The sequence below is a fragment of the Halomonas urmiana genome, assembly GCF_005780185.1.
GTDB lineage: Bacteria > Pseudomonadota > Gammaproteobacteria > Pseudomonadales > Halomonadaceae > Halomonas > Halomonas urmiana.
The window spans coordinates 1-57,149 of the sequence record NZ_VBUI01000009.1; the positions used below are offsets into that span (position 1 = coordinate 1).

Annotated in this window: 48 protein-coding genes (1 of these 48 running past the window's edge); 24 read left to right on the plus strand and 24 right to left on the minus strand. The window is 67.8% G+C overall.

The features are described 5' to 3' along the window. The first annotated feature begins 183 nt into the window (after positions 1–183). The 5 genes from FEI13_RS07020 to FEI13_RS07040 all read left to right on the plus strand — a co-directional run bounded on the left by FEI13_RS07020 (position 184) and on the right by FEI13_RS07040 (position 4,240). Complete coding sequence (locus FEI13_RS07020; protein ID WP_138180772.1) at positions 184–918, plus strand: GntR family transcriptional regulator; 735 nt, start codon at positions 184–186, stop codon at positions 916–918. 111 nt (positions 919–1,029) lie between these two features. Continuing rightward, the gene (modA, locus tag FEI13_RS07025) at positions 1,030–1,821 is read left to right on the plus strand and encodes a molybdate ABC transporter substrate-binding protein (RefSeq protein ID WP_138180774.1); all 792 of its coding nucleotides are present in this window, start codon (positions 1,030–1,032) and stop codon (positions 1,819–1,821) included. Then, positions 1,821–2,489, plus strand: coding sequence for a molybdate ABC transporter permease subunit (gene modB / locus FEI13_RS07030; protein ID WP_138180776.1), 669 nt, complete (start codon positions 1,821–1,823; stop codon positions 2,487–2,489). The genes modA and modB overlap by 1 nt, the downstream gene beginning before the upstream one ends. After that, positions 2,482–3,687, plus strand: coding sequence for an ABC transporter ATP-binding protein (locus FEI13_RS07035; protein ID WP_240036460.1), 1,206 nt, complete (start codon positions 2,482–2,484; stop codon positions 3,685–3,687). Before modB ends, FEI13_RS07035 begins: the two co-directional genes overlap by 8 nt. Before the next feature lie 10 nt (positions 3,688–3,697). Then, positions 3,698–4,240, plus strand: coding sequence for a DUF192 domain-containing protein (locus tag FEI13_RS07040; RefSeq protein ID WP_138180780.1), 543 nt, complete (start codon positions 3,698–3,700; stop codon positions 4,238–4,240). 16 nt (positions 4,241–4,256) lie between these two features. Here FEI13_RS07040 and FEI13_RS07045 read toward each other — a convergent pair whose 3' ends face one another. Beyond that, positions 4,257–5,117 carry a DMT family transporter gene (locus FEI13_RS07045; RefSeq protein WP_138180782.1) on the minus strand — a complete coding sequence of 287 codons (861 nt, stop codon included), beginning with the start codon at positions 5,115–5,117 and terminating at the stop codon, positions 4,257–4,259. Between the two features lie 204 nt (positions 5,118–5,321). On the opposite strand from FEI13_RS07045, the gene FEI13_RS07050 reads away from it, so the two are divergent. The 3 genes from FEI13_RS07050 to FEI13_RS07060 all read left to right on the plus strand — a co-directional run bounded on the left by FEI13_RS07050 (position 5,322) and on the right by FEI13_RS07060 (position 8,207). Further along, the gene (locus FEI13_RS07050; protein WP_138180784.1) at positions 5,322–6,338 is read left to right on the plus strand and encodes a DctP family TRAP transporter solute-binding subunit; all 1,017 of its coding nucleotides are present in this window, start codon (positions 5,322–5,324) and stop codon (positions 6,336–6,338) included. Between the two features lie 107 nt (positions 6,339–6,445). After that, positions 6,446–6,922 (plus strand): TRAP transporter small permease, encoded by a 477-nt coding sequence (locus FEI13_RS07055; RefSeq protein ID WP_138180786.1) that lies wholly within the window; start codon positions 6,446–6,448, stop codon positions 6,920–6,922. Beyond that, positions 6,912–8,207, plus strand: a complete 1,296-nt coding sequence (locus FEI13_RS07060; RefSeq protein ID WP_138180788.1) for a TRAP transporter large permease — start codon at positions 6,912–6,914, stop codon at positions 8,205–8,207. The genes FEI13_RS07055 and FEI13_RS07060 overlap by 11 nt, the downstream gene beginning before the upstream one ends. Positions 8,208–8,256: 49 nt before the next feature. Here FEI13_RS07060 and FEI13_RS07065 read toward each other — a convergent pair whose 3' ends face one another. Both FEI13_RS07065 and FEI13_RS07070 read right to left on the minus strand, forming a co-directional pair. Beyond that, complete coding sequence (locus tag FEI13_RS07065; RefSeq protein WP_138180790.1) at positions 8,257–8,784, minus strand: macro domain-containing protein; 528 nt, start codon at positions 8,782–8,784, stop codon at positions 8,257–8,259. Between the two features lie 30 nt (positions 8,785–8,814). After that, positions 8,815–9,639 (minus strand): carbon-nitrogen hydrolase family protein, encoded by an 825-nt coding sequence (locus FEI13_RS07070; RefSeq protein ID WP_158294522.1) that lies wholly within the window; start codon positions 9,637–9,639, stop codon positions 8,815–8,817. A gap of 286 nt (positions 9,640–9,925) precedes the next feature. On the opposite strand from FEI13_RS07070, the gene FEI13_RS07075 reads away from it, so the two are divergent. From FEI13_RS07075 to FEI13_RS07100, 6 genes are all read left to right on the plus strand, one after another. Next, positions 9,926–10,903, plus strand: coding sequence for a TAXI family TRAP transporter solute-binding subunit (locus FEI13_RS07075; RefSeq protein WP_138180794.1), 978 nt, complete (start codon positions 9,926–9,928; stop codon positions 10,901–10,903). Positions 10,904–11,028: 125 nt separating this feature from the next. Then, positions 11,029–13,623 (plus strand): TRAP transporter permease, encoded by a 2,595-nt coding sequence (locus tag FEI13_RS07080; RefSeq protein WP_138180797.1) that lies wholly within the window; start codon positions 11,029–11,031, stop codon positions 13,621–13,623. Between the two features lie 13 nt (positions 13,624–13,636). Next, positions 13,637–14,065 carry a universal stress protein gene (locus tag FEI13_RS07085; RefSeq protein ID WP_138180799.1) on the plus strand — a complete coding sequence of 143 codons (429 nt, stop codon included), beginning with the start codon at positions 13,637–13,639 and terminating at the stop codon, positions 14,063–14,065. Between the two features lie 345 nt (positions 14,066–14,410). Then, positions 14,411–15,226, plus strand: coding sequence for a DUF2189 domain-containing protein (locus tag FEI13_RS07090; RefSeq protein ID WP_138180801.1), 816 nt, complete (start codon positions 14,411–14,413; stop codon positions 15,224–15,226). Between the two features lie 167 nt (positions 15,227–15,393). Next, positions 15,394–15,927: a putative pterin-binding protein gene (locus FEI13_RS07095; RefSeq protein ID WP_138180803.1), complete on the plus strand. Its 534-nt coding sequence runs from the start codon at positions 15,394–15,396 to the stop codon at positions 15,925–15,927. A gap of 23 nt (positions 15,928–15,950) precedes the next feature. Next, on the plus strand, positions 15,951–18,101 hold the full coding sequence (locus tag FEI13_RS07100; protein WP_138180805.1) for an ATP-binding protein: 2,151 nt from the start codon (positions 15,951–15,953) through the stop codon (positions 18,099–18,101). 4 nt (positions 18,102–18,105) lie between these two features. On the opposite strand, the gene cra is transcribed toward FEI13_RS07100, so the two are convergent. Beyond that, positions 18,106–19,113 (minus strand): catabolite repressor/activator, encoded by a 1,008-nt coding sequence (cra, locus tag FEI13_RS07105; protein WP_138180807.1) that lies wholly within the window; start codon positions 19,111–19,113, stop codon positions 18,106–18,108. Positions 19,114–19,333: 220 nt separating this feature from the next. Here cra and ptsP point away from each other — a divergent pair, with 220 nt between their 5' ends. Genes ptsP through pgi form a run of 4 tightly spaced genes read left to right on the plus strand, consistent with a single transcriptional unit; the run spans position 19,334 to position 26,662 of the window. Continuing rightward, complete coding sequence (gene ptsP, locus FEI13_RS07110; RefSeq protein ID WP_138180810.1) at positions 19,334–22,243, plus strand: phosphoenolpyruvate--protein phosphotransferase; 2,910 nt, start codon at positions 19,334–19,336, stop codon at positions 22,241–22,243. Next, positions 22,243–23,217 (plus strand): 1-phosphofructokinase, encoded by a 975-nt coding sequence (pfkB, locus tag FEI13_RS07115; protein ID WP_138180812.1) that lies wholly within the window; start codon positions 22,243–22,245, stop codon positions 23,215–23,217. Before ptsP ends, pfkB begins: the two co-directional genes overlap by 1 nt. Further along, on the plus strand, positions 23,214–24,962 hold the full coding sequence (locus tag FEI13_RS07120; protein WP_138180814.1) for a PTS fructose-like transporter subunit IIB: 1,749 nt from the start codon (positions 23,214–23,216) through the stop codon (positions 24,960–24,962). The genes pfkB and FEI13_RS07120 overlap by 4 nt, the downstream gene beginning before the upstream one ends. Before the next feature lie 47 nt (positions 24,963–25,009). Beyond that, a complete protein-coding gene (pgi, locus tag FEI13_RS07125; protein ID WP_138180816.1) occupies positions 25,010–26,662 on the plus strand; it encodes a glucose-6-phosphate isomerase in 1,653 nt (550 codons plus the stop codon). A 134-nt stretch (positions 26,663–26,796) separates the two neighbouring features. On the opposite strand, the gene FEI13_RS07130 is transcribed toward pgi, so the two are convergent. Then, positions 26,797–27,297 (minus strand): hypothetical protein, encoded by a 501-nt coding sequence (locus FEI13_RS07130; RefSeq protein WP_138180818.1) that lies wholly within the window; start codon positions 27,295–27,297, stop codon positions 26,797–26,799. Positions 27,298–27,522: 225 nt separating this feature from the next. Here FEI13_RS07130 and nosP point away from each other — a divergent pair, with 225 nt between their 5' ends. After that, positions 27,523–28,722: a nitric oxide-sensing protein NosP gene (gene nosP, locus FEI13_RS07135; RefSeq protein ID WP_138180820.1), complete on the plus strand. Its 1,200-nt coding sequence runs from the start codon at positions 27,523–27,525 to the stop codon at positions 28,720–28,722. Then, a complete protein-coding gene (locus tag FEI13_RS07140) occupies positions 28,691–30,058 on the plus strand; it encodes a hybrid sensor histidine kinase/response regulator (RefSeq protein ID WP_240036461.1) in 1,368 nt (455 codons plus the stop codon). Before nosP ends, FEI13_RS07140 begins: the two co-directional genes overlap by 32 nt. Here the strand turns inward: FEI13_RS07140 and FEI13_RS07145 are convergent. Further along, a complete protein-coding gene (locus FEI13_RS07145) occupies positions 30,050–30,730 on the minus strand; it encodes a response regulator (protein ID WP_138180824.1) in 681 nt (226 codons plus the stop codon). The genes FEI13_RS07140 and FEI13_RS07145 overlap by 9 nt on opposite strands. A gap of 138 nt (positions 30,731–30,868) precedes the next feature. Here FEI13_RS07145 and exaC point away from each other — a divergent pair, with 138 nt between their 5' ends. Together exaC and adhP are read left to right on the plus strand one after the other, a co-directional pair. After that, positions 30,869–32,389 (plus strand): acetaldehyde dehydrogenase ExaC, encoded by a 1,521-nt coding sequence (gene exaC, locus FEI13_RS07150; RefSeq protein WP_138180826.1) that lies wholly within the window; start codon positions 30,869–30,871, stop codon positions 32,387–32,389. Positions 32,390–32,526: 137 nt separating this feature from the next. Next, a complete protein-coding gene (gene adhP, locus FEI13_RS07155) occupies positions 32,527–33,558 on the plus strand; it encodes an alcohol dehydrogenase AdhP (RefSeq protein ID WP_193555721.1) in 1,032 nt (343 codons plus the stop codon). A 175-nt stretch (positions 33,559–33,733) separates the two neighbouring features. Here the strand turns inward: adhP and FEI13_RS07160 are convergent, their stop codons facing one another. From FEI13_RS07160 to FEI13_RS07170, 3 genes are all read right to left on the minus strand, one after another. Beyond that, the gene (locus FEI13_RS07160; RefSeq protein ID WP_138180828.1) at positions 33,734–34,045 is read right to left on the minus strand and encodes a nitrilase-related carbon-nitrogen hydrolase; all 312 of its coding nucleotides are present in this window, start codon (positions 34,043–34,045) and stop codon (positions 33,734–33,736) included. A 404-nt stretch (positions 34,046–34,449) separates the two neighbouring features. Then, positions 34,450–34,812, minus strand: coding sequence for a DOPA 4,5-dioxygenase family protein (locus FEI13_RS07165; protein ID WP_138180830.1), 363 nt, complete (start codon positions 34,810–34,812; stop codon positions 34,450–34,452). Then, a complete protein-coding gene (locus FEI13_RS07170) occupies positions 34,809–35,048 on the minus strand; it encodes a hypothetical protein (RefSeq protein ID WP_138180832.1) in 240 nt (79 codons plus the stop codon). The genes FEI13_RS07165 and FEI13_RS07170 overlap by 4 nt, the downstream gene beginning before the upstream one ends. Positions 35,049–35,304: 256 nt before the next feature. On the opposite strand from FEI13_RS07170, the gene FEI13_RS07175 reads away from it, so the two are divergent. Further along, positions 35,305–35,934, plus strand: coding sequence for a methyltransferase domain-containing protein (locus tag FEI13_RS07175; RefSeq protein WP_138180834.1), 630 nt, complete (start codon positions 35,305–35,307; stop codon positions 35,932–35,934). Between the two features lie 39 nt (positions 35,935–35,973). Here the strand turns inward: FEI13_RS07175 and FEI13_RS07180 are convergent, their stop codons facing one another. The 11 genes from FEI13_RS07180 to FEI13_RS07230 all read right to left on the minus strand — a co-directional run bounded on the left by FEI13_RS07180 (position 35,974) and on the right by FEI13_RS07230 (position 50,176). Further along, positions 35,974–36,915, minus strand: coding sequence for a carbon-nitrogen hydrolase family protein (locus FEI13_RS07180; RefSeq protein WP_138180836.1), 942 nt, complete (start codon positions 36,913–36,915; stop codon positions 35,974–35,976). A gap of 137 nt (positions 36,916–37,052) precedes the next feature. Further along, positions 37,053–38,108 carry a LacI family DNA-binding transcriptional regulator gene (locus tag FEI13_RS07185; RefSeq protein ID WP_193555722.1) on the minus strand — a complete coding sequence of 352 codons (1,056 nt, stop codon included), beginning with the start codon at positions 38,106–38,108 and terminating at the stop codon, positions 37,053–37,055. Positions 38,109–38,249: 141 nt separating this feature from the next. Continuing rightward, positions 38,250–39,896 (minus strand): alpha-amylase family glycosyl hydrolase, encoded by a 1,647-nt coding sequence (locus FEI13_RS07190; RefSeq protein ID WP_138180838.1) that lies wholly within the window; start codon positions 39,894–39,896, stop codon positions 38,250–38,252. A gap of 72 nt (positions 39,897–39,968) precedes the next feature. Continuing rightward, complete coding sequence (locus FEI13_RS07195) at positions 39,969–41,273, minus strand: ABC transporter substrate-binding protein (protein WP_193555724.1); 1,305 nt, start codon at positions 41,271–41,273, stop codon at positions 39,969–39,971. Positions 41,274–41,433: 160 nt separating this feature from the next. Further along, a complete protein-coding gene (locus FEI13_RS07200) occupies positions 41,434–43,119 on the minus strand; it encodes an alpha-glucosidase (RefSeq protein WP_138180840.1) in 1,686 nt (561 codons plus the stop codon). A gap of 66 nt (positions 43,120–43,185) precedes the next feature. Next, positions 43,186–44,292 (minus strand): ABC transporter ATP-binding protein, encoded by a 1,107-nt coding sequence (locus FEI13_RS07205; protein ID WP_138180842.1) that lies wholly within the window; start codon positions 44,290–44,292, stop codon positions 43,186–43,188. Positions 44,293–44,340: 48 nt separating this feature from the next. Continuing rightward, entirely contained in the window at positions 44,341–45,978 is a 1,638-nt protein-coding gene (locus FEI13_RS07210) for an alpha-glucosidase (RefSeq protein WP_138180844.1), read from the minus strand. A 26-nt stretch (positions 45,979–46,004) separates the two neighbouring features. Continuing rightward, positions 46,005–46,847, minus strand: coding sequence for a carbohydrate ABC transporter permease (locus FEI13_RS07215; protein ID WP_138180847.1), 843 nt, complete (start codon positions 46,845–46,847; stop codon positions 46,005–46,007). Further along, positions 46,844–47,830 (minus strand): carbohydrate ABC transporter permease, encoded by a 987-nt coding sequence (locus FEI13_RS07220; protein ID WP_138180849.1) that lies wholly within the window; start codon positions 47,828–47,830, stop codon positions 46,844–46,846. Before FEI13_RS07220 ends, FEI13_RS07215 begins: the two co-directional genes overlap by 4 nt. A 14-nt stretch (positions 47,831–47,844) precedes the next feature. Then, positions 47,845–49,113: an ABC transporter substrate-binding protein gene (locus FEI13_RS07225; RefSeq protein ID WP_138180851.1), complete on the minus strand. Its 1,269-nt coding sequence runs from the start codon at positions 49,111–49,113 to the stop codon at positions 47,845–47,847. 202 nt (positions 49,114–49,315) lie between these two features. Further along, positions 49,316–50,176 carry an aldo/keto reductase gene (locus FEI13_RS07230; protein WP_138180853.1) on the minus strand — a complete coding sequence of 287 codons (861 nt, stop codon included), beginning with the start codon at positions 50,174–50,176 and terminating at the stop codon, positions 49,316–49,318. A 257-nt stretch (positions 50,177–50,433) separates the two neighbouring features. Here FEI13_RS07230 and FEI13_RS07235 point away from each other — a divergent pair, with 257 nt between their 5' ends. Further along, positions 50,434–52,035 (plus strand): carbohydrate porin, encoded by a 1,602-nt coding sequence (locus FEI13_RS07235; protein WP_138180855.1) that lies wholly within the window; start codon positions 50,434–50,436, stop codon positions 52,033–52,035. 190 nt (positions 52,036–52,225) lie between these two features. Here FEI13_RS07235 and betT read toward each other — a convergent pair whose 3' ends face one another. The 4 genes from betT to FEI13_RS07255 all read right to left on the minus strand — a co-directional run. Then, positions 52,226–54,274 (minus strand): choline BCCT transporter BetT, encoded by a 2,049-nt coding sequence (gene betT, locus FEI13_RS07240; protein WP_138180857.1) that lies wholly within the window; start codon positions 54,272–54,274, stop codon positions 52,226–52,228. A gap of 201 nt (positions 54,275–54,475) precedes the next feature. Then, complete coding sequence (locus tag FEI13_RS07245) at positions 54,476–55,141, minus strand: hypothetical protein (protein ID WP_138180859.1); 666 nt, start codon at positions 55,139–55,141, stop codon at positions 54,476–54,478. A 131-nt stretch (positions 55,142–55,272) separates the two neighbouring features. Beyond that, positions 55,273–55,983, minus strand: coding sequence for a response regulator (locus FEI13_RS07250; RefSeq protein ID WP_138180861.1), 711 nt, complete (start codon positions 55,981–55,983; stop codon positions 55,273–55,275). Then, on the minus strand, positions 55,980–57,149 hold the 3' portion of the coding sequence (locus tag FEI13_RS07255) for an ATP-binding protein (RefSeq protein WP_138180863.1). The gene runs 270 nt beyond the window's last position; 1,170 of the gene's 1,440 nt are visible here — the last part of the coding sequence; its start codon lies beyond the right edge, outside the window; its stop codon occupies positions 55,980–55,982. The genes FEI13_RS07250 and FEI13_RS07255 overlap by 4 nt, the downstream gene beginning before the upstream one ends.

The window sequence follows — 57,149 nt, forward strand, 5'->3', positions numbered from 1 at the left end:
CACGTGATCCTCACCCGAGGCGATCACATGAACGCCCACGGCGGCACCAACACCCTGAAGATCCTCGACGTGGAGACGGAACACCAGACCGATGCGTGATTCTTGTATACGATAGGTCTGTCTGCTGTGGCCATTCCGGTGACGGGATGAGAAGCTGTCGGCAAACAACCTAGAGGAATGATCATGCACGAGGAGTGGCAGGAGGAGGTGCTGGCGGAGGTCAGGGCCGGGCGTCGCATCAGCGACCGGGATATCGTCGATCAGGTGCGTCGCGCCGTGCTGATGCAGCGCCTGCCGCCGGGCACGCGACTGCCGGAGGTGACCCTCGGCGAGGTCTTCGGGGTCAGCCGGTCGGTGGTGCGCAAGGCCCTCACCCGGCTCGCTTCCGAGCACGTGGTGGACCAGCGCCCCAACCAGGTGGCGCGGGTCCGCGCGCCGAGCATCGAGGAGACCCGCGAGACCTTCGCCGCCCGGCGCCTGGTCGAGGGCGAGGTGGCCGCGCTGTTGGCCGGCGGCCTCGACGCCGCCTCGGCGACGCGTCTCGAGCAGGAAGTCGAGCGCGAGATCGAGGCCCACGGGCGCGGCGACGAGCCGGCCCGCATCGAGCACTCCCTGGCCATCCACCACCTGCTGGCCGACCAGTCGCCGAATCGCGTGCTGGGCGCGATGCTCACCGACCTGATCCTGCGCACCTCCATCGTGATCGCCCTCTACAAGCGGGCGAACCTCGGCTCCTGCTACCTGGAGGGGGATCACCCCTCGCTGCTGGCCGCCCTCCGGCAGGGCGAGGGCGAGGCGGCCCGGGGTGCCATCCTGGCGCACCTGGAGAGCCTCGAGGGGCTGCTCGACCTGAGTGCTCGGGAGACTCGCATCGATTTGATGGCCATCCTCGGCCAGGCCGGCGAACTCGAGGCCTGACCCGTCCTTGATGCGCATCAAAGCGGTTGGCGCCCCAGCGTCGCCCGCCTTGTTCCCTCCGCGGAGCTGGCCGACAATGCGGGCTCGTTGACTCGGGTTCGGGATCCCTTCATGACCGCACTGTTTCGCCTCGCCCTGGCCGCCTGGCTGCTGGCGATCGCCTCACCGACGTTCGCCGGCCAGGCCACCGTGGCCGTCGCCTCCTCCCTGCAGTTCGCCTTCCCCACGCTGGTCGAGCGCTTTCGTGCCCAGGGCGGCGCGCCAGTGCGTATCAACTACGGCGCCTCGGGTACCTTTCGTCGCCAGATCGCCCAGGGCGCGCCCTTCGAGCTGTTCCTCTCGGCGGACGAACAGAGCGTGCTGGCCCTGCACGAGGCGGGCTTCACCGAGGATGCCGGCAGGGTCTATGCGGTCGGTCGACTGGCCTGGATCCAGTCTGCCGGGCGCGGCGCGCTGCCGAGCGAGGAGGACGCGCTCTCCGCCGTCGAGGCGGCCATCGCCGCGCACCGGGCGGGGGAGGGGCGCCCGCGGGTGGCGCTGGCCAACCCGGAGCACGCCCCCTACGGCATCGCCGCGCGCCAGGCGCTCGAACAGGCCGGGCTGTGGGAGGCGTCGGCGCCGCTTCGCGTGATGGGCGAGAACGTCTCCCAGGCGGCCCGTTTCGCCTTGGCCGACGAGGCCCGGGGTGGCCTGGTGGCCTACTCGCTGGCCCTGGCCCCGACGCTGGCCGAGCGTGCCGAGCACGTGCTGATCCCCGCCGACCGACACACGCCGCTGCGCCAGCGCATGGCGCTGATGCCCGGCGCGAGCGAGTCGGCCCGCGCGCTTTACGCCTGGCTGCAGGGCAGGGAGGCACGCGAGATCCTCGCGCGCTTCGGCTTCCAGGCGCCGGACGCGCGCTGATGGACTGGACGGCGCTCTCGGTCTCGCTGCGCCTGGCGGGGCTGACCTGCCTGCTGCTGCTGCCGGTGGGGCTCTGGCTGGGACGCGCCCTGGCGCTGTCGCACTTTCGCGGCCGCGCCCTCGCCGAGGCGTTGGTGGCGCTGCCGCTGGTGATGCCGCCCACGGTGCTGGGCTTCTACCTGATGCAGGCCTTCGGGGTGCAGGCGCCGTTCGGCGCCTTCTGGCAATCGCTGACCGGCGGCGGGCTCAACTTCACCTTCACCGGCATCCTGCTCGCCTCGCTGGTCGCCAACCTGCCCTTCGCCGTCCAGCCGATCCAGCGCGCCTTCGAGACGATTCCCCCCAACCTGCGTGAGGCGGCCTGGTGCAGCGGCCTCTCGCCGGCCCAGACGCTGTGGCGCATCGAGTTGCCGCTGGTGTGGCCGGGGCTGGTCTCGGCCCTGGCACTGACCTTCGCCCATACCCTCGGCGAGTTCGGGGTGATCCTGATGGTTGGCGGCGCTATCGACGGCGAGACCCGCACGCTGGCCATCGCCATCTATGATCGGGTCCAGGCCTTCGACGAGTCCGGAGCCGCGGTCATGTCGGCCATGCTGCTGCTGGTCTCCTTCCTGACCATCGGCGTGGTCTATGGGCTCGCCGGGCGACGCAGGTGGCGCCGTGGCTGAGTCGAATCGCACCTCCTGGCCAGGAGCGAACGGCGAGCGGCTGGCGGTCAGCCTGCATCAGCCCGGGCCGATTCCGCTGGCCGCCGACTTCCACTGCGAGGCCGGGGAGCTGCTGGCCCTGGTCGGCCCCTCGGGCAGTGGCAAGACCACCCTGCTGCGTTCCATCGCCGGGCTCTACCGGCCGGCGGGCGGCGTCATTCGCTGTGCCGGGGAGACGTGGTTCGATGCCGCGGCGGGGCATTCGTTGCGCCCCCAGCAGCGCCGGGTGGGGCTGGTGTTCCAGGACTATGCGCTCTTCCCGCATCTGACGGCACGGGGCAACGTCATGGTCGCGCTCGACCATCTTCCCTCCGCCGAGCGGCGCCTTGCCGCCGAGCAGTGGCTCGCCCGGGTGCGTCTCGACGGGCTCGCCGACCGCCATCCCGCGGCGCTTTCCGGCGGTCAGCGTCAGCGCGTCGCCCTGGCCCGGGCACTCGCGCGCAATCCGCGGGCACTGCTGCTCGACGAGCCCTTCTCGGCGGTGGATCAGGTCACCCGGCGCCGCCTGCAGCGTGAGCTGGCGCTGCTGCGTGAGGAGATTCGCATTCCCATCGTGCTGGTCACCCACGACCTGGATGAGGCCGCCGCCCTGGCCGATCGGCTCTGCGTGCTGCATGCCGGGCGCAGCCTTCAGCAGGCGCCGGCCGCGGAGCTCTTCCGCCGACCCGCGAGCCCGGCGGTGGCGCGGCTGCTCGATCGCCACAATGTCTTCGTGGGCCGCGTGGCGGATGACGCGGCGGGGCGCCGGCTGCAGTGGGGGCCCTGGCGGCTGGAGGTGGCGAGCGATCTCGAGCGGCTGTCGCCGGGGCAGCGGGTCTGCTGGTACCTGCCGCCGTCGGACGTGGTGCTGCACCGCCGCGGCCGCCCCTCACGGGGGGAACGCGAGAATCCCGTCGAGGGTCGGGTGGTGGAGATGGCGGTACTTGGGGGCATCAGCTTCGTGGCGCTGGCCTTCGATCACTGCGACGATACCCTGCGCTTCGAGCTGCCCACTCATGCGGCGCGCCGTAACGGCCTGGCTCAGGGCGAACGGGTCGGTGTCTCGCTGCTCGCCGCCGGGATCCACCTGATGCCCGAGGCCGATGCCTGGCCTGACGCCATCGACCCCGTCGAACTGGCGCCGGGCGATATCCACCCTGACGATCTTTCCGCCCGCTGAGGAGACCCCCATGAATGCGACCCGTCGCCAGCTGCTGCTGGGCCTGGCCCTATTGCCCGCGGCCGGCCTGCTGCCGCGCCCGCTGATTGCCGCCGTGCCCGATGAGGCCGAGGCCCGGGCGACCATGCCGCTGGTCATCCATGGCGCCCAGGGGCCGCAACGCCTGCAGGTGGAGGTGTCACGCAGCATCCGCGAGCGCAGCCGCGGCCTGATGGAGCGCGACCACCTCGACGCGGGGGCCGGCATGCTCTTTCTCTATCGCCATCCCCAGTCCTCGCGCAACGGCTTCTGGATGTATCGCACGCGGATCCCGCTGGATATCGCCTTCATCGACGAGGCCGGGCGCATCGCCGAGATCCACTCCATGACGCCCTGCACCGCCGAGGCCCCCGGCGACTGCCCGGTGACCCGCCCGGGCGTGTCCTATCGCGCGGCCCTGGAGGTCAACGCCGGCGCCTTCGAGGCGCTGGGGGTGACGGCCGGAGACTGCGTCAGCTGGCCGGGTGGCGGCGGGCTCTGCGCGAGCCAGGCCGCCGAGCCGTCGGCGCCCTGATCAGGCCACTTCTTGATCAAGGTGCCGCGCGGCGCGGGCCAAGGTGCAGCGTGATCAGTGCCAGTCCCGCCAGCACCAGGCCGCCCCCGGCCAGCTTGTTGATGCCCAGGTTTTCGCCCAGCAGCCAGGCCCCCAGCAGCACCGCCCCCACCGGCATCAACAGCGTCAGCGGGGTGACCCGGCTCACCGGGTGGCGGCGCAATAGCCCGTACCAGAGGCCGTAGGCCACGATGGAGGACATCACCGCGGTGTAGAGCACCGCGCCCCAGCCGGCCCATCCGGCTGCGCCCAGGGCCTGCCACTGGCCCTGCTCGAACCACCAGGAACCCAGGGCCACCTGGGGGGTGGCGAACAGCGCCACCCAGCCGGCCAGCGCCATGGGCGAGACGCTGGGGCCCTGCTTGATCAGCAGCTGCGAGATGGCCCAGCCCAGGGCGCTGGCCAGCAGCAGGGCGGTGGGCAGGGGAGACGGCAGGGTGGGGCCACCGGCCAGGACCGCGACCCCGGCGAAGGAGAGCGCCAGGCCGACCACTCGACGCGGCCCCAGGCGCTCCTTGAGGAACACCACGGCGAGCAGGGTCGCGAAGGGCGTACCCATCTGCACCAGCAGGGCACCGGTACCCGCCTCGGCCTGACCGAGCCCGATGAACAGCAGCGCGAAGTGCAGCGAACCGAAGGTCACCGAGAGCAACGCCAGGAAGGGCAACTGGTGGCGGGCCACCGGGTGGAACGGCACCAGCAGCATCGCCACCAGGGCGAAGCGCAGCGTGGTCAGCAGCAAGGGGGGAAGCTCGGCTACCCCCAGCTTGATGACGATGATGTTCAGCGCCCAGATGGCGATGACGGCGAAGCCCAGGGCCAGGTCACGAAGCGGCAAGGTATCTCCTCGAGGGGGCAGGGAAAAGCGTCACAGCATAGCAACCCCGTTGAAGGTGGGGACAGGGCGGGTGGCAGACGTGTCTTGCATGACCATCGGATGACAGGGCATCTTGAGGCTCGCGGCGTCGATGACGCCCTGACAACAACGATGCCGGGGAAGCCGTCGATGGGTCCCCCGCGCTCAACACCGCAAGGACACGCCATGCCTTCATCACGCCCCGCACGCAGAGTGGCCGCCGCCCTGGCCGGCGTGCTGCTCGTCAGCGCTTCCCTCTCCTCGTCCGTTCAGGCCCGCGAGCTCTCCGTCTCCACCGTGCTCTCCGACGCCTTCCCCTGGGGACAGGCCGCTGAGAAGTGGGCCGACTTGGTGGCCGAGCGTTCCGACGGCGACCTGACCCTGCGGGTCTACCCGAACTCTCAGCTGGTCAACGGCGACCAGACCCGCGAGTTCTCGGCCATGCGCTCGGGCTTGATCGACGCGGCCGTCGGCTCGACCATCAACTGGTCGCCCCAGGTGCCGGAGCTCAACCTCTTCTCGCTGCCCTTCTTCATGCCCGACGTGGAGGCGGTCGATGCCGTGACCGGCGGCGCGGCCGGCGAACGGATCTTCGAGGCCATCGCGTCGCGGGGCGTAGTGCCGCTGGCCTGGGGCGAGAACGGCTTTCGCCAGCTCTCCAACTCCCAGGGTCCCATCGACGAGCCGGCCGACCTCGAGGGTCTGAAGATCCGCGTGGTGGGCTCGCCGCTGTTCCAGGATACCTTCACGGCGCTGGGCGCCAACCCCACCCAGATGAGCTGGGCCGACGCCAAGCCGGCGCTGACCACCGGCGCAGTGGACGGCCAGGAGAATCCGCTGTCGGTGTTCGACGTGGCGCGCATCGACCAGGTAGGGCAGGAGCACCTGACCCTCTGGAACTACATGAACGATCCGCTGGTGTTTGCGGTGAACCGCCAGGTGTGGGAGTCGCTCAGCGAGCAGGAGCGCACCCTCCTGCGTGATGCCGCCGAGGAAGCCGGTGCCTGGGAGATCGCCATGACCCGCGAGGAGGAGCCGGCGCGGCTGGCGGCGATCCAGGAGCGCGGCGTCACGGTCACCGAGCTCGACGAGGCCCAGCACCAGGCCTTTGTCGAGGCCACCGAGGCGGTCCACGACGAGTGGGGGCCGCGCATCGGCGAGGCGATCGTCGAGGCAGCTCGTTCCGATATGCAGCCGGACTGATCTCCGGCGCCTGCCCTCGGCCGCTCAGCGGCTCCTCATTATCGGACTCTCACTATCGGCCCCGTGCGGGGCCGATCTCGTCTCCACGCCTCGGACACCCGACGCCCATGAAACGTCCCGACGCAAGACTCGAACGCCTGCTGGCGACCCTGGCGATCCTGATCATCAGCCTGATCAGCTTGGCCAACGTGGTGGTGCGCTACCTCACCGGCGGCTCCTTCGCCTTTACCGAGGAGTTCTCGGTGTTCCTGCTGGTGGTGCTGACCTTCGCTGGCGCCTCGGTGGCGCTGCGCCGCAATGGCCATCTCCGCATCGCCATGCTGGAGCAGGCCCTGCCGTGGGCGCCGCGCCGGGCCCTGATCCTCTTCCAGGGGGCCTGCGGGCTGGCCGTGCTGGGGCTGATCACCTGGTACGGCGCCAGGATGACCTGGCAGGAGATCCAGTGGGGCTCGCTCTCGCCGGGCCTCGGCCTGCCGCAATGGTGGTACCTGGCCTGGCTGCCGCTGCTCTCAGGGCTGATGCTGCTGCGTCAGGGGCAGCAGACCCTGGATCGCCTGCGTGGGAGGCTCGAGGATGAGTCCTGACCTGTGGATGCTGCTGGCCTTCGCGGGACTGCTGATCAGTGGGGTCCCGGTGGCTTTCGCGCTGGGCCTGGGCGGCGCCGTCGGTATCCTGGCCGGGCTCTCGCCCGCCATGCTGGCCACGCTCGGTACCAACACCTACAACGGCGTGGCCAAGTATCCGCTGATCGCCATCCCGCTGTTCATCCTCACCGGCCTGATCTTCGAGCGGGCCGGGGTGGCGGCGCGGCTGGTGCGCTTCGCCCAGGCGCTGATCGGCCCGCGCCACGGCGGCCTGGCCGTGGTGGCGGTGCTGGTCTGCATGATCATGGGCGGGATGAGCGGCTCGGGCCCCGCCGACGCCGCGGCAGTGGCCATGGTGATGCTGCCGAGCATGACCAAGGCCGGCTACCCCAAGCCCTTCTCGGCCACGCTGATCGCCGCCTCGGCCTCCACGGCGATCCTGATTCCCCCCTCGGTGGCGCTGATCCTCTACTCCATCGTGGTGCCGGGGGTCGACCTGCGGGCGCTGTTCGCCGCCGGCCTGTTCCCCGGGCTGCTGGCCGGGGCGGCGCTGCTGGTGCCGGCGCTCCTGCTCTCCCGGCGTCATCGCTGGGAGGCGCCGGGCGGGGTCGAGCGACCAGCGCTGGGCGAGAGCTTCCGGCAGGCACTGCCGGCGTTGTTCGCCCCGGTGATCATTCTCGGCGGGTTGCGCAGCGGGCTCTTCACGCCCACCGAGGCGGCCGTGGTGGCGGTGACCTACGGTGCCCTGGTCGGCCTCCTGCTGACTCGGGAGATGCGCTGGCGGGATCTCTGGGAGCTGCTCGGCGAGGCGGCGGTGATTTCTGGCGTGGTGCTGCTGATCATCGCCCTGGCCGGCATCTTCGCCTGGGCCGGTACCATGCTCGGCACCTTCCGTCATCTGGCAGAGTGGATCGTCGGGCTCACCGACAACGGCACGCTGCTGCTGGTACTGATCATGCTGGCGGTATTGCTGGCGGGCATGCTGCTCGATGCCATCTCGATCTACCTGATCATGATGCCGATCCTGATCCCGGTGATGCAGCATTTCGACTGGAACCCGGTGTGGTTCGGCATCCTGCTGGCGATGAACATCGCCATCGGCCAGTTCACCCCGCCGGTGGCGGTGAACCTGATGGTGACCACCGAGGTGGCGAAGATTCGCCTGGAGCAGACCGTGGGCTGGGCGCTGCTGTTCGTGGTGGCCATGGCGGCCGCCCTGGCGCTGGTGGCGCTGTTCCCCGCCATCGCCCTGTGGCTGCCCGGGGTGTTGGGCTACAACGTCTGAGGCCGGCGGTTCTCCTGCTGCCCGCGATGGGCAGGCGGCATCGTCTCGCTTAGGCCCGGTCGCCCTGCAGGGTGGCCAGGGTGCGCCGATGCAGGTCCTGGCTGGTGGCATCGAAGAGCACGAAGCGAACGCGCTCGATGCCGGGGCAACGGGGCAGGGTGGTGAGAACCGTCGAGATCGCGATGCGCGCTGCCTCGGCCGGCGGGTAGCCGAAGGCCCCGGCGGAGAGGGCCGGGAAGGCGATCGAGCGGATGCCGTGGCGCTCTGCCAGCTCCAGGGCGTTGCGGTAGCAGGCCGCGAGCAGCTCGTCGGCGGGCTCGTCGACACCGTAGACCGGCCCCAGGCAGTGGATCACGTGACGGTTGGGCAGCTCGAAGGCCTCGGTGACCACCGCCTGGCCGGGGCGGATCGGCGCCAGCGGCCGGCACGCCTCGACGAGCCCGGGACCTGCGGCCCGGTGCAGGGCGCCCGCCACACCGCCGCCGCTTCTCAGCTGGGCGTTGGCGGCATTGACCACGGTATCGATATCGGCTTGGCGGGCGATATCGCCCTGGACGCATTCGATGAGCTCGGTCATGACGCGACTCCTTGGTGGCCTGGCCTCCCCTCAGTCTGGCGTCCAGAGCGGCAGGGCATCAAGGTCGGCCCGACGGTCCGTGCCGAGCGGCAGGCGCCGGCGTGCCTCGCGGAGCGCCGCCTTGTCCAGGGTCAGCCGATGCCACTCCTCGCCGCTGCCGAAGGCGTAGGCGGGGTGATCGTCGTCGACCAGCGGCGGGCAGAACAGCGACCGGCCCCACTCGGCGCCGGCGCGATTCAGGCTCAGCCAGTAAAGCTGATTCTCCATGGCGCGGGTGGTGACGAAGGCGTGCCAGCTGGCGAAGCTGAAGTCGCGGGTGAAGGCCACCGGGTGCAGGATCAGTTCGACACCTTCGGCGGCGAGGCGCCGCGCCAGTGCCGGGAAGCGCAGGTCGTAGCAGATGACCACGCCGATCCGCCAGCCGGCGATCTCGGTGACCAGCAGGTGCTCGCCGGGCGAGAAGTGGGCTGCCTCGCCCGAGGCCCCGAACTGGGCGCAGTGGAGCTTGTCGTAGACGCCGGTCAGGCGGCCGTCGGGGCCGACCAGCACCTGGCTGATATGGCGGCAGCCGGTCGCGCGGCGCGCCATGCCGAAGGCGATGGAGGTGCCGAGTTCTCGAGCCAGCTCGGCGAAGGCTTCGACCACCGGGCCGCCGAGATCGTCGTCCAGCGCCTCCAGGCAGTCGAAGGCGTCGTCGCTGTATTCCTGGGCGGCGAGCTCCGGCAGCACGATGAGATCCGGCACGCCATCGTCACAGGCCCCGCGTATGCGATCCGCCAGCCGGCGCAGGTGGGTGAGCTGGTCGGCGCGACGGCGAGTCGTCGGAATGCTGATCTGGCCGGCGAGTATCTGCATGGTGTCTCCTGTGTCGATGCCTGGAGGCGTGTGATCCAGGCCGCGGCTCTTGCGCCTATCTCTGCAGTCTATTTCCGCGGCCGCCTGGTTGCCTTTACGTGGACAGCGCCGCGGAAAATTAACGCTCGCGTCATCTATGCTGGGTCTAGACTCCTTCATAAGCAAAAAGGCCTCATCATACGACCGCTTTTTTCGCTAAAGTAGGAGGGAGCGGCTCAGGCCGTCGGCGGTCCAGGATCGGGACCGCTACTACGGAATCCGTTTGCACAACACAAGAGGTGTGTTAATGAAACGTCATGCTTTCTCTGCCGCTGCCTTTTCCGGCGCGCTGCTGGGAGCCGCGATGTTCGCATCGCCGGCTATGGCCCAGGACGAGAAGTTCATCACCATCGGTACCGGTGGCCAGACCGGCGTCTACTACGTCGTCGGCCAGTCCGTCTGCCGCCTGGTGAACCGTCTGGAAGACGCCAACATCAAGTGCAACGCCCCCTCCACCGGCGGGTCGGTGGCCAATGTCAACGGCATCAAGTCCGGCGAGCTGGACATGGGCGTGGTGCAGTCCGACGTCCAGTATCAGGCCTACAACGGCACCGGCAACTTCGAGGGGGATGCCTACGAAGAGCTGCGCGCCGTCTTCCGCGTCCACGGCGAGCCGCTGACCATGCTGGCCCGTGCCGATGCTGGCATCGAAGGCCTCGACGACCTGGAAGGCAAGCGCGTCAACATCGGCAACCCGGGCTCCGGCCAGCGCAACACCATGGAAGTGGTCATGGACGCCAAGGGCTGGACCATGGATACCTTCTCCCTGGCCTCCCAGCTGGACGCCGCCGAGCAGGCCGCGGCCCTGTCCGACAACAACATCGACGCCATGGTCTATGTGGTCGGTCACCCCAACGGTTCTCTGCAGGAAGCCACTACCACCGTCGACGCGCGCCTCGTCCCGCTGGATGGGCCGGCCATCGAGAAGATCGTCGAGGAGCACCCCTACTACTCCAAGTCGGTCATCCCCGGTGGCATCTACAAGGGCAACCCGGACGATGTGCCCACCTTCGGCGTGGCGGCCACCTTCGTGACCGATAGCAACACCGATGACGAAGTGGTCTACCAGACGGTCAAGGCGATCTTCGACAACTTCGATCGCTTCAAGCGTCTGCACCCTGCCTTCGAGAACCTCGACCCGCAGGAGATGGTCAGCTCCGGTCTATCGGCGCCGCTGCACGAGGGTGCCGCACGCTACTATCGCGAGCAGGGTTGGATCGAGTGATCTCCGGCATCTGAGATCATCTCATTCAGGTGTGGAGTGCGCGGTCATCCGGAGAGGTGACCGCGCACTCTGGTTCTGACGAATGATAACCAGTGTCAATCGATAACTTAGAGCAGGGCTCGCTTATGACCGAGGACAAGATGAGGTCTCCGGGTGATGAGGTCGACCTGGAGGATATGGTCGCCTCTACCGACTCGGGGGCGCGCAAGCCGGCCGGAATGCCCGGCAAGTTGCTGGTCAGCATCGCCGCGGTGTGGTCGCTCTTCCAGCTGTGGATCGCCTCGCCGATCCCCTTCATGGTGGGCTTCGGGGTCTTCAATGCCACCGAGGCCCGATCGATTCATCTGGCATTCGCGCTCTTCCTGGCCTACATGGCCTACCCGGCGCTGCAGCGTTCGCCGCGTGACCGCATCCCCCTCCAGGACTGGGTGCTGGCGGCGCTCGCGGCCTTCTGCGGCGCCTACATGTTCATGTTCTATGAACAGCTGGCCCAGCGTCCCGGCGCCCCCATCCTGCAGGACGTGATCATCGGGGTGGCGGGGATCCTGCTGCTGCTCGAGGCTACCCGCCGAGCCCTCGGGCCGCCGCTGATGATCGTGGCGTCGGTATTTCTTCTCTATAGCCTGGCGGGCCCCTGGATGCCCGGTATCCTCTCGCATGGTGGGGTCAGCCTGTTCGGCCTGATCAATCACCAGTGGCTGACGACCCAAGGGGTCTTTGGCATCGCGCTGGGGGTCTCGACCAGCTTCGTCTTCCTGTTCGTGCTCTTCGGCGCCCTGCTCGACAAGGCCGGAGCTGGCAACTACTTCATCAAGGTCGCCTTCTCGCTACTGGGCCACTATAAGGGCGGGCCGGCCAAGGCCGCCGTGGTGGCCTCGGGCATGACCGGCCTGATATCCGGCTCCTCGATCGCCAACGTGGTGACCACCGGTACCTTTACCGTGCCGATGATGAAGCGCGTCGGCTTCTCAGCCGAGAAGGCCGGGGCGGTCGAGGTCTCGTCCTCGGTCAACGGCCAGATCATGCCGCCGGTCATGGGGGCCGCGGCTTTCCTGATGGTCGAATACGTGGGCATTTCCTACGTGGAGGTGATCAAGCATGCCTTCTTGCCGGCGCTGATCTCCTATATCGCCCTGATCTATATCGTCCACCTCGAGGCCCTCAAGGCCGGCCTCGAGGGGTTGGAGAGCAGCAATCCGCCCAAGCCGCTGGTGCGCAAGGTGATCGGCTTCCTGGGCGGCCTGCTGCTGATGATGGTCACTGCCTTGGGGGTCTACTACGGCCTGGGCTGGCTCAAGCCGGTGCTGGGCGATGCCACGCCCTGGGTGGTCGCGGTCGCCCTGACGGCGATTTATGTCGCTCTGCTCAAGCTGGCCGCGGGGTATCCCGAGCTCGAGCTCGACGACCCGGACACCCCCATCTACACGCTGCCCCAGACCAAGCCCACGGTGCTGGTCGGCCTGCAATACATCCTGCCGGTGATCGTGCTGATCTGGTGCCTGATGGTGGAGCGTCTCTCGCCCGGCCTCTCCGCTTTCTGGGCCACGGTGTTCATGATCTTCATCATTCTCACCCAGCGTCCCATCACCTCGGTCTTTCGCCACCGCAGCGACATGGCCGCGGACCTGCGCGAGGGCGTCATGGATCTGTGGAACGGTCTGGTGACTGGTGCCCGCAACATGATCGGCATCGGCATCGCTACGGCCACCGCGGGCATCATCGTCGGGGCTGTATCGCAGACCGGTGTGGGGCTGGTATTGGCCGAAGTGGTGGAAACCCTCTCCATGGGTAACCTGATGCTGATCCTGCTGCTCACGGCGGTGCTCAGCCTGATCCTCGGCATGGGGCTGCCTACCACGGCCAACTACATCGTGGTCTCGGCACTGCTGGCGCCGGTCATCGTCCAGCTGGGGGCACAGAACGGTCTGCTGGTGCCGTTGATCGCGGTTCACCTGTTCGTGTTCTACTTCGGCATCATGGCGGACGTGACGCCGCCAGTGGGGCTTGCCTCCTTCGCCGCGGCCGCAGTATCGGGTGGTGACCCCATCCGCACCGGCTTCCAGGCCTTCTACTACAGCCTGCGCACCGCGGCACTGCCGTTCCTGTTCATCTTCAATACCGACCTGCTGCTGATCGATGTCTCCTTCCTGCAGGGCATCCTGATCTTCGTGGTATCGACCATCGCCATGTTGATCTTCGCGGCTGCCACTCAGGGTTTCATGGTGACCCGCAGCCGCTGGTACGAGTCCGTGCTGCTGCTGCTGGTGGCCTTCACGCTGTTCCGGCCAGGCTTCTGGATGGACATGATCCACGACCCCTACCAGTCGGTGCCACCGGCGCAGTTCGTCGAGGCGCTGGGTAGCGTCGACGAGGAGAGTACCCTGCGTCTGCAGGTCAGCGGTCTGGACGCCTATGGCGATCCCATGACCACCTACATGACGCTGCCGGTGCCCGAGGGCGAGACTGGGGAGGAGCGTCTGGAGAACCTTGGGCTGGAACTGTTCATCGAAGAGGAGAGGGCCGTGGTCGATATGGTTGCCTACGGCAGCCAGGCCGCCGACATGGGCTTCGACTTCGACCAGGAGATCATCCAGGTCCTGGCTCCGGTGGACCGCTGGACCAAGGAGTGGATGTGGATTCCCGCCTTCCTGGTGTTCGGCCTGGTCATGATGCTGCAACGGCGGCGGCGTGATCGCGATGCCGCCCTTGCTCAAGCCTGAAGGAGGCGCAACCATGTATAGCAAGATCATGTTGCCGGTGGATCTCAACGAGGAGGCGTCGTGGGAGAAGGCGCTGCCCACGGCTCTGTCGCTGTGCCAGAGCTTCGGTGCCTCGCTGCACGTGGTGACGGTGCTGCCCGACTACCGCATGCCGCTGGTGGGCTCCTACTTCCCCAAGGACTTCGCCGAGAAGGCGCATCAGGCGGTCTCCGATGCCCAGCACGAGTTCATCCGTGAGCACGTGCCGGAGGACATCACCGTCCAGAGCGTGATCGTCGATGGCTCACCGTGGGAAGCGATCATCAAGGCGGCGAAGCAGCTCGAGATCGATCTGATCGTCATGGCCTCCCACAACAAGCGCAAGTTCGTCGACTACGTACTCGGGCCCAATGCCGAACACGTCGTGCACCACTCGAAGGTGTCGGTGATGATCGTGCGCTGAATCGGCCCTAGCCACTCGCGATGCCATCCTGGCCGATGGCATGGCGTTGGCGACGTCGCCGATGGCAATAGGCTAGCACCCTGCGAACGCCTCCCTGGAGGGGAGGCGTTCGCGTATGGAGAACCTTCCCGCCGGCGACAGGCGGGTGATGACGCTCGGCGGATCCGCGTGCTGAGGACACTGTGCGTTGAGGGACGCGCGCCCGCGCCCTCTGCGTTAACGGCGGACGTCGTCTACATTAATCAGACATTAAGAGATGACGGGCGCCTTTCGGCCACGCGGCGAAGGCACCCCGAACCGGCCCGGCGGAACCGGGACACCAAAGGCGGAAACAGGGGTGTGACCATGAATGCGGCAACCAGAGAGCGGGACAAGACTGCTGCGCCCAGTGTCAGGATCAACATCCGGTCAGTGGGTATGGACAAACCACGAGCCTGGCTGGCGGCGGGCTTCGAGGATTTTCGCCAGGCCACCGCGGTCAGTCTTGCCTATGGGATGTTCTGGGTGGGGCTGAGTATCGCCATCACCGCCGGTGCCTTCACGCTGGGGCTCTGGCACTGGCTGTTGCCGCTGATTGCCGGTTTCATGTTCCTCGGGCCGCTGGTGGCGGTGGGGTCTTACGGCATCAGTCGGGCGATCGAGGCCGGGCGCGTCCCCAATCTCGGTGATGCGTTCGGCGGCTGGAAGGGGCACGCGGGTCAGCTGGCGATGATGGGCGTGATGATGATGATCTTCTTCCTCGCCTGGATTCGCCTGGCCACGCTGCTCTTTGCGCTGTTTTTCGGCCTCGAGGCGCCCAACCCCGAGACGCTCTATACGTCGCTTCTGACCACCGCCGACGGCCTGGTCATGCTGGCGGTAGGCACCGCGATCGGCGCCGTGCTGGCCTTCGGCGCCTTCACCATCAGCGTGGTGGCCATCCCCACCCTGATGGATCAGGACCTCACCTTCATGGAGGGCATCGAGGCCAGCATCCGTTCGGTGGCCAAGAACTTCCGCCCGATGCTGCTGTGGGCGGTCATCCTCACCGGCTGCGTGCTGGTCGGGGTCATGACCTTCTATATCGGCCTGGCCCTGATCCTGCCGGTACTGGGCCATGCCAGCTGGCATGCCTATGAGGACCTGGTGCGCATCGAGCCGGTCGAGAAGCTGGAAAGCTGAGGCGACACCTACCGACGGCGGCCGTGTCAGCGGTATCAGCAGTGGCAGACAGCAGTGGCAAGAGGGGCGCCTTGGCGCCCCTCTTGCTGTTAGGCGGCCCAGATCCTGACCCCGGGCGCCGAGTGACGTACTCTGTACCGGTCTTCCTTGTCTCGGGAATCCCGCTCATGTCGATCGGATTCATCGTTCGTCTGCTGGCACCGCTGCTGTGGTTGCTGATCGCGCTGCCTCACGCTCAGGCCCATACTCATGCCCAGCCGACGCCCCTGCCCGAGCCCACCGGCAGGGTGATCCTGACCCTTAGCGGGGATATCGCCCATCCCAATGTGGGTGGCGAGGCGCACTTCGATCGCACCATGCTAAAGGCCCTGCCGTCGCGGATCATCGAGACCCACACGCCCTGGCATAGCGACAAGGGGCGCTTCGAGGGGCCCCTGGTCCGGGCCCTGCTCGAAGCCGCCGGGGCCGACGGTGACTGCCTGCGCATCCGGGCCCTCGACGACTTCGAGGCGCAGGCCCCGCGGTCCGACTTCTACGACCACGACGTGATCCTCGCCATGTCACGGGATGGGGAGCCCCTGGGCATCCGCGACTACGGTCCGCTGTTCGTCGTCTATCCCTTCGATGCGCATCCAGAGCTCTTGACCGAGGCGGTGCGTTTTCGCTCGGTCTGGCACGTCGAACGGATCATCGTACCCTGAGAGGTTCTGGGCGAGGAGGCCTGATGCTGCACTACCCCCTGCGTCTGAAGCTGGGCGCCATCGCCGCTCTGCTGTTCTTCGCCGCCGCCCTGGTGGTGGTCGGCCTGGTCGCCTGGCGTCAGCATGCGCTCTCCGAGAGCGTGGGTGGCAATGCCGTCTGGCACGCCTACAAGCTCGACCGGGACACCGTGGAGCTGCGCAGCTTCCTGGCCCGCCCCGATCCGGCGGCCAAGCGGCCGCTGCTGGCCCTGCGCATCCGCCTGGAGCTGCTCTACAGCCGCCTCCATCTGCTGAAGGAGGGCGACATCACCCGCCTGCTCGCCAGGATCGACATCGCCGAAGAGCTGGTGGAGCAGGTCGAGTCGCACCTGGATGCCATGGATGCGCAGCTGCGCCGCCTGGAGAGCCTCGATGCCGGTGCCCGGAGCCAGCTGAGCTCACGGCTGGAGATCCTGGGGGGCGTCACTGAGCGATTGATCATCGCCATCAATGGTCACCTGGCCGAGGCCACGACCCGTGATCGACGCGCCCTGCAGACCCTCTACGGCGTGCTGCTGCTGTTGATCCTCGCGATGAGCCTGGCGGCCTCCCTGGTGGTGGTCTTCCTGTTTCGCGAGTCCCGCGACAACGCCGCCGCCCGGCGCGAGCTGGAAACCTTGAGCCGCGAGCTGGAGGTCACCGCGCAGCGAGCCGAGTCGTCGAGTCGCTCCAAGTCGGAGTTCCTGGCGACCGTCAGCCACGAGATCCGTACCCCGCTCAATGGCGTGATCGGCATGAGCGACCTGCTGCAGGATCAGCCGCTGCCCGTGAAGGCGCGCCACTTCGCCGACACCATTCATGACAGTGCCCAGCGGCTGCTCGAGCTGATCAACGATATCCTGGATTTCTCCAAGATCGAGGCCCAGCGCCTGGAGTTCGAGGAGCGCCCCTTCGACCTGGCAGAGCTGGTCGACGGGGCGGTGGCGCTGTTTGCCCCACGGGCCCAGGCCCGAGGCCTGCGCCTGGCGTGCGACATTGATCCCCGGCTGCCGGTGCGGGTCGTCGGCGATGCCGGCCGCCTGCGTCAGGTGCTGCTCAATCTGCTCTCCAACGCCATCAAGTTCACCGAGCAAGGCGAGGTGCGACTGGGCGTGCGTGCCCTGAGCGATGGAACGGTGCGCTTCGAGGTCGTCGATACCGGGATCGGCATTGCCCCCGAGAGCCAGCGTCAGCTGTTCGAGCCTTTCCAGCAGGGCGACCCTTCCACCGCGCGTCGTTTCGGCGGCACCGGGCTCGGGCTTGTGATCAGCCAGCGCCTGGTCGAGGCGCAGGGCGGACGGCTCGCCTTCGAGAGCGAGCCGGGCCGGGGCAGTCGCTTCTGCTTCGCGTTGACGCTGCCGGAGGCCACGGCCAGCGAGGTCGCGGCCGATGCGTCGGCGGCCGCCCCGGAGGGGGGGCTGGCCGGCGCCCGGCTGCTGGTGGTCGAGGACGACCCGGTCAACCAGCAGGTGGCCCGGGCCATGCTCGAGCGCTTGGGCTGTCGCGTCAGTGTCGCCGAGGCCGCGGACGTGGCGCTCTCCTGGGCGGCTCGTGAGCACTTCGACCTGATCTTCATGGACGTGCAGCTGCCCGGCATGGACGGGTTAGAGGCGACGCGACGGCTGCGCGCCCGTGGCGGCTGGTCGGCCGAGCTACCGGTCGTGGCCATGACTGCCGGAGGGCCGAGCGGAGATCAGGCGCGTTGCCTGGCCGCCGGCATGAACGGCTACCTCACCAAGCCGCTCTTCCAGCAGGCCCTGGTGGCGCTGCTGCATCGCCATCTACCGCGCGGCGAGCCGCCTCCCTCAGCCGATTCGCCGCTCGAGGCGGCGACGCTGTCGTCGCTGGAAGAGAGCCTGGGGCGACAGGGGCTGACGGCGCTGATCACCCTCTACCGGCATCAGGCGGCTGAGCACCTGGCGGGACTTGAACAGGCCCTCTCCGGTGGGGTCGCCCGCCAGGTCGAGTACCTCGCCCATCGGCTCAAGGGGGAGTCCTCGAGCCTGGGGGCGGTGCGGGTCGCCGGCCTCGCCAGTCAGCTGGAACGACTCGGCGCGCAGGAGCGGCTGGACGAGGTGGCCCTCGCCCTGGGTGCCCTGCATCGCTGCCTGGCCCTGACCCTGACGGCGCTGGAGGCCTGGACATCGGGCGAGTGATGCTTCAGGCCCGTGTGGCGACGCGCCCGGGAAGACGCCAGCGCAGGTGGCGCTCGACCACCTGCAGGCCCGGCCGGTAGTCACCCTGCGAGGCGGCGAGGGCGCACGCCAGGGTCAGGGTGGCGATGCGGTCGTGGTCCTGGACTGCGGAGTTGACCGGCAGGGGCAGGAAGTCCAGCAGGCGGCTGTCGCCGAAGGTAGCCAGGCGCAGCGCCGGGGGCAGGCCACCATCTTCCAGCAGCACGTCGAAGACCCCGTCGAGCAGGGTGTAGGAGGCGGTGACCAGGGCATCGGGCATGCCATGGCCATCGAGCAGCTCGCGCATCAGCCGGGCCCCCTCGACGCGGTCGTAACGCCGGGCGCCGCAGGTGATCACCTCCAGCGGCGGATGGTCGGCCAGTCCCCGCTGGAAGCCGGCACGGCGCTCCTGGCTGATCGACAGGGCCGGGACCGCATCCAGCCAGGCGATGTGCGTCACTCTGTCATCCAGCACCGAGCGGGTCAGCCGCTCGGCGGCCTCTCGGTCGTTGCTGACCACGCTGGCGAAGTGGCGCGGGTCGAGGCCGCGGTCCACGCCCACCACCGGCAGCCCGGCCGCCATCAGCTCGGCATAGAAGGGGTCCTCCATGGGCAGACAGCTGGCGGTAATCAGCACCTCGCAACGCTGGGCGCGAAGCGCCAGGGCCAGCTCGCGCTCGCTCTCCGGGTCGTCGTCGGAGCCGACGATCAGCAGCCGGTAGCCCGCCTCCCGAGCACCGCGCTCGAGTCGCTTGGCCAGGCGCGCATAGCTGACGTTCTCCAGGTCGGGGATGATCAGTCCCAGCAGGCGGCTTGCCCCCCGTCGCAGTGCGGCGGCCTGGGCGTCGACCCGGTAGCCGTGCTGCTGCACCACGGCCATCACCCGGTCGACGGTCTCCTGGCTGATGCGCCGCTCCTGGGCCTTGTCGTTGATGACATAGCTGGCCGTGGTGCGGGAGACCCCGGCCAGGCGAGCGATTTCGGCGAGTGTCATGAGCGTCCTCGGTAACGGGTGGGGGGTGATGCTACGTCACGGACGCTGGCCTGCACCCCCCTGCCAAAGTCGTAGCGTATCGGCCTTGCCAACCAGTATGAATCGATTCAGCATGAATGACATCACAGGTGACACGATTCAGCCAGCGAATACAGCGATTCTCCGAGCGGCTGAGCGAGAGGCGACCACCGTCCGTCACCCGAGCGAACAGGAGAGCCCCATGTTGACCCTACGCCAGGACGATATTCTGCTCGACCGCCGGGCCGACGATTGGCGCATGGCGCTGGATCAGGCCACCGAGGCCCTGCACGAGGCAGGCCTGGTCGAGCGCGATTACCGCGACGGCCTGTTCGATCGCGAGGCCCAGTCCTCGACCTTCCTGGGCAATGCCATCGCCATTCCCCACGGCACCCCCGAGAGCCGCCAGCACGTGCGCCGCACCGGCGTGCGCGTGTTGCAGTTCCCGGCCGGCGTCGAGTGGCATGACGGTAACCGTGTGCACGTGCTGGTGACCATCGCCGCCCAGAGCGACGAGCACCTGGACATCCTGCGCCAGCTGACCCATGTGCTGGACCGGGAGGGCGTCGCCGAGCGCCTGGCCGGCGCCGACTCTCGCGGCGAGGTCGCCGGTCTGCTCTCCCGGGCGGTGGTCGAGGCACGCCTGGATGCCGATACCCTCTGCCTGGGCTTCCCGGCCCGAGACCGCCAGGAGCTGGCGCTGGCCGGGGCGGCGCGCCTGCGCCAGGCCGGCTGCGTGGGCAGCGAGTTCGTGGCCAGCGTCGCCGAGCAGGCACCGCTGGGGCTCGGCCAGGGGCTCTGGCTGGTCAGCAGCGAGCGCGGCGTCGAGGTGCCGGCGCTGTCGCTGGCGACCGCCGATGCGCGCCTGGAGGAGGCGGGCGAGCGGGTCACCGGCGTCTTCTGCCTGGCCGCCCAGGGCGATGCGCATCGGGGGCTGATGGAGCGCATCCTCGCCCTGCTGGACGCCGGTGCTGCCCGCGAGCTGCATGGCCTCGATGCCGAGACGCTGCTGGCACGGCTGGCCGGCGAATCCGCCGCGGCCCGCACCCGCCAGGCCCGGGTGCTCAATGCTCATGGCTTGCACGCCCGCCCGGCCAAGCAGCTGGTGCAGGTGGCGCGCGCCCAGGGCCTGGCGATACGTGTGCGCCTGGCCGATGGCGGCTTCGATGCGGTTTCCGCCAGCAGCCTGACTAAGGTGATCAATCTGGGCGCGCGTCGCGGACAGCAGCTCGTCTTCTCCGCCGAAGGGGAGGGGGCCGAGGCGGCCCTCGAGACGGTCTGCCAGGCCCTGGCCGAGGGGCTCGGCGAGCAGGTGCTGCCCTTCGACGAGAGTCGTGAGCAGACGGCGGCGGTGGTTGACGAGCCGGCCCCGGAGCCGCTGCCGGCCGACCGTCCCCACCCGGCCGTGGCGGCGTCGCCGGGACTGGCCATCGCGCCGGTCTTCGTGCTGCGCACGCCGCACTTCGACTATCCCCGGCTCGCCGAGGATCCCGCCGTCGAGGCCCGTCGCCTGGAGCAGGCGATCCGCGAGGGCAGCGAGCAGCTCGAGGCCCTGGTGGGCGAGGCGCGCGGCGGCGAGGTGGCACAGATCCTCTCCATGCACGAGGAGATGCTGGGGGATCCCGAACTGCTCGAGGCCGCCCGGGAACAGCTCCAGGAGGGCAGTTCCGCCGAGGCCGCCTGGTGGGACGCCATCGAGACCGCCGCCCGCGCCCAGGAGATGCTCGCCGATCGGCTGCTCGCCGAGCGCGCCGCCGACCTGCGCGACGTCGGCCGACGGGTGCTGGGCATCCTCTGCCGGGTCGAGCTCCCCGAGCCGCCGGCCCATCCCTATATCCTGGTCACCGACGATGTCGGGCCCTCGGACGTGGCACGCCTCGACACCTCCCGGGTGCGCGGGCTGCTCACCGCCCGCGGCGGGGCCACCTCCCACAGCGCGATCCTGGCCCGGGCGCTGGGCATTCCCGCCGTGGTGGGGGCCGGCAGGCGGGTGCTGGCCCTGGAGGACGGCAGCGAGCTGATCCTCGATGGCGAGCGTGGCCGGGTCATCCCGGCCCCCTCCGCCGAGCGCCGCGAGGCCGCCGAGCAGCGCCTGGCCGACCACCGCCGCCGCGAGGCCGAGGCCTGGGAGGCGCGCTTCCAGCAGGCGCGCACCCGCGACGGCCATCGCGTCGAGGTGGCCGCCAATCTGGGTAACACCGCCCATGCGGCCGATGCCGTGGAACGCGGCGCCGAGGGCGTCGGCCTGCTGCGCACCGAGTTCCTGTTCATGGCCCATGCCCAGGAGCCGGACCTCGATACCCAGATCGCCGAGTACCGGGAGGCCCTGGAGGCCCTGGACGGGCGCCCGCTGGTGGCGCGCACCCTGGACGTCGGCGGCGACAAGCCGCTGCCTTACTGGCCGGTGCCGAAGGAGGACAATCCCTTCCTCGGTCTGCGCGGCATCCGCCTGGCGCTCACCAAGCCCAAGGTGCTCGAGACCCAGTTCCGCGCCATGCTGATGGCGGCGGCCGGCGATCCTGCGGCAGGCGCTCCTGCGGCCGGCGCCACGGGCAGGGACAGGCCGCTGCGCATCATGCTGCCGATGGTCAAGGACATCAGCGAGTTCCGCGCCGCCAAGCAGATCCTCGACCGCCTCCTCGAGGAGATTCCCGAGGCCGAGCGGACCACCGACGTCCAGCTCGGGGTAATGATCGAGGTGCCCTCCTGTGCCCTGCTGGCGCCGACCCTGGCCGCCGAGGTGGACTTCTTCTCGGTGGGGACCAATGACCTGACCCAGTACACCCTGGCCATCGACCGCGGCCACCCGGAGCTCTCCGCCCAGGCCGATGGCCTGCACCCGGCGGTGCTCAAGCTGATCGAGATGACGGTGGACGCCGCCCATGCCCACGGCAAGTGGGTGGGGGTCTGCGGGGAGCTCGCTAGTGACGCCGTCGCCGTGCCGGTACTGGTGGGACTCGGTGTCGACGAGCTGTCGGTGAGCGCTCGCCAGGTGCCCCTGGTCAAGGCGCGGCTCGCCGAGGTTGACCTCGATGAGGCCCGCCGCCAGGCCGGGCTGGCCCTGGCGCAGGCCACCAGCGAAGCGGTGCGCGACGCCCTGGAGGTGCGCTGATGGCCCGCATCCTGACCATCACCCTCAACCCCGCCCTGGACCTCTCGGTGAGCCTCGGTAGCCTGGTGCCGGGCGAGGTCAATCGCACCCGCGAGACCCACCTCGCCGCCGCCGGCAAGGGGGTCAACGTGGCCCGGGTACTGGTCGAGCTTGGTCACGAGGTCAGTGTCTCGGGCTTCCTGGGCGTCGATAACGACGGCCCCTTCCTGCGCGCCTTCGAGGCCCTGGCGGTGGAGGATGCCTTCATCCGGGTACCCGGTGAGACCCGCATCAACGCCAAGCTCGCCGAGGCCGACGGCCGGGTCACCGACATCAACGGGCCCGGGGCGGCCATCGATGAGGCGGTCTGGCAACGGCTGCTCGACGGGCTCGACGCCCGTGCCGCCGATCCCCGGCGGCGACCCGAGGCGGTGGTGATCGCCGGCAGCCTGCCGCCGGGGGTATCCCCCGAGGGCCTCGCCGACCTGGTCGCCCGCCTGCGTGCGACCGATCTGCCGGTGTGGGTCGACACCAGCGGCGCGGCCCTGGCGGCGGCTATCGGGGCACACCCCTCGGCGGTCAAGCCCAACGAGCAGGAACTGGCCGCCTGGGCCGGCACGCCACTGACGAGCGCCGACGCCCGGCTCGGGGCGGCGCTCAGGCTCTATGCCCACGGGGTCGAGGAGGCGCTGATCTCCGCCGGCCCGGAGGGCGTGCTCTGGGTCAGCCGGCGCGGCGCCTGGCAAGCCCTGCCGCCACGCCTCGATGTCGTCAGCACCGTGGGGGCCGGCGACACCCTGGTCGCCGCCATGCTGCACGGCGTGCTCTCGGGACACTCCCCCGAGCAGGTGCTGCGCCTGGCCACGGCGCTGTCCGCCGAATCCGTCCGTCATGTGGGCGTGGGTGACCCCCGTGCCCCGGATTTCCCGCAACTCCAACAACAGACCCGCGTGCGGCGTCTCAACGACGTCGACGCAGGGGGAGCTCTTGCATGAACGCCATCATCATCACCGCCTGCCCCAGCGGCATGGCCACCACCTTCCTCGCTGCCCGTCGCCTCGAGCAGGCGGCCAGCCGCCTCGGCTGGCAGGTTCATGTCGAGATGCACGGCAAGCTCGAGCCGCTCACGTCGGTCACTGCCGAGCAGATCGCCGAGGCCGACCTGGTGGTGGTCGCCGCCGATCACGTGCCGGCCCCGGAGCGCTTCGCTGGCAAGCGGCTGTACCGTGCCGCCATCGACCAGGCCCTGCCCGACCCGCGTGCCTTCCTCGAGCGCGCCAGCCGCGAGGCCGGCGAGTTTCAGCCGTCGTCTGACATGGCGGCACCTGCTGTGGCATCAAAGGCATCCGGTGGCAGCCGAATCGTCGCCGTGACTGCCTGTCCGACCGGCGTGGCCCACACCTTCATGGCCGCCGAGGCGCTGGCCGAGGCGGGCAGGTCGCTGGGCCACGAGATCCGCGTGGAGACCCAGGGGTCGGTGGGTGCCCAGGATCAGCTCACCGAGGAGGAGATCGACGCGGCCGACCTGGTGATCCTGGCCTGTGACATCGAGGTCGATGCGGCCCGCTTCGCCGGCAAGCGGGTCTATCGCACGTCCACCGGCAATGCCCTGAAGAAGCCGAAGCCGACCATCGAGGCGGCCCTGAAAGAGGCTGAAGTGGAGACGCAGAGTGGTGCCTCTGCTGGCGGCGAGGCGAAGAAGGGTGCCAAGGAGAAGGGGGTCTACCAGCATCTGCTCACCGGGGTCTCCTTCATGCTGCCCATGGTGGTGGCCGGGGGCCTGATGATCGCGCTCTCCTTCGTGTTCGGTATCGAGGCCTTCCAGGAGGAGGGCACCCTGCCCGCCGCCCTGATGCAGATCGGTGGCGGCACGGCCTTCGCCCTGATGATCCCGTTGCTGGCCGGCTACATCGCCTATTCCATCGCCGACCGACCCGGCATCGCCCCGGGGATGATCGGCGGCATGCTGGCCTCGGAGATCGGTGCCGGCTTCATCGGCGGCATCCTGGCGGGCTTCCTGGCGGGCTATGTGGCGCTGGCCGTGACCCGCTACGTCAAGCTGCCGTCGAGCGTCGAGTCCCTCAAGCCGATCCTGATCATCCCCCTGGTCGCCAGCCTGATCACCGGCCTCACCATGATCTACGTCGTCGGTGAGCCGGTGGCCGCGCTGCTCGCCGGCCTGACCACCTTCCTCGAGAACATGGGATCCACCAATGCCGTGCTGCTCGGCATCCTGCTCGGCGCCATGATGTGCTTCGACCTGGGTGGGCCGGTCAACAAGGCCGCCTACACCTTCGGCGTGGGGCTGCTGGCCTCCGAGACCTATGGCCCCATGGCGGCGATCATGGCCGCGGGCATGGTGCCGGCCATCGGCATGGGCATCGCCAGCTTCGTGGCTCGCCACAAGTTCTCCGAGCCGGAGCGCGAGGCGGGCAAGGCCTCCTTCGTGCTGGGCTTCTGCTTCATCAGCGAGGGTGCCATTCCCTTCGCCGCCAAGGACCCGCTGCGGGTCATCCCGGTGTGCATGGTGGGTGGGGCCATCACCGGGGCGCTCTCCATGCTGGTCGGGGCCAAACTGATGGCGCCCCATGGCGGCATCTTCGTGCTGCTGATCCCCAACGCCATCAACCCGGTCCTGTGGTATCTCGCCGCCATCATCATCGGCTCCCTGGTCACCGGTCTCGGCTATGCGGCGATCAAGCGCGGCAGCCAGGCCGTGGCCGTCGAGGCCAGGGCCTGAGCCACGCGGCGGAAGCGTGCCTCCCGACAACAAGCTGAGGTTTCCGCATGTTCCAGCTCACCCGCAGCGTCACCTGGCAGGCCCTCCAGGGCCTGCAGCAGCAGACCGCCGACGACCGTATCCGTGACTACTTCGCCGCCGACCCCAAGCGCTTCGAGAAGATGAGCCTGCGCGTCGGCGGGCTCTTCCTCGACTACTCCAAGCAGCCGGTCTCCGAGGCGGTGCTGGCCAAGCTGATCGAACTCGCCGATCACTCGGCGCTGGTGCAGCGCCGCGCCCAGATGTTCTCCGGCGACATCATCAACGTCACCGAGAACCGGCCCGTCCTGCATACGGCGCTGCGCAACCTCGGCGAGGGGCCGCTGATGGTCGACGGCCAGGACGTGATGCCGGAGATCCAGCGCACCCGCGAGCAGATCCGCGCCTTCTCCGAGGCGGTGCGCAGCGGCGCGTGGACGGGCTTCGATGGCCAGCGCATTCGTGATGTGGTCAACATCGGCATCGGCGGCTCGGACCTCGGCCCCAACATGGCCTGCCGGGCGCTGCTCAAGCACCGCCATCCGGAACTGAACTTCCATTTCGTCTCCAACGTCGATGGCGCTCACATCCAGAAGGTGCTCAGTCGCCTCGACCCGGCCACCACCCTGTTCATCGTCTCCACCAAGACCTTCTCCACCCAGGAGACGCTGCTCAACGCCCATACCGCGCGCCGCTGGTTCCTGGACAACGCCGGCCCGGAGGCCGACGTGGGCGCGCACTTCATCGCCGCCTCGACCAACAAGGCGGCGGCCATGGAATTCGGCATCCGCGAGGAGAACGTCTTTGAGTTCTGGGCCTGGGTCGGCGGGCGCTACTCGATGTGGTCCTCCATCGGCCTGCCCATCGCCCTGGCCATCGGCTTCGAGGGCTTCATGGCGATGATCGAGGGCGCCTACGAGATGGACCAGCACTTCCTGAGCGCCCCCACTGCCGCCAACATGCCGGTGCTGATGGCACTGATCGGCATCTGGCACATCAACTTCCAGGGCGCCGAGACCCAGGCCATCGTGCCCTACGACCAGGCGCTGCATCAGCTGCCGGCCTTCCTGCAGCAGCTCGACATGGAGTCCAACGGCAAGTCGGTGGATATCTTCGGCCGGCCGGTGGACTATAAGACCGGGCCCATCGTCTGGGGCCAGACCGGTTCCAACGGTCAGCATGCCTTCTTCCAGCTGCTTCACCAGGGCACCCGCTACGTGCCCATCGACTTCATCGCCTCGCTCAAGCCCGAGCCCGGCATGGAAGACCACCACTTCGCCCTGCTCACCAACATGCTGGCCCAGGCCAATGCCTTCATGGAGGGCAGCGCCGAGGGCGGCGAACTCGACCCCTATAGCTGCCCGGGCAACCGCCCCTCCAGCACTCTGTTGCTCGACGAGCTGACGCCGAAGAACCTCGGCGCGCTGATCGCCCTCTACGAGCACAAGGTGTTCGTCCAGGGGGTGATCTGGAACATCAACTCCTTCGACCAGTGGGGCGTGCAGCTCGGCAAGCGCATCGCCGGCGAAATCAGCGAACGCCTGGACGCGCACAGCCAGGACTTCGACGCCTCCACCCAGGGGCTGCTGGCGCTGGTGCGCGGGCACTTCGTGTCGAGCGGCGATCCGTCGGGCGGCGATCCGTCGAGCGGCGATCCGTCGGGCGGCGAGGAGAAGGCCTGAAGGCCTCGGCGCAGGTCGCGCAAGGCCTCGACCGGTCGTTGAAGGTGAAGGCGGCAGATAGCCGGAGCGGCAAGGTGTCGGGGCCATCAAGTGGCGGGGCTATCCGAGCATCGTCATCCGCAGGAGGCCCGGGGTTAGGCCCGAGCAGAGGCAGCGTAGGCTCCTGCCCGCACCTCCTCGAGGAGTCGGCATTCGTAGCGCTTGCTGTCGACGAACCGGGCGAGCAGGGTATCGAGTCTCGCCAGCTGGCAGTGCTGGGCCATCAGCTCACTGAACTGCAGCGAGTGCCGAGCGAAGGCCAGGGCGTAGCCCAGGGTCTGGCAAGCCATGGCGTCGTTGCTGATGAACAGGTGCAGCCGGTACTGCTCCGCAAGGGACCGGCGTCGGGCCAGGGTCGCCGGCAGGCAGTGGCGTCGCTGCAGCTGCTCGGCGAGGGTCTCCAGGGCGCCCAGGCGCTGCTCGCACTCGATGCCCAGCGTGGCCATCAGGCGGCTGACCTCGGGGCGGGTGGGAAGGAAGCTCAGGGCCAGGCCACGGTAGCGCTCCATCTCGCGCGACTCGTGGTCGTAGGTGATCGACAGCGGCTGATCGGCGGGGCTGGGGTGAGCGTGCATCTCGGGCAGGCAGGCAGGCATGGGCATCTCCGTTCTTGTCATCCGGGCCTCTTCCGGGCACCGTTCAGATAAGGTAGACGCAGGGGAACAGCTCCCTCCTTGATATTGGTCAATTTCGTTCGCGGATCAGCATAAAGTACCAGGCTCCATGCACGCTGTGTATCGTGATAAAGCGGCATCATGGGTCGGCGTTGTCGCTCCCGGCCCCGGGGCATACACTGCCCGAAACCCGACAGGCAGGCCGATATGCGTGATCTTTTCCCCGCCAGCCCGCGCCTCGATGGCACGGCAGACGAGGACGTGCCGCTGCGCACGGCCGTGAGCCGCCGAAGCGATCCCCGGGCCGCGGCGCGAGAGCTGGCCGTCGAGCTGTGCCATTCCGAGCTTGGCTTCATGCTGTTCTTCTGCAGCGCCGAGTATCCCCTGGCGGCGCTCTCCGAGTCTCTGGATGCGGCCTTCGACGGCGTGCCGGTGGCGGGCTGCACCACCGCCGGGGAAATCACCCCGCAGGGCTACGAACGTGGCGGTATCGTCGCCATCGGCTTCGACCGGCGCCACTTCGCCGTCTCCTGCGCGCTGGTCGAGGATCTGTCGGGCTTCGACTTGATGCGTGCTCAGCGGCTGGTCGACGGCCTGCTCGATGACTGTCGCGATCGCGCCCTGGCGCCCCTGGCCGAGCACAGCTTCGCCCTGACGCTGCTCGACGGCCTCTCCAGCTGCGAGGAGCAGGTGCTGGCGACCCTGGATGCCGCCCTGGGGCGAATCCCCAGCTTCGGCGGTTCCGCCGGCGATGACAATCGCCTGGCCCATACCCATGTGCACGCCGAGGGGGGCTTCCACGGTCAGGCCGCGGTGGTGGTGCTGATCAACACCCGGCTGCCCTTCGAGGTCTTCACCACCCACCATCTGAGACCGCGGGACGAGAAGCTGGTGGTCACCCGGGCCGACCGCGAGCGTCGCCGGGTGCTCGAACTCAACGCCCTGCCGGCGGCCGAGGAGTATGCCCGGCTGGTGGGCCTGCCGGTCGAAGCCCTGACGCCTGACGTGTTCGCCCGCCATCCGTTGGCGGTTCGCCTGGGCGAGGCGCATTTCGTGCGCGCCATCCAGCGGGTCAATGATGACGGCAGCCTCAGCTTCTACTGCGCCGTGGAGAATGGCATCGTGCTCACCGCCATGCGCCCGGCCCCTCTGCTCGAGGATCTCGAGACGGTTTTCGCCGCGCTCAGCGCGCGCCTCGGCGAGCCGGCGTTGATCATCGCCTGCGACTGCTTCCTGCGTCGGTTGGAGCTAGAAACGCTGGCGCGGGTGGACGCGGGCTCGCGGCTGCTGGCCCGCTCGCGGGTGATCGGCTTCAACACCTACGGGGAGCAGCACCATGGCATGCACATCAACCAGACCTTCACCGGGGTTGCCATTGGATCTCGGACAGCCACGCCAGACGCCTGACGACGCCAGTCCGCGGGAGCGGGAGCTGCTGGAGGAGAACGTGCGCCTGCGTCGGATCGCCGCCGCGCTGATGGAGCGGGTGGAGTCCGCGGGGGTGGCGGGCGCGGCCCCCTACGCGGCCTTCGAGCATGCCGTGCTGCTCGCCGAGCAGGTACGCGAGCGCACCGAGGCGCTGCAGCAGACCCTGGCCGAGCTGCATGCCGCCAAGGCCGAGGCCGAGGCGGCCAACCTCTCCAAGACCCGCTTTCTGGCCGCGGTCAGCCACGACCTGATGCAACCGCTGAATGCCGCCCGGTTATTCACCAGCGCCCTCGAGGAGCACGACCTTCCCGCCCCATCGACCCGCCTGGTGGGGCACGTCGGCCGATCCCTTCAGGACGTGGAGGCGCTGCTCGGCACCCTGGTGGACATCTCGCGGCTCGATGCCGGCGTGCTCGAGCCGGACGTCGCCCCGTTCCCCGTCGCGCGGCTGCTCGACGTGCTGGCCGAGGAGTTCCGCCAGATGGCCGCGGCGCGGGGGCTCGAGCTGCACTACGTGAGAAGTGACGCGGTCGTCGCCTCGGACCTGGCGCTGCTGGCGCGGGTGGTGCGCAACTTCCTGACCAATGCCATTCGCTACACCGAGCATGGTCGGATCCTGCTGGGCTGCCGTCGTCGCGCCGGCGGGCTCGAGATCCTGGTGGGCGATACCGGGCCCGGCATTCCCGAGGCGCAGCGCGAGGCGATCTTCCAGGAGTTCCAGCGCCTGGGCGAGCGCCGCGACGCCGAGGATCGCGGCCTGGGGCTGGGGCTGGCGATCGTCGACCGCATCGCCGGGATCCTCGACCATCCCCTGCGGCTCGCCTCGGTGCCGGGGCGCGGCTCGCTGTTCGCGGTGCGCGTGCCCGCCGGCCGGCTGCCGGCGGCGCCACCGAGCGCGCCGGCGCCGGCCTGGGAGGGCGATGTGCTGGCAGGCACGCGGGTCTGGGTCGTCGACGACGATCCCGGGATCTGCGAGGGCATGACGGCGCTGCTCGCCGGCTGGGGGTGCGAGGTGCGCACCGCCACCTCCCTGGCCGCCCTGGAGGCCGACCTGGACGCTCACGCGTCCGGCGAGGCGGCCGACGTGCTGCTCGTCGACTATCACCTGGGGGAGGGGGATCCCGATGGCCTCGCGGTGGCGGCGCGGCTGCGCGAGCGCCAGCCGGGGCTCGCGGTGGTGGTGATCACCGCCAATCACGACGCCTCGATCAAGAGCCTGACTCGCCAGCGGGGTTACGGCTGCCTGCTCAAGCCCCTGAAGCCGCTGCGGCTGCGCATGCAGCTGGTCGGCCTGCAAGGCGGCGGCTCAGAGTGAGGGGGCGTGGCGCTCGGCCAGCAGGGCCTCGAGGTCGAGCGCACCGGCGGCCAGGATCGCCTGGACGCGGCCCGAGACGTGAAGCTTGCGCAGGATCGCCGAGACGTGAGTCTTCACCGTGGTCTCGGCGATCTCCAGTTCGCGGGCGATCACCTTGTTGGAGGCGCCCCGGGAGAGGCGGATCAGCACCTCGAGCTGCTTGTCGGTGAGCTCGGCCAGGCGCTGGCGCTGCGCGCCCTCCTCGGCCGGCGGCGAAGGCGCCCCGGCCGGGGGGCGGCGCATGATGTCCGCCGGCAGGTAGAGCTGGCCCTCCAGCAGGCGGGTCAAGGCCGCCTGCAGTTCCCGGCGCGGCGTCGACTTGGGGATGTAGCCCACCGCGCCGAGATCGATGGCCTCGAGAATGGTGCGCCGCTCCTGGTCGGCGGAGAGAATCGCCACCGGCAGCGAGGGATACGCCTCGCGCAGTGCCCGCAGCCCCTCGAGCCCGCTGGCATCGGGCAGGCCCAGGTCGAGCAGCACCAGATCGAGGTCCGCGCAGGCCCCAGCCTGGCGCAGGGCCTCGTCCAGGCTCTCCGCCTCCAACAGCTGGCTGTCGGGCAGGCCGGCCTCGATTACCGCCGCGATGGCCTCGCGGAACAGCGGATGGTCATCGGCGACCATCAGGTTGTGCATGGGCAATCCCTCGTGGCGTCGTCTCGCCTCCTACCGAAGGAGGAGGCCCTCTCCTGCCACCGCAGTATGTCGCAGAAGACGCCGCTGACCAAGACTGGGGAGGGTATCACCACAACGACAATACTCAGGAGTCACGCCATGATCTACGCCAACCCCGGCCAGTCCGGTTCACTGGTCAGCTTCGAGACACGCTACGGCAACTACATCGGTGGCGAGTTCGTGCCGCCGGTGAAGGGCCAGTACTTCGACAACGTCAGCCCGGTCAACGGCGAGGTGTTCTGCCAGATTCCCCGCTCGACCGCCGAGGATATCGACCTCGCCCTGGACGCCGCCCACCAGGCCGCCCCGGCCTGGGGCAAGACCTCGGCCGCCGAGCGCTCCAACGTGCTGCTCAGGATCGCCGATCGTATGGAGCAGAACCTCGAGATGCTGGCCGTGGCCGAGACCTGGGACAACGGCAAGGCGGTTCGCGAGACCCTGAATGCCGACCTGCCGCTGGCCGTCGACCACTTCCGTTACTTCGCCGGCTGCCTACGCGCCCAGGAGGGCACCGCCGCCGACATCGACGCCAACACCGTCGCCTACCACTTCCACGAGCCGCTGGGCGTGGTGGGGCAGATCATCCCCTGGAACTTCCCGCTGCTGATGGCCGTCTGGAAGCTGGCGCCGGCGCTGGCGGCGGGCAACTGCGTGGTGCTCAAGCCCGCCGAGCAGACCCCGGCCTCCATCCTCGCGCTGATGGAGCTGGTCGGTGACCTGCTGCCGCCCGGCGTGCTCAATGTCGTCAACGGCTACGGCGCCGAGGCGGGCCAGGCGCTGGCCACCAGCAAACGCATCGCCAAGATCGCCTTCACCGGCTCCACCCCGGTGGGCGCGCACATCCTCAAGTGCGCCGCCGAGAATATCATCCCCTCCACGGTGGAGCTTGGCGGCAAGTCGCCGAACATCTACTTCGCCGACATCATGAACGCCGAGCCGGAATTCATCGACAAGGCCGCCGAGGGCCTGGTGCTGGCCTTCTTCAATCAGGGCGAGGTCTGCACCTGTCCGTCCCGGGCGCTGATCCAGGAGAGCATGTACGACGCCTTCATGGCCAAGGTCATGGAGAAGGTGGGGCAGATCACCCGTGGCAACCCGCTGGACACCGACGTCCAGGTCGGCGCCCAGGCCTCCCAGGAGCAGTTCGACAAGATCATGTCCTACATGGACGTGGCCCGCGAGGAGGGGGCCGAGTTCCTCACCGGCGGCGAGCGGGAGTCCCTGGATCCTGCCATCAACAACGGCTTCTATATCCAGCCGACGCTGCTCAAGGGCCACAACAAGATGCGGGTGTTCCAGGAGGAGATCTTCGGCCCGGTGGTGGCCGTGACCACCTTCAAGGATGAGGCCGAGGCCCTGGCCATCGCCAACGACACCGAGTTCGGCCTGGGCGCGGGCGTCTGGAGCCGCGACATGAACGTCGCCTTCCGCATGGGGCGTGGCATCCAGGCCGGCCGCGTGTGGACCAACTGCTACCACCAGTATCCGGCCCATGCCGCCTTCGGCGGCTACAAGAAGTCCGGCGTCGGTCGTGAGACCCACAAGGTGGCCCTCGAGCACTACCAGCAGACCAAGAACCTGCTGGTCAGCTATGACATCAATCCGCTGGGCTTCTTCTAAGCCTGATTGTCGCCCGGCACGACTCTGCCGGGCGGCGCGCTCCATCACAAGAAGGTGGTGTTCACCTTCCGACACCCCGGGCGATTCCACTCGTGCCTGTGACAGGTAGCGAGTGCCATACCTTCAGGAGACAGATCATGGAAAATACAATGAAAGCCGCCGTGGTGCGCAAGTTCGGCGAGCCGCTGACCATCGAGGAAGTGGAAACTCCCCGTCCCCAACGAGGTGAGGTCCTGGTCAAGGTCGCCGCCTCCGGCGTCTGTCACACCGACCTGCACGCGGCCCATGGCGACTGGCCGGTCAAGCCCGAGCCCCCCTTTATCCCGGGGCATGAAGGGGTCGGTACGGTGGTGGCGGTGGGCGAGGGCGTAGGTCACCTTAAGGAGGGTGACCGGGTCGGGGTGCCCTGGCTGTATTCCGCCTGCGGCCACTGCGAGCATTGCCTCGGGGGCTGGGAAACCCTGTGTGAGTCCCAGCAGAATACGGGCTATTCGGTGAATGGAGGCTTTGCCGACTACACGCTGGCGGATGCCGGCTACGTCGGCCGGCTGCCGGACAACGTCGACTTCCTCGAGATCGCGCCGGTGCTGTGCGCCGGGGTCACCGTCTACAAGGGCCTGAAGATGACCGATACCCGACCGGGCCAGTGGGTGGTGATCTCGGGCATCGGCGGGCTTGGCCACATGGCGGTGCAGTACGCCAGGGCGATGGGCCTCAATGTCGCGGCGGTGGACATCGACGATGGCAAACTGGCGCTGGCGGAGCGGCTGGGGGCTACCGTCACGGTCAACGCCCTCAAGATGGATCCCGCCGCGTATCTCAAGAAAGAGATTGGCGGTGCACATGGGGCATTGGTCACGGCAGTCTCGCCAAAGGCTTTCGATCAGGCCCAGCGCATGCTGCGCCGTGGCGGCTCCCTGGTGCTCAACGGCCTGCCGCCCGGAGACTTCCCGCTGCCGATCTTCGATACCGTGCTCAACGGTATTACCATCCGTGGCTCCATCGTCGGCACCCGCCTGGACCTGCAGGAAGCACTGGACTTCGCCGGTGAAGGCAAGGTGAAGGCGACGGTGGAAAGCGACTCGCTGGAGAACATCAACGACGTCCTCCAGCGCATGATCGATGGCAAGATCGAAGGGCGAGTCGTTCTCGATATGACCGACAGCTAGTCGCCGAGGCCACGATCAGGGATAAAGGGCGCGACGCGAGTCGCGCCCTTTTTAATTCGGTGGTTCTGGCTGGTGCCGCTGGCGGGGAAAGTCGGTCGGGAGTCACTTCATGGACGGCCCACGTCTGCGCCACCCTGCAGGGGAATGTGGCACGGCAGGCCCCCTCGCGTTCCTGTCACGCCTTCGGAGCATCGCCCGTCGCCTCGGCCAACTCCTGCATAGCCGAGAACACGACCGGCGGTTGAGGGGCGCGACTCACCGACAGCGAGAAGATATCCGGCCGGGCATAGTGCCCGCAGACATCGAGGGAGCGTCTTGCCCGCCGCGCCGCTTCCACATCGATCTCGGCATAGAGGATGCCCTTCTCGCGGTTGAGGGGGCCCGCCACCACCTCCCCCGAAGGGGCAATGATCACCGCATTGCCGACATTGACCCACTCCTCCGGCGCGTAGAGTCGGTCGCGCTCAAAGCGTCTGCGAGCTGCAATGGGGCTGCGGCCTGCTCGAGCGCTGGGGACGCTCGCGCAACTTGGCGGGCGGTGTCATGTGGGAGCTGCGAACAGGACGATCCGGCACCAATTCAAGCAAGCCGCCAACCGTGATCGGCTGAATGCCCGGGCGCAGGCGGCCCTCGACGAAGCGGCGGCCATCGTCCTTGCCGCCCCCACCCTGGCGCCGGCGCTGCCCACCAGGCAGAAGCAACGCTGAGCGGGGAGATACGCATGCCGCAAATTATCGTCGAACGAAGCTTCGCCACACCCCTGACCGAAGCAGAATTGAAAGCGACCGAGGCGCGCATGATGCCGTGTCTCGATCTCTACCGGGTCCGTTGGATTCGCAGCTACTGGTCGGGGCGTCTCGTGGACCGCGTGATGACGTCGTGCATGGCGGTTCAGTCGCCGCCGGCGAAGATATCGAGGTTCAACACATGTGACCGGCCCAACCATATCACGCCCTGGGTATGGTCGAAGAGGTCGTCGCCCGTGCCCACATGCACGAAGACGTCCAGCTCGCCGCGGTGGAGGGCGAGCCAGGGAATGATCTCGCCGAACAGTACCGGGGCGAAGGAGAGCTGGCAGCTCCACAGCGGATGCGGCCCCACCGGGCGCTCGTGAAAGCGCCCCACCTCGATCGCGAAGCGTTCGGCCGCCGCCCTTGCCAGCTGTCTTGCCTCGGCCAGGCCGGCGGTATCTTCGTAGTAGAGGTGCGCGTGGTAGTAGCGGATGGTGTGGTGTATCGCCTCTTCTTTTTTCACGGTCGAAAGACCATGTGCACCTCATCAAGCCCTTGGATCAGGCGCTGGTAGGTGTTTTTCAGGATCAGGGTTTCGCCGCTCGTCAGGGTGACGACGGCGACCGGTTCATGAAGCGGCTCGTTCTCCGCCTCGATCTCGGGTCGAATCTGCACGATCTGATCGATGTGCAACAGCAGTGGATAGTCTTTCTCGGTCGTCGGGTAATTGGTAATGACCTCGATGAACTTATGGCTCATGCGACCTCCTCGATTCATCAAGCGCTACGCTTGCCATCAGTATAGTAGAGGCTTATGCCGCTCCCAGCCGACCAAGAACCTGCTGGTCAGCTATGACATCAATCCACTGGGCTTCTTCTGACCGGAAGACGCCTCGGCGAGCATCGAGCAGGTACTTCGGCGCGACGCGAGTCGCGCTTTTTTTCGTGGATCGCTACACGCCCCTCCCACGTTGCGTCATCATCACCCACCCCGCCTCCGACCGGATGACACGGCGATGACCGATCTCGAAGACCCCGATCTCCATCAGGCGCGCCTGCAGCGGACGGCGTCGCTGATCCGCCGTAGCGGGGCGCGGCGGGTGCTCGATCTCGGCTGCGGCTCCGGCGGGCTGCTGCAGTACCTGCTGCGCGATGCCCAGTTCGAGCGGGTGGTGGGCCTGGAGCTCTCCGGCGAGCTGCTGGCCCAGGCCAAGCTGCGCCTGGAGAATCTGCCGGCGGCCCGGGCCGGACGCCTCGAGCTGGTCTGCGGCTCCTATGCCGAACCCCACCCGGCGCTGGTGGGGTTCGAGGCCGCGGCCATGGTGGAGACGATTGAGCATGTCCCGCCGGAGGCGCTCTCCCGGGTCGAGCGCGCGGTCTTCGCCGGGCTGCGGCCGCACCTGCTGGTGGTGACCACCCCCAACCACGAATACAACCCGCTCTATGACATGGTGCCGGGCGAGTTCCGGGATCCCGACCACAAGTTCGAGTGGGACCGGGCGCGCTTTCGCGACTGGGCACAGGGCGTGGCACGCCGCAACGGCTATCGGGTGCGCATCTGCGGGATCGGCGAGATGGACGCCCACCTCGGCCAGCCGACCCAGGTGGCGCTATTCACGCGGCACCCCGCGCCGGGGTCGAGCTGAGCCCGTCCCCGCCCCTTGCAGGACCGCGGCGGCGAGGCGTCAGTCGTCCGAGAACACCACGGGGGGTAGGGGGGAGCGGTTCACCGTCAGCGAGAAGAGGTCGGGCCGGGCATAGTGGCCGCAGACATCCAGCGAGCGGCGCGCCCGGCGGGCGGTCTCGACCTCGATCTCGGCATAGAGGATACCCTTCTCGCGGTTGAGGGGGCCCGCCACCACCTCGCCCGACGGCGCGATGACCACGGCATTGCCGACGTTGATCCACTCCTCGGGAGTGAAGAGCCGGTCGCGCTCCGGAAAGGTCACCGGGACGTCGCTGCCCTGGATCGCAGTGGCCGTGCCGATCACCCAGCAGCCGCCCTCCCGGGCGATGTGACGGAGGCTGGCGAGACAGGCATCGCTCGAGTCCCAGGTCGGGTTGATGAAGACGTCCAGATCCTGGGCATAGAGGGCGTAGCGCGCCAGCGGCATGTAGCTCTCCCAGCAGATCAGGCAACCGAGTCGTCCGGCGGGAGTCTCGACGACCCTGAGCCCGCTGGCATCGCCCATGCCCCAGACCATGCGCTCGGGGTTCGTCGGCATCAGCTTGCGGTGGCGATTCAGCAGCCGCCCATCCGGGCCGATCACCACCACGCTGTTGTAGAGGGTGGTGCCGCTGTAGCGGCGGTCGATCTCGGTGAGGCCCGTCACCAGGGTCACCTCATGCCGGGCGGCCGCCTCCTGGATGGGCTCGAGGGTGTTGCCGCCGAGGTCGACGGCATTCTCGCGCAGCCTGGCATGTAACTCGCTGGTCAGCGCCATGTCGCCGCCCGGGGCGAGTCGCCAGATCCAGGTGGGATAGCCGGGGATATAGGCCTCCGGGAATACCAGCAGGGTCGCCCCGGCGCCGACCGCCTCGTCGATGGAGGTCAACATCTGCTGCAGCGTCTCGTCGCGCTGCAGCAGTACCGGGGGCTTCTGGATCACCGCAACCGTCGTGGCCATGGCAGGGTCCTCGTGCGCGGTGCGGGCGCCGAAGGACACCAATCACGGGCACTAGCCTGACCTTCACTATAGCGGCGAGGGGAGAAGCGCGCCCGGGATCGGGACGACGAGAGCCGAGGCCGGGTGACCGGCGGGCGTCAGGGGCAGGTGTCGCCCACGATCAGTTTGGTGCTGAGCAGGCGGTCCTCGCGGGGGCTGAGGCCGAGGATCATGCGCGCAGCAATGCGGCCCTTCTCGACGCTGTCCTGACGCACCGTGGTCAGCCGCGGCGCCCGATACTGGCCCTCGGCGATGCCGTCGAAACCGGTGATGCGCAGATCCTCGGGCACGCGCAGGCCGCGCTGCTCGGCGAGCGTCAGGGCGGTCAGGGCGATACGGTCGGACATGCACAGCAGCAGGTCGGGCCGCTCGTCGGCGGGTGCATCGAGGATGGCCTCGATCACCGGGGCGCAGACCTCGAAGGTGTTCTCCTCGATATTCCACATCGGCACCGCCGCCGGGTCGATGCCGACCTCGGCAAAGGCCCGCTGGAAGCCGGCGAGGCGGGCCCGCGTGATGGTGCGCTCGGCCGAGAGCAGCGCCTGGTCGTCACCGATGCGGCCGTTGCAGGGCTGCTCGGTGAGGCGCAGGTTGATGACCGCCGGGCGTCGCGGCGGGGTCGTCAGGGCATGCCGGGCGATGGCGTAACAGGCCGGTTCGTCGTCGACGTGCACCGTGGGCTGGCCCTCGAGATCGAAGTCGACGGCCACCAGGGGCTGCCGGCCGGTTCCCTGCAGTTCGTCGAGCAGTACCAGGCTCGGCATCAGGCCATAGACGATGAAGCCGTCGGCGATGCTCGAGGAGCCGGGCACCCGCGAGGCATCCTGGCGACCGGAGAGCAGCAGCAGGGTATGGCCATGGGCGTCGAGGACCTCGGCGATGCCGGACAGCAGCTCGCTGGCCACGGCATCGTTGAGGCTGTAGGTCAGGGTCTCGGCGAGCACCACGGCGATGATCCGCGAGCGCCCGGTGCGCAGGCTGCGCGCCTTGGCATCGGGGCCGCGATAGCCCAGGCGCCGGGCCTCACTGAGGATGCGTTCACGCAGCTTGGGCGAGAGCTGGTCGGGGCGATTGAAGGCGTTGGAGACACTGGCGGTGGAGACGCCGAGCTCGGCGGCCAGCTCCTTCAGGGTGATGTGGCGTGGCGAAGACACGTGGCGATTCGGCTCTCGGGGTCAGGGACGGTTCTGTATCGATTTAGTTAGCCTACTATCATAGCCGTCAATGGCCGGGATGCCTAGCCGGCTTGACCAAGGACGCCGTGGTGATCGGGGAGAGGCGCCCTTGGCCTGGCCTCAGCCTAGCACGAGCCAGACGGCGGTCCCCGGCAGCAACGATAAGCGGTTGCCCTGCGCCTGGGGCGTGGTCATGCCCGGCAGTTCGAGGCTCTGCCAGCCCTCGATGCCGGCATCGAGGGTAGCAAGATCAATGTCGATCGCGTCGTTGCCCCGGCCGAGATGGGCCAGGCACAACAGGCGCTGGTCGCCCAGGGTGCGGATCACGCCGAAGACATCCACGGGCAGGCGGCTCGGCTCGAGCAGCTGCTGGTCGCCCTGGCGCAGCACTTCGCTCGCGCCGCGCAGCTGCAGCAGCCGGCGGACCCGGGCCAGCAGGCTGTCGTCATCGGCGTCCTGGTGGGCCACCGCCAGCGGTCGATGGCGGGCGTCGACGGGCAACCAGGGCGCTACGGCCTCGGGACAGAAGCCGCCGTTGGTGCCCTCATCCCAGGCCATCGGCGTGCGGCAACCGTCGCGGCCCTTGACCTCGGGCCAGAGGTTGATACCGAAGGGGTCCTGGAGATCCTCGTAGGCCAGTTCGGCCTCGGGCAGGCCGAGTTCCTCGCCCTGATAGAGGCACAGGCTGCCGCGCAGTGAGCAGAGCACGGTCAGGGCCAGCAGGGCGTGGTCCTCACCCCAGCTGGTGGCGCTGCGCACCACGTCGTGATTGGAGAGCGCCCAGCAGGGCCAGGTGTCGTCGCCCTGCTCGGCGAAGCGGGCCTGGACGTCGTGCAGTGCCCGAGCGTCGCCGGTGCTGTCCAGCAGGTCGAAGGTATAGGCCATGTGCAGGCGCTTGTCGCCGGCGGTGTAGGCGGCCATGGTCGGCAGTGGATCGTTGCCGGCGATCTCGCCCACGGTAGTCGACCCCGGGTACTCGTCGAGCAGCGCACGGATGCGCTCGAGATAGGCCAGGTTCTCGGGCTGCTCGATGTTGTGGCGCTGGAACTGGTAGCTCTGGGGGTTGCCGAGCTGGACTCGCTCGCGGGGCATCGGCGGGTTATCGGTGAGGGCGGGGTCGTGGAAGTAGTAGTTGACCACGTCGAAGCGGAAGCCATCGACGCCGAGCTCCAGCCAGAAGCGCAGGTTGTCGAGCTGCGCCTGCTGGACGTCGGGGTGGTGGAAGTTCAGATCCGGTTGGCTTTCCAGGAAGTTGTGCAGGTAGTACTGCCGGCGCCGGGCATCGAAGGTCCAGGCGCGACCGCTGAAGGCCGCCATCCAGTTGTTGGGCGGGGTGCCGTCCGGCTGGGGATCGCCCCAGACGTACCAGTCGGCCTTGGCATTGGTGCGGTCCTGGCGGCTCTCCTGGAACCAGACATGCTGGTCGGAGCTGTGCGACAGCACCTGATCGATGATTACCCGCAGGCCCAGTGCGTGGGCGCGGTCGACCAGCGCGCGAAAGTCGTTGAGGCTGCCGAACATGGGGTCGACGTCCCGGTAGTCGGCGACGTCATAGCCGAAGTCGTCCATCGGCGAGGTGAAGAAGGGCGACAGCCAGATGGCATCGACATTGAGGCTCGCCACATGATCGAGTTTTTCGGTGATACCCGCCAGATCCCCAATCCCATCCTGGTTAGCGTCCATAAAGCTGCGCGGGTAGATCTGGTAGATGGTGGCGCCGCGCCACCAGTCATGCTGGGCGTCTTGTCGGCGTTGGGAAAGTGTCATCCTGGACTTCCTGTTGTTGGGTCGTCGGTAGGGCCCGGCCGGAGGCGATCCGACCGGGCAGCAGGCATGGGCTTACCAGCCGCGACGGCCGAGACGCTCGAGTTCTCGGCCCAGTTGCTCGACGGCGCTGGCCCCGTCGAGCTCGCCGGAGAGCACCTGGTGAGTCCGGTTGAAGAAGGCATTGGAGACCCGCGCGTAGGCATCGCCGGTCACGGTGGCCGGGCGCGGCACGCCATGGGTCAGGGTCTCGTAGAGCTCGCTCATGGAGGGGTTGCTGGCTAGTACCTCCTCGTCTTGGTAGAGCGCCTCGATGGTGGGGTTCATGCCTATCTGGATGGCATGGGCCTTCTGTTGCTCCCGTGAGGTGATGAAGGCGACCAGATCGGCGGCCAGTTCGGGATGCTCGGAATGGCGCGAGACGGCAAAGTTCCAGCCCCCCAGCGTGGCCTTGGCCTTGCCTTCGGGGCCGTGAGGCAGTGGCGCCATGCCGATCTTGCCGGCCACCTCGCTGGCGTTGCCGTTGGCCAGGGACCAGACATAAGGCCAGTTGCGCAGGAAGAGGGCATTGCCGGACTGGAAGATCCCGCGGGTCTCCTCCTCGGTGTGGTTGAGGGCGCCCTCTGGAGAGATGTCGCCGACCCAGCTGGCGGCCAGGTCGAGGGCGGCGGCGGCGCGGGGATTGTCGATGGTCACCTCACCCTGCTCGTCGACGAGGGTGCCGCCGCCGTGGCTGGCCACCCACTCCAGGGCGTTGCAGGTCAGGCCCTCGTAGGCGCGGCCCTGGAAGCTGTAGCCCCAGAAGTCGTCGTTGCCGGCCCTTCGTTCCGCAGCCTGAATCTCCCGCGCGGTCTCGGTCAGCTGCTGCCAGGTCTCGGGCACCTCATGGCCGTATTGCTCCAGCAGATCCTGGCGGTAGTAGAGCAGGCCAGCGTCGGTATACCAGGGCATGGCGACCAGGCGGCCATCGACGGTGTTGTTGTCGATCAGTGCCGGGAAGAACTCCGCCGTGGTCTCTTTGGATATGTAATCGGAGAGATCCGCCAGATGGTCCCCCAGCATGCCGGGCCAGACGATGTCCACCATCAGGACGTCGACATCTGCGGATTCACTGCCCAGCAGCTGTTGATACAGCGACAGCTTCTCCGTCGTGCCGTTGGGGGTGGAGATGACCTGCACACTATGACCGGTCTGCTCGGCCCAGCGCTGGGCCGCGGTGGGGCAATAGTCGGCGGCATCGCCCGAGCCACAGGCGATGGCGATCTCGGCGGCCATCGCGCTGGGGACGGCCAGGGCCGAGCCACTCAGCAGCAGGGAGCCGATCAGGATGCGATGGCGGGTCTTGGCGTTATTCGGGCACCGGGCCGTATCGAGAGACATGTCGGTCGCGAGGGTCATGGGGTGCACTCCTGATGTGGTTGCTGTTGTTGTGATGGGCGTGAGTCCCGTTGCCAGAGCGCGTCCCTCTTGGGCATGCACTCCGTTGTTCTGTCGTGTGCAGTGTTGTGTTGTGTCCGGTTGGCTTCGAAGCCGCTCGGGCTTAGCGCGATGCTCCCGTCCTTGCTGCCGGGGCGTCCTCGAGTCGGACGATGGCGATGCCGTGGGGTGGCAACGCCAGTCCGCCGTGAGTTGCGCTGGCATTGACCATCGCCGGCGCATCCTCGATGAGGTGGATATTCTTCGTCACCGTCAGTTCGCGAGGCTCGGCTGAGAAGTTGAGGGCCACCAGAAGGCGCTCATGTGCGTGGTGGCGCTCGAAGGCCATGACCTCATCGTGCAGTGGGTGATGGCGGATCTCGCCCTCGATCAGGGCCGGGTGTCGCCGTCGGAAGGCCAGGAAATCACGCGTCGCCTTGAGCAGCGAGTCCGGATGTTGCTCTTGTCGATCCACGGCCAGCGCCAGGTGCTCCTTGGGGACGGGTAGCCAAGGCGTCGCGCTAGAGAAGCCGCCATGAGGTGCCTCGGCTCGCCAGGGCATGGGGGTACGACAGCCATCGCGGCCCTTGTAGCTCGGCCAGAAGGTGATGCCGGCGGGGTCGACCAGTTGCTCGAAGGCGAGCGGGGCCTCGCTCAAGCCCAGTTCCTCGCCCTGATAAAGACAGATGCTGCCGCGTTGGGTGAGCAGGAAGGCCAGGTAGAGGCGCTGCTTGGCCGCATCGCCCTCGGCGCCCCAGCGAGTGGCCAGGCGGGTGACGTCATGATTGCCCAGCGCCCAGCAGGGCCAGCCGTCGCCGATGCGTGCCTCCATCTCGGTCACGGTGGCCAACAGATATTCGGGATCGGCGTTCTCGGTCAGCAGATCGAAGGAGTAGGCCATGTGCAGCCGTTTGCCACCCCGGGTGTACTCGGCCATCACCCCTAGCGAGTCGTCATCGCCGACCTCGCCGATGCTAGTGGTACCGGGGTACTCGTCGAGCAGGGCGCGCAGCCGCTCGAGGAAGGCGAGGTTTTCCGGCTGGGTCTTGTCATGAAGGTGGCGCTGATAGCCGTAGGGATTGTCGGGGCGCACACCGATGAAGCCCTCGGCGATGTCCGCCCGAGGCGGGTTGTCGTTGAGCTCTCCATGCGTGCAGAAGTTGATCGCATCCAGGCGAAATCCGTCCACGCCGCGCTCGAGCCAGAAACGCACCTCGCCGAGGATGGCCTCGACCACTTCCGGGTTGCGGAAGTTCAGATCCGGCTGTTCGGCCAGGAAATTGTGCAGGTAGTACTGGCAGCGTCGGGTATCCCACTGCCAGGCGGGCCCGCCGAAGATCGCCTGCCAGTTGGTGGGCGGCGCCCCGTCGGGCCGGGGATCGGCCCAGACGTACCAGTCGGCACGCGGATTGTCGTGGCTCGCTCGGCTCTCGGCGAACCAAGGATGCTGGTCGGAAGTGTGGGAGAGCACCTGATCGATGGTGACTCGGAGGCCGCGGGCATGCGCAGCCTCCACCAGACGATCGAAGTCCTCCAGGGTGCCGAACATCGGGTCGACGTCGCGGTAGTCGCTGATGTCATAGCCGAAGTCCTTCATCGGCGAGGTGAAGAAGGGCGATAACCAGATGGCATCGACATTCAGCGAAGCGATGTAGTCGAGCCGCTCGATCACACCCTTGAGATCACCGATGCCATCGCCGCGGGAGTCCTGAAAGCTGCGGGGATAGACCTGGTAGATCACCGCCCCGCGCCACCAGTCGTGCCGATTGCCATCTTGCGGCTGCGACTCTTGTGGACGATAAAGGTGCATAGGAGCCTCCTGGACGGGAGCCGGGGCTCCCGTCGCGGGGATAAAACGGGACAGGGAGGAGCCGATTCAGGCGGCCGCGGCAGCCTTGGCAAGGGGCAGCGCCCGGTCGTCGGCATCGAAGAGATGGACGTGCTCGGTCTCGGGCACCAGGGCGACCCGCTGACCGATCTGCCACTGGCTCGGCGCCTCGCTGCGATGGATCAGCAGGGTATCGCCGGCCTGGGGCTCGAGGTAGACGTAGACCTCGTTGCCCAGGTACTCGACGTTGACGATCTCGAAGCTGTTGTCGCCGCGGGCCTCGGCCAGGCGCAGGTGCTCGGGGCGCACGCCCAGGGTCAGGTCGGTTCCATGGCGTTGGCCGCTGGCGTCCTGGGGCAGGGCCAGTTCGCCGAGCCCCGGCGCCTTGACCTTGCATCCATCGCCATCACTGCCGAGCAGTTCCGCCGGCATGAAGTTCATGGTCGGCGAGCCGATGAAACCGGCCACGAACTTGGTGGCGGGCTGCTGGTAGAGGGTCTGGGGACTACCGACCTGCTCGATGCGGCCGTCGCGCAGCACCACGATCTTGTCGGCGAGCGTCATCGCCTCCACTTGGTCGTGGGTGACGTAGATCATGGTGGAACCCAGGCGGTGGTGTAGGCGGGCGATCTCGTTGCGCATCTGCACACGCAGTGAGGCGTCAAGATTGGACAGCGGCTCGTCGAACAGCAGGATACGCGGCTCCCGTGCCATGGCGCGGCCCATTGCCACGCGCTGACGCTGGCCGCCGGAGAGCTCCTTGGGCTTGCGGTGCAGCAGTTCCTCGAGCTGCAGGATACGGGCCGTGGCCATCACCCGGTCATCGACGGTCTCCTTGGCCATCTTGGCCAACTTGAGGCCGAAGGCCATGTTCTCGTAAACCGTCATGTGCGGGTAGAGGGCGTACGACTGGAACACCATGCCGACACCGCGCTCGCGGGGCGGCAGATCATTGACCACGTCGTCACCGATTTTCAGCTCGCCGCCGGAGATCGACTCCAGTCCGGCGATCAGGCGCAGTAGGGTCGACTTGCCACAGCCCGAAGGGCCGACGAAGACCACGAATTCGCCGTTACCGACCTCGAGGTCGAGGTCCTTGATGATGTGGGTGCTGCCGAAGACCTTGTTGATCTTGGAGAGGTTCACGCTTGCCATCTTGCGACTCCCTGCCGGCGCCTTATGGCGTCGGCATGTGATATGGGGTTAATCGAGCGAGATAAAGGCGGCCTGATAGGCCGGCAGCACCAGCTGCGATGCCTCGAGGCTCGCCTTGAAGCCGGGGCCGTCGAGCAGCCGGGTGTGCTCGCCGAGGGACACCGGCAGTGTGGTCTCCTGAGACTCGCCGGTCAGGTTGAAGACGCACAGCAGCCGCTCGCCGCCCTGGTCGGCGTCGGCCTCGCGGATGAAGCCGAGCAGGTCCTCGCCGACCTCGACCAGGCGGATCTCGCCCTCGACCAGGGCCGGATGCCGGCGTCTGAAGGCCAGCATGGCGCGGGTAGCATTGAGCACCGACTCGGGGGCATCCTGCTGGTTGGCGACGGCCAGCGGGAGATGCCGCTCGTCGACCGGCAGCCAGGGCTCGACGGAGGAGAAACCGCCTCGGGCATCCTGGATCCAGGGCATCGGCGTGCGGCAGCCGTCGCGGCCCTTGAACTCCGGCCACAGCACCTTGCCGTAGGGGTCTTGGATGCGCTCGTAGGGCACCTCGGCCTCGGGCAGGCCGAGTTCCTCGCCCTGGTAGAGGCAGACGCTGCCGCGCAGCGACAGTGCCATGGCCAGCGCCACCTTGGGATAGGCGACGGGATCCTCGCCCTGGCCCCAGCGGGTCGCGCTGCGCACCACGTCGTGATTGGACAGCGCCCAGCAGGGCCAGGCATCGCCGGCCAGGCGCTGGAAGCGTTCGATCACTTCGCGGATATAGCCGGCGGAGTGCGGGGCGTTGAGCAGGTCGAAGCCATAGGCCATGTGCAGCTTGTCGCCGCCGGCGGTGTACTCGGCCATGCGCTCGAGCGGGTTATCGTCGCCGATCTCGCCCACCGTGGTGGTGCCGGGGAACTCGTCCATCAGCGCACGCAGTTCCTTGAGGAAGTCGAGGTTCTCCGGACGGCTCAGGTCATAGACGTGGCGCTGCCAGGTGTAGGGGTTGGTGTCCGGTGCGCCCAGGGTCTTGGCCTCGCCCGCCGGTACCGGCGGGTTGTCGCGCAGTGCCGGGTCGTGGAAGTAGAAGTTGACGGTGTCGAGGCGGAAGCCATCGACGCCGAGTTCGAGCCAGAAGCGCATGTTGTCGAGCTGGGCCTGACGCGCCTCGGGGTGATGGAAGTTCACGTCCGGCTGGCTTTTCAGGAAGTTGTGCAGGTAGTACTGCTGGCGGCGCGAGTCGAAGGTCCAGGCCGAGCCGCCGAAGATCGACAACCAGTTGTTGGGCGGCGTGCCGTCGGGCTTGGGGTCCGCCCACACGAACCAGTCGGCCTTGGGGTTGGTGCGGTCCTGGCGGCTCTCCTGAAACCAGGGATGCTGGTCGGAGGTATGACTGATCACTTGGTCGATCATCACCTTCAGGCTCAGCCTGTGGGCTTCCGCCAGCAGCGCCTTGAAGTCTTCCAGGGTGCCGAACATCGGGTCGACGTCGCGGTAATCGCTGACGTCGTAGCCAAAGTCGAGCATCGGCGAGGTGAAGAAGGGCGACAGCCAGATGCCATCGACATTGAGGCTTGCCACGTAGCCCAGCTTGTCGGTGATGCCCGGCAGGTCGCCGATGCCGTCGCCGTTGGCGTCCAGGAAGCTGCGCGGATAGATCTGGTAGATGACGCCACCGCGCCACCAGAAGGTTGAGTCTTGCATCTTGGATTCCATCGATGACATGAGTGTTATCCCTTGACGGCGCCGGCGGTCAGCCCGGAGACGATGCGACGCTGGAAGATCATCACCAGGATGACCAGCGGCACGGTGACGGTGACCGAGGCGGCCATGATCGGCCCCCAGGGCAGCTCGTGCTGGCTACCGCCGGAGATCAGGGCAATCGCCACCGGCACGGTGCGCTGATCGTCGGTGAGGGTGAAGGTCAGAGCGAAGAGAAATTCGTTCCAGGCAGCGATGAAAGCCAGCAGGCCCGTGGTGGCCATGGCCGGCCACATCAGCGGCAGAAACACCTTGGTGATCGTCACCCAGGGGGTGGCACCGTCCATGATTGCCGCCTCCTCCAGTTCCATGGGCAGCTGCTTCATGAAGGTGGTCAGCACCCAGACGGTGAAGGGCAGGGTGAAGATGGTGTAGCTCAGGATCAGGCCGGCCGGGTTGTTGTAGAGACCAAGCCCACGGATCACCTCGAAGAGGCCCGAGAGCACTGCCACCTGAGGGAACATCGACACGCCGAGGATCACCAGTAGCACCGTGGTACGCCCGCGGAAGCGGACCCGGCCCAGCGCGTAGGAGGCGGTGATGCCGAGCAGCAGGGCAATGAAGACCACGGATAGCGAGACGATGATGGAATTGAAGATGGCGCGCACGAAGCTCTTCTGGGTGAAGATCTGCACGTAGTTGCCGAAATCTACCGTCGATAGCCAGAAATCGACGCGGAACAGGTCGCTGGAGGGTTTCAGCGAGGTGATCACCGCGTAGTAGAAGGGAAAGATGGCATAGACCATCACCACGGCGATCAGGGCATAGAACCCGACCCGCTTGGCGAGCTTGGTCAGCTGGTACTGGTTCATTGGTCCACTCCCAGTTGGCGGCGGCCGAGATACAGGTAGATCACGACGGCCAGGGCGATGATCAGGAACAGCATCGTCGAGGCGGCGCTGCCATAGCCGACGTCCTGGAATTCGACCAGTTGCTGGCGGGCGTAGATCGACATGGTCATGGTGCTGGTGGAGTTGGAGGTCAGCACATAGATCACGTCGAATACTCGCAGGGCGTCGAGTAGGCGGAAGATCACGGCCACCATCAGCGCCGGAGTTATCAGCGGCAGGGTGACCCGGAAGAACACCTTGACCGGGTTGATGCCGTCGACCTCGGCGGCCTCGTAGCAGTCCTTGGGTAGCATCTGCAGGGCGGCCAGCACCAGCAACGCGACGAAGGGAATGGTCTTCCAGACATCGACCATGATCACCGCCCACATGGAGTAGCTGGCGCTGGCGGTCCAGGCGATGGGCGAGTCGATGATGCCGATCGCCATCAGCAGATGGTTGATGATCCCGAACTGGTCATTGAGCATCCAGGCCCACATCTTGGCCGAGACGATGGTGGGAATGGCCCAGGGGATCAGTACCGCGGCACGCACCAGCATGCGTCCCTTGAACTCGACGTTGAGCAGCAGCGCGACGATGACGCCGAACACCACTTCAAGTGACACCGAGACGGCGCTGAAATAGAGCGTGTTCCACACCGACGTCCACCACACCGGGTCGGTCAGCAGGCCGTACCAGGCCCCATCCTCGTAGACCAGGTAGTTCTCGATGCCGATGAAGGCGGCCCCGGCGGTATCTGACAGCGAGGCATCGGTGAAGCTGAAGTAGAAGGTGCGCAGGAGTGGCCAGCCGGCGACCAGCGCCAGGGCCACCAGCATGGGGAGGAGAAACAGCCAGGCGGCGCGGACTCGCTGGCGGCGTACCTTGGTACCACGATACCCCCCCTTGGGGGGGCGCACGGTAGATTGTACCGCCTGTGGCGTGGGATCAGTTGCGGGAGTCGACATGGAGACCTCCTGGGTTACCAGCGGCGGCGCTTGATGCGCGAGAGTTCGCTATCCACCTGGGAAACCGCTTCAGCCCCGCTCTGGTCGCCGGAGAGCACCTGGTGCACGGCGTTGAAGAAGCTGTTGCTGACGCGGCCATAGTTGTCGCCGGTGGGAGCAGAGGGACGTGCCACGGCGTTGGTGAAGGTGGCGTAGAGGGTGCCGAAGAAGGGCACGGCCTCGAGCACCTCCTCGTCCTCGTAGAGGCTGGCCAGAGTGGGGTTGTAGGCGCCTTCGATGGCACGGCGCTTCTGCTCGGCTTCACCGGTCAGGAAGGCCACCAGATCGGCGGCAAGTTCCGGGTTCTCGGTATAGCGGGACACGGCCAGGTTCCATCCACCCAGGGTGGCGGCGCTTTCCTGGCCTTCGGCGCTGGGCAGCTTGACCACGCCGACCTTGTCGCGCACGTTGCTCTCCTCGCTCTGGGCCAGTGCCCAGGCATAGGGCCAGTTGCGCATGAACACCGCATTGCCGCTCTGGAAGATGCCGCGGGCTTCCTCCTCGGTGTAGTTCAAGGCGCCTTTCGGGGAGATGTTGCCGATCCAGCTGGCGGCGAGGTCCAGCGCTTCGGCGGCACGTTCGTTGTCGATGGTGATCTCGCCGTCGGCATCGACGATGGTGCCGCCACCGTAGCTGGCGATCCACTCCAGGGCGTTGCAGGTCAGGCCCTCATAGGCACGGCCCTGAAAGACGTAGCCCCACATCCTGTCGTTGCCGGCCTCGCGCTCGGCGGCCTGGATCTCGGTGGCGATCTCGGTCATCTGCTCCCAGGTCTCGGGTGGCTCGACGCCGTGTTCCTCGAGCAGGTCCTTGCGGTAGTAGAGCACGCCGGCATCAGTGAACCAGGGCATGGCCACCAGGCGATCGTCGACGGTGTTGTTGGCGACGATAGTCTTGAAATGATCGGCGGCGACGTCTTCCCCGAGGGTTTCCCGCAGGTCGAGCAGGTGGTTGGCGAGCAGGCCCGGCCACACCACGTCGATCTGCATCACGTCGATGTCGCTGGACTGGGCGGAGAGGATCTGCTGGTAGAGCGACAGGCGCTCGGTGGAGGAGTTGGGCGTCGAGACGATATCGACCTCGTGGCCGGTCTTCTCTTCCCACTGGTTGACGCCCTGCTCGCACTGGGCGAGCTCGGCGCCCACCGCGCCGCAGGAGATAGTCAGTTCCGCGGCCTGGGCCTGGCTGCCGCTCGCGGCAGCGCCGGCCAGGGCGATGGCCGAGATCAGAGTCTTCTTGAGCATGCTGGCTTCCTCGTCGCTTGTTGTTGTCGCTGTGATGCATCGAAGGGGCGGTCCCGTCGTCACTCGGGGGCATCGGGAGCGGTTCGCCTCTTGGGCTTAAACGATTAAGATCGTGAGGGGAAAGGTAGACCTCGCCCCTGCCCGACATCAACCTAGACGTTAGTCGCAGGCGGTCACGTTCTGGCGACGCAAGCTCCGGCCGTCATGCCACCTCATGGCCCCGAGTGGCTTCCAGCAGCGCGTACCACTCGCGTCGAGAGAGGTTCAGCCCGGCCTCGCCCCTGAGAGTCTCGATGCGTGCAGGCGTCAGGGTGCCGATCACCGGGACCGGCGCGCCCGGCAGGTGGCGTAGCCAGGCCAGGGCCACCCCGGCCGGGCTGGCCCCATGGCGGGCGGCGACGGCCTCCAGGGCCTGTCCGGTCTGCCCCTCGAACAGCGCGCCAGCCCCCAGCGGCGACCAGGCCATGGGGGCCAGGCCGTCCTGGCGCAGTGCATCGAAGTGGCCATCGAACAGCGGACCGGAGTGGTTCAGCGAGAGTTGCAGTTGGTGGTGCCTCAGCGGCCGGGAGAGCGCCGACTGGAGGCGACGCCACTGGTCGGGCAGGAAGTTGGAGACCCCCAGGGCCGCCACCTTGCCGTCGCGCACGGCGTCGTCCAGCACTCGGGCGGTGGCCTCGGCCTCCATCAGCGGGTCGGGGCGGTGGATCAGGAAGACGTCGAGACGCTCGACGCCCAGCCGTGACAGGGCGCGGTCGATGGCGCCGGCGAGCCAGTCCGGGGAGCTGTCGTAGTGCTTGGTATCGCCCCGGTCCATCCGGATGCCGGCCTTGGTGATCACCCGGACCCGCCGGGCCAGGCCGGGGCGGCAGCGTAGCGCCTCACCGAACAGCCGCTCGTTCTCGCCCTGGCCACCGTAGATGTCGGCGTGGTCGAACCAGTCGAGTCCCTGATCCAGGCGCGCCTCGATCCAGTCGGCCAGGCGCTCGGGAGCGTGAAGATCGGGTGTCTCGTGCAGGCGCATCATGCCCAGCATCAGGGGGAGGGAAGGGTGTATGGGCGTCATCGTGTGTCCTCGTCATGGTGTCGATGGGCAGGGTATGTCATGGCGAGGAACATTTTGAAGTTATATTACATTAGTTGCGCCGAGTTCCCGCTCAATTCTTAGACATTGGTTGTAATATTACAAAAAAACTTTTTGTGGTCGATGTCTGAATCGATTAAGTTCGCGGTGAACCTTCGGGCCGGTCCGCTTCCGGCACCTCCGGGCATCCTGCCTTCGTGATGCCCTCGTCTCGACAACAACAAAGGACGAGAACGACAATGCATACTGTCACGCTCAAGAAGCCCCTCGCCATCGCCATCGCCGCCGCCGGCTTCACCCTGGCCGGCACTGCCAACGCCCAGTCCAGTGACCTCGAGCAACGCCTGGCCGAGCTAGAAGCCCGCATTGCCGCCGCCGAACAGCGCGCCGATGCGGCCGAACAGCGCGCCGAACTCGCCGAACAGCAGGCCGAGGAGGGGCTCTCGCAGGAGGAGGTCGAGGAACGCCTGGCCAAGGTCGAGCGCCAGGCCAGCGGGGAGGAAGGCTTTTCCTTCAACGTCTACGCCCGCTCTGGCCTGCTGATCGACGAGGACGGCAAGAGCGCCGAGGGCGGCCCCTACCTGACGCCGGCTGGCTCTCAGGGCGGGGCCGTGGGACGCCTGGGCAACGAGCCGGACACTTACGCCGAGGCGATCTTCAACTACCGGATGCGCTTCGACAACGGCGCCAAGGCGCGCTACACCACCATGATCGCCGACGGTACCACCACCAGCAACGACTGGACCGCCGATGAATCCAACCTCAACGTGCGCCAGGTCTACGCCGAGTTCAGCGACCTGCCGAGCTTCACCGGCGCCTTCGAGAACACCGCCATCTGGGCCGGCAAGCGCTTCGACCGCGACAACTTCGATATCCACTGGCTCGACAGCGACATCGTCTTCCTGGCCGGTACCGGCGCGGGGATCTACGACATGCAGCTGGCCGACAGTTGGAAATCCAACCTCTCGCTCTACGGCCGCAGCTTCGCCAACTACCCCGTAGACCGCGAGGATCCCGGTCTTACCGGCGATACGGACAACCTGATCCTGACCTCCAATAACTATTTCGGCAACTGGCAGTGGATGCTTAGCGGCATGTCCGCCGCCGACAACGATGATCGATTCAACGATCTGCGTACTGAATCCAGGTCTGTTAGGACGCTTGTTGAAGATGAAGACACCGGTGAAATGGTAGAGGTCGAGGTTCCTCTTTCTGATGAAGTTGTCAGTGAAGGCGAAAAAGCTGCCGATACTGGTTTCCACACCATGGTGGCCTACCACGGCGATAGCTTCTTCGGCCTGGGCGAGGGCAACTTCAAGGCCGCCGTGCTGCACGGCCAGGGTCTGGGGGCCGAGGTGAAAGGGCTCGGTTCCGATGGCAATCTGACCGATGATGCCACCTCGACCCGCGTCGGCCTCTACGGCACCACCTATGTGGCCCCCAAGTGGCGCGTGGCCCCGGCGCTTCTCGCCGAGACCAGCGAGGACCGCTATGTCGACGGCGACCAGTACGACTGGGCGACCCTCAACGTGCGCCTGGCCAACGAGCTGACCCAGAACTTCGAGATGCAGTACGAGGCCAGTTACCAGTGGATGGACCTCGACCCCCAGGGCTTCGACGGTCGCACCGCCGTCGAGGGGGACTACACCAAGTTCACCATCGCCCCGACCTTCAAGCCCCAGGTGGGTGGCTTCTGGCAGCGTCCGGAGATCCGCCTGTTCGCCTCTTGGAGCGACTGGGACGAGGAGCTTAACGACTACAGCGCCGACGATGCCTTCGGCAGCGACGAGTTCACCGGTAGCCAGTGGACCTTCGGCGTGCAGACCGAAGTCTGGTTCTGATGGCCAGGCCCGGCGCCTGCCGGACCTGGCTTGCCTGCTGTTCCGATCCTTGCCCGCGGCCATGATGGCCGCGGGCTTTTTCTCGCCCGTCCCATGCCGCCCCTGGGCAGGGCCATGGGCCTCTCCAGACGGGCCGAAAATGACAACGGCGACGCCAGGGGCGTCGCCGTTGCGGAGGGAGCCGACGCGATCAGGCCGGCGAGGCGCTGGCGGGAGGCTCGCCCATGGCGCCCGGCATGGCCTGCACGCCGCCGTCGGCACCGGACAGGGCCAGGAAGTGCAGGTGACGCTCATACTCGGAGAGCACGTCGCCGATGACCTGGCCACGGGTGTAGCCGTTGAGGTCCTGGCCCGTGCCGCCCTCGACCAGGTGGACGTCGAGTCGCACGTAGTAGTCGTCGTCCACCGGCAGGAAGCTCGGCGTGGGTAGGCGGTTGGCACCCACCTGGTAGACGAAGCTCTGCGCTTCGTCGAAGTCCACCTGAAAGGTCAGGCGCGGCAGGGGGTCGTCCTCCAGGCGCTCCTCGTTCACCGAGGCCTGCAGCCCCCGTTCCTTCAGCTCGGCGGCGAACTGGGTCAGGGCCGGACGAATGGCGTGCTCGATGGTCGCGGCCGCGCCGGCCCGGTTCGAGGTGTCCAGGGCGCGGTCGAGCCGTTCGCGCCAGTCGCCGCCCGGGGCGGTGCCGCTGACCTGGCGGCGGGCATCGGCCTTGCTGCTCTCGAGTTTCAGCGCCCGGGTCATGCCCGCCATGATGGCGAAGATCACCAGCGAGAAGGGCAGGGCGGTGATCACCACGGCGCTCTGCAAGGCATTCAACCCACCGGCCATCAGCAGGGCGATGGTGACCAGGCCGATCACCATCGACCAGAAGATCCGCAGCCGGATCGGGGCATCATGGTTCACGTCGGAGAGGATCGAGGTGAAGTTGGCCAGCACCAGGGCCCCGGAATCCGCCGAGGTGATGAAGAAGACGATGCCGAGCACGGTCACCACCGAGGCCGTGACCCCGATGTAGGGATACTGTTCGAGGAAGGTGTAGATGGTGGTCTGGGGCGAGTTCAGGGCCTGCTCTCCCAACTCGACCAGCCCCTGGTTGGCCACCAGGTCGATGCCGCTGTTACCGAAGATCGACATCCAGGCCATCATGAAGCCCAGCGGGATCAGCAAGGCGCCGATGACGAATTCGCGGATGGTTCGGCCGCGGGAGATGCGGGCCAGGAACAGGCCCACGAACGGGGTCCAGGCGATCCACCACCCCCAGAAGAAGATGGTCCACCAGCCCATCCACTGCTGGGTATCGTCGCCGGCGAAGGCGTAGGTGTTGAAGCTCTTGGCGAGGAAGCCGCCGAGGTAGTCGCCGGCATTTAGCACCAGGGCGTCGAGCAGGCGCAGGGTCTCTCCCTGGAAGAGCACGAACAGCAGCAGGCCGGCGGCCAGCAGCATGTTGAACTCGGAGAGGCGGCGGATGCCCTTCTCGACCCCGGTCACCACCGAGAGGGTGGCCAGGATCACCACCAGCACGATCAGCACGACCTGGGTGGTCAGGCTCTCGGGCACGTCGAACATGAAGGTCAGCCCGTAGTTGAGCTGCATCACGCCGATTCCGAGGCTGGTGGCGATGCCGAATACCGTGGAGATCACCGCGGTGATGTCGACGGCGTTGCCGATCGGGCCGTGGATGCGCTGGCCGAGCAGCGGATAGAGGGCGCTGCGGATGGCCAGCGGCAGGCGGTGGCGGTAGCTGAAATAGGCCAGTGCCATGCCCATCAGCACGTACATGCCCCAGCCGGTCAGGCCCCAGTGGAAGAAGGTCTGGGGCACGGCATTGCGCAGCGCGGCGGCACTCTCGGGCGCCATGTCGGGCGGCATCAGGTAGTGCGACAGCGGCTCGGCCACGCAGAAGAACAGCAGGTCGATGCCGATGCCCGCGGCGAACAGCATCGAGGCCCAGGAGACCAGCGAGAACTCCGGCCGGGAGTGGTCGGGTCCCAGGCGGATGGAGCCGGCCCGGGAGAAGCCGATCACCACCACGAAGATCAGGTAGATCACCGCCGCCAGCATGTAGTACCAGCCGAAGGTCTCGTTGACCCAGGCCAGGCCCGCGTCGAAGAAGGCGCCGGCCTGCTCGGTGAACAGCATGGTGAGCACCAGGAACACCAGGATGCCGGCGATGCTGCCGTGGAAGACGACGGAATTGAGTCGGTCTCGTCGTTCGGGAAGGGAGGATGCATGCGACATGCGGGGCTCCTCTGTCGGGGGATTCTTTTATTGAATGAACGTTCAAATAAAATACAGCCCCCGCCAGGGAACTTCAAGACATGACCTTCAGGGCATGAACCTCACGGAGCGAAGTCGAGGCTCGAACGTCCAGGCTCGAACGAAAACGCCCGGCACGAGGCCGGGCGAAACGGGGGAGGGGGGGTATAGGAGGAGCAGGCGTCAGTCGGCGGCACCCTTGTCCTTGTCTCCATCGCCGCTCTTGTTCTGGCGGCCATGGCGGGAGAGCACCGACCGCATCTCCTCGATCTGCTCGTCGCTGAGGATCTCGCCGAGCGCCTTCTGATGCCCCTCGCGAAGCTCGCGCATCGCCTCGTGACGAGCCTGTGCTGAATCGAACTCGCGTGAGCGCAGGGCCTGCATGTCGGCGTAGATCGCTTCGCGAGCCTCGCGCAGCGCCTCGCGCTCGGCGTCCGAGAGCTCCCAGGTATCGACCAGCTCGGCCAGGCGCTGCTGCATGGCCTCGCGGTGCTCGGCGCGCCGCTCTTCGCGGTGCTCTTCACGGAGTTCCCGGCGCGCCGTGGCCAGGGCCTCGCGCTGCTCGTCGCCGAGGATCTCGTCCATGCGCTGGCGGTGTGACTCACGCAGGTCGCGGACCGCCTCGCGGTGCTCGCGGCGGGCCTCTTCCAGCGCCTCGCGAGTCTCTGCGTCGATGCCGGCCCGCTCGAAGAGGGCCTGGCGGCGTTGCTCGTGCTGCTGGCGATGTTCCTCGCTACCGCCGTGCTGCCAGCCCTCCTGGGGGGCGGCGCTGGCGGAAAGCGCCAGAGGCGCGATGGCGGCGGCGAGCAGGGCGGGAGCCAGCAGGGTGCGGGTGAGAGAGCGTGTCATGGCGGTTCTCCTTGGATTGACGCTGCCAGTCTCGTCGCTCAGCGTGCAGCCGGCATGCAGCGACGGTGCAAAAGCCGTGGATGAGCCGGCCTTTTCATTCTAGCGCCTCTGCGCAAGGGTTCCTCCCGCGCCTACTCCTCAGGCTGATACTTGTAGCCTACGCCGTAGACCGAGCGGATCACCTCGCGTTCCGGCCAGGTCTCGGCGATCTTGCGGCGCAGCTTCTTGATGTGGCTGTCCACGGTGCGCTCGGAGACGATGCGATGGTCGCGGTACATGTGATCCATCAGCTGCTCGCGGGCGAAGATGCGCCCTGGCGACTGCATCATCACCTTCAGCAGCTGGAACTCCACCGCGGTCAGCCCCAGGTCCCGGCCGTCGGCCAGCGCCCGCCAGCCCTCCTCGTCGAGGACCAGGTCGCTGCCGCCGTCGGGGGCGGGATCATGGACCGCTCGGCTGCGACGCAGCACGGCCTTGGTCCGCGCCACCACCTCCCGGGGGCTGAACGGCTTGCAGATGTAGTCGTCGGCACCCAGCTCCAGGCCGAGCAGACGATCGACCTCCTCGACCCGCGCGGTGAGCATGACGATGGCGATGTCCGGCCAGCGCTGGCGCACCTCCCGGCACAGCGTCAGGCCGTCGGTGCCCGGCAGCATCAGGTCGAGCAGGATCAGCTCGGGGCGTGTCGCGCGGGCCTCGAGCCAGGGCAGTACGGCATCGCCGTGAGCCAGGTGGTGGCTGGTGAAGCCGCTGCCCTGCAGGTAGTCGGCGACCAAGCGAGCGATCTTGGGTTCGTCCTCGACGATCAGGATCTGGGCCGTTTCGGCGTCGTGGGTACTCATGCGGCGTCCTCCCTGGACGAATGGTCCTGGATGGCGGTGAAGGTCAGGGTCCAGCATAGCCCGCCGAGCGCGGAGGGCGAGGCCACCATCTGGGCGCCGTGGGCGCGTACCAGGGCGGTGGCGATCGAAAGCCCTAGGCCGCTGCCGCCGCTGGCGCGATTGCGCGATCCTTCGACCCGGTAGAGTCGCTCGGTGAGCCGCGGCAGGTCGGCCTCGGGCACCCCGGGGGCGCTATCCTCCCAGGTCACCCGCACCTCGCCGTCGCGGCAGGCCAGGCGCACGCGCAGTCGCCCCGGCGAGCGGGTGTAGGCGCAGGTGTTGTCGATCAGGTTGTTCCACAGTTGGCGCAGGCGCTGGACGTCGCCGCGGATCCAGGCCGGCCCGTCAACCTCGCGCTCCAGGCGGATCCCGCTGTCGTGAAGCCAACCGGCGGCCTCGTCGAGTCGCGAGGCGAGGCTCTCGGCCAGGTCCAGCGGGGCCAGCTGGACCTCCAGGGCGCCGGCATCGCTCTGCGAGAGCAGGCGCAGGTCGGCGACCAGGCGCTCCAGCTGGCCGACCTCCTGGGCCAGCGAGTGCAGGTTGTCCGCGTCGAGGGCGCGGATGCCGTCCTGCATCGCCTCGATCTCGCCGCGCAGCACGGCGAGCGGCGTGCGCAGCTCGTGGGCGATGTCCGAGACCCAGCGGCTACGCGCCTCGCGGCTGGCCTCCAGGGTGGCGGCCAGCACGTTGAAGTCGTGGGCCAGGCTCGCGAGCTCATCGCGGCCGTGTTCGGCCAGGCGGGTGCTGTAGTCCCCCTCGGTGAGGCGCCGGGTGGCCTGGGCCATGCCGCGGGTGCGCCGCCCCAGCCACCAGGAGAGGCCGCCGGCCAGCAGCAGCGAGGCCAGGCCCAGGGCGGCGACGATGATCCCGAGGTTGCGCTGCTGGCGGGAGAGGAAGATGCGATCCATGCGCGCCATCAGCTGCTGGGGCGGCCGGTAGCCGAGCATGCCGACCTCCTCGCCGTCGCTCTCGATAGGGAGCCAGCGCAGCTCCGCCGCCTCCCGGTCGCCGTCCGGGGGCAGGCCGATCACCGGCAGGCCGCCAGCGTCGTGGAGCACGAAGTCCTTGGGATCGCCCAGACGCCGCTCGATGCCCTCCGGCGGTGGCGTGTCACCGGGCCACAGCTG

Coding starts and splice junctions, on each gene's coding strand:
- FEI13_RS07210 (WP_138180844.1), bottom strand. CDS start 45,978: ATGCAAGACTCAACCTTCTGGTGGCGCGGTGGCGTCATCTACCAGATC.
- FEI13_RS07175 (WP_138180834.1), top strand. CDS start 35,305: ATGACCGATCTCGAAGACCCCGATCTCCATCAGGCGCGCCTGCAGCGG.
- FEI13_RS07215 (WP_138180847.1), bottom strand. CDS start 46,847: ATGAACCAGTACCAGCTGACCAAGCTCGCCAAGCGGGTCGGGTTCTAT.
- cra (WP_138180807.1), bottom strand. CDS start 19,113: ATGACACTCGCCGAAATCGCTCGCCTGGCCGGGGTCTCCCGCACCACG.
- FEI13_RS07130 (WP_138180818.1), bottom strand. CDS start 27,297: ATGCCTGCCTGCCTGCCCGAGATGCACGCTCACCCCAGCCCCGCCGAT.
- FEI13_RS07020 (WP_138180772.1), top strand. CDS start 184: ATGCACGAGGAGTGGCAGGAGGAGGTGCTGGCGGAGGTCAGGGCCGGG.
- FEI13_RS07080 (WP_138180797.1), top strand. CDS start 11,029: ATGACCGAGGACAAGATGAGGTCTCCGGGTGATGAGGTCGACCTGGAG.
- pfkB (WP_138180812.1), top strand. CDS start 22,243: ATGGCCCGCATCCTGACCATCACCCTCAACCCCGCCCTGGACCTCTCG.
- FEI13_RS07050 (WP_138180784.1), top strand. CDS start 5,322: ATGCCTTCATCACGCCCCGCACGCAGAGTGGCCGCCGCCCTGGCCGGC.
- exaC (WP_138180826.1), top strand. CDS start 30,869: ATGATCTACGCCAACCCCGGCCAGTCCGGTTCACTGGTCAGCTTCGAG.
- FEI13_RS07250 (WP_138180861.1), bottom strand. CDS start 55,983: ATGAGTACCCACGACGCCGAAACGGCCCAGATCCTGATCGTCGAGGAC.
- FEI13_RS07180 (WP_138180836.1), bottom strand. CDS start 36,915: ATGGCCACGACGGTTGCGGTGATCCAGAAGCCCCCGGTACTGCTGCAG.
- betT (WP_138180857.1), bottom strand. CDS start 54,274: ATGTCGCATGCATCCTCCCTTCCCGAACGACGAGACCGACTCAATTCC.
- nosP (WP_138180820.1), top strand. CDS start 27,523: ATGCGTGATCTTTTCCCCGCCAGCCCGCGCCTCGATGGCACGGCAGAC.
- FEI13_RS07085 (WP_138180799.1), top strand. CDS start 13,637: ATGTATAGCAAGATCATGTTGCCGGTGGATCTCAACGAGGAGGCGTCG.
- FEI13_RS07235 (WP_138180855.1), top strand. CDS start 50,434: ATGCATACTGTCACGCTCAAGAAGCCCCTCGCCATCGCCATCGCCGCC.
- FEI13_RS07225 (WP_138180851.1), bottom strand. CDS start 49,113: ATGCTCAAGAAGACTCTGATCTCGGCCATCGCCCTGGCCGGCGCTGCC.
- FEI13_RS07060 (WP_138180788.1), top strand. CDS start 6,912: ATGAGTCCTGACCTGTGGATGCTGCTGGCCTTCGCGGGACTGCTGATC.
- FEI13_RS07040 (WP_138180780.1), top strand. CDS start 3,698: ATGAATGCGACCCGTCGCCAGCTGCTGCTGGGCCTGGCCCTATTGCCC.
- FEI13_RS07190 (WP_138180838.1), bottom strand. CDS start 39,896: ATGACACTTTCCCAACGCCGACAAGACGCCCAGCATGACTGGTGGCGC.
- FEI13_RS07070 (WP_158294522.1), bottom strand. CDS start 9,639: ATGCAGATACTCGCCGGCCAGATCAGCATTCCGACGACTCGCCGTCGC.
- FEI13_RS07205 (WP_138180842.1), bottom strand. CDS start 44,292: ATGGCAAGCGTGAACCTCTCCAAGATCAACAAGGTCTTCGGCAGCACC.
- modA (WP_138180774.1), top strand. CDS start 1,030: ATGACCGCACTGTTTCGCCTCGCCCTGGCCGCCTGGCTGCTGGCGATC.
- FEI13_RS07055 (WP_138180786.1), top strand. CDS start 6,446: ATGAAACGTCCCGACGCAAGACTCGAACGCCTGCTGGCGACCCTGGCG.
- ptsP (WP_138180810.1), top strand. CDS start 19,334: ATGTTGACCCTACGCCAGGACGATATTCTGCTCGACCGCCGGGCCGAC.
- FEI13_RS07120 (WP_138180814.1), top strand. CDS start 23,214: ATGAACGCCATCATCATCACCGCCTGCCCCAGCGGCATGGCCACCACC.
- FEI13_RS07245 (WP_138180859.1), bottom strand. CDS start 55,141: ATGACACGCTCTCTCACCCGCACCCTGCTGGCTCCCGCCCTGCTCGCC.
- FEI13_RS07170 (WP_138180832.1), bottom strand. CDS start 35,048: ATGAGCCATAAGTTCATCGAGGTCATTACCAATTACCCGACGACCGAG.
- adhP (WP_193555721.1), top strand. CDS start 32,527: ATGGAAAATACAATGAAAGCCGCCGTGGTGCGCAAGTTCGGCGAGCCG.
- FEI13_RS07145 (WP_138180824.1), bottom strand. CDS start 30,730: ATGCACAACCTGATGGTCGCCGATGACCATCCGCTGTTCCGCGAGGCC.
- FEI13_RS07075 (WP_138180794.1), top strand. CDS start 9,926: ATGAAACGTCATGCTTTCTCTGCCGCTGCCTTTTCCGGCGCGCTGCTG.
- FEI13_RS07200 (WP_138180840.1), bottom strand. CDS start 43,119: ATGCACCTTTATCGTCCACAAGAGTCGCAGCCGCAAGATGGCAATCGG.
- FEI13_RS07195 (WP_193555724.1), bottom strand. CDS start 41,273: ATGTCTCTCGATACGGCCCGGTGCCCGAATAACGCCAAGACCCGCCAT.
- pgi (WP_138180816.1), top strand. CDS start 25,010: ATGTTCCAGCTCACCCGCAGCGTCACCTGGCAGGCCCTCCAGGGCCTG.
- FEI13_RS07065 (WP_138180790.1), bottom strand. CDS start 8,784: ATGACCGAGCTCATCGAATGCGTCCAGGGCGATATCGCCCGCCAAGCC.
- FEI13_RS07220 (WP_138180849.1), bottom strand. CDS start 47,830: ATGTCGACTCCCGCAACTGATCCCACGCCACAGGCGGTACAATCTACC.
- FEI13_RS07230 (WP_138180853.1), bottom strand. CDS start 50,176: ATGACGCCCATACACCCTTCCCTCCCCCTGATGCTGGGCATGATGCGC.
- modB (WP_138180776.1), top strand. CDS start 1,821: ATGGACTGGACGGCGCTCTCGGTCTCGCTGCGCCTGGCGGGGCTGACC.
- FEI13_RS07095 (WP_138180803.1), top strand. CDS start 15,394: ATGTCGATCGGATTCATCGTTCGTCTGCTGGCACCGCTGCTGTGGTTG.
- FEI13_RS07090 (WP_138180801.1), top strand. CDS start 14,411: ATGAATGCGGCAACCAGAGAGCGGGACAAGACTGCTGCGCCCAGTGTC.
- FEI13_RS07100 (WP_138180805.1), top strand. CDS start 15,951: ATGCTGCACTACCCCCTGCGTCTGAAGCTGGGCGCCATCGCCGCTCTG.